The sequence below is a fragment of the Streptomyces sp. NPDC021224 genome, assembly GCF_044332905.1.
Classification (GTDB): Bacteria; Actinomycetota; Actinomycetes; order Streptomycetales; family Streptomycetaceae; genus Actinacidiphila.
The window spans coordinates 402,790-460,460 of record NZ_JBIRPW010000003.1; the positions used below are offsets into that span (position 1 = coordinate 402,790).

General features: G+C 74.5%; 45 protein-coding genes (2 of these 45 only partly in view). 25 read left to right on the forward strand and 20 right to left on the reverse strand.

Going from position 1 to position 57,671, the window contains the following annotated elements:
* From ACH4PY_RS10220 to ACH4PY_RS10245, 6 genes are all read right to left on the reverse strand, one after another.
* Positions 1-1,627 carry the 5' portion of a sigma-70 family RNA polymerase sigma factor gene (locus ACH4PY_RS10220; RefSeq protein ID WP_398178469.1) on the reverse strand. It extends 359 nt beyond the left edge of the window, so 1,627 of the gene's 1,986 nt are visible here — the first part of the coding sequence; the start codon lies at positions 1,625-1,627; its stop codon lies off the left edge, out of view.
* A gap of 127 nt (positions 1,628-1,754) precedes the next feature.
* Entirely contained in the window at positions 1,755-3,182 is a 1,428-nt protein-coding gene (locus ACH4PY_RS10225; protein WP_398179297.1) for a cellulose binding domain-containing protein, read from the reverse strand.
* Between the two features lie 175 nt (positions 3,183-3,357).
* Positions 3,358-4,869, reverse strand: a complete 1,512-nt coding sequence (locus tag ACH4PY_RS10230) for a beta-N-acetylhexosaminidase (RefSeq protein WP_398178472.1) — start codon at positions 4,867-4,869, stop codon at positions 3,358-3,360.
* A gap of 96 nt (positions 4,870-4,965) precedes the next feature.
* The gene (locus tag ACH4PY_RS10235; protein WP_398178474.1) at positions 4,966-5,838 is read right to left on the reverse strand and encodes a carbohydrate ABC transporter permease; all 873 of its coding nucleotides are present in this window, start codon (positions 5,836-5,838) and stop codon (positions 4,966-4,968) included.
* Entirely contained in the window at positions 5,835-6,779 is a 945-nt protein-coding gene (locus ACH4PY_RS10240; protein WP_398179300.1) for a carbohydrate ABC transporter permease, read from the reverse strand. Before ACH4PY_RS10240 ends, ACH4PY_RS10235 begins: the two co-directional genes overlap by 4 nt.
* Positions 6,780-6,894: 115 nt before the next feature.
* Positions 6,895-8,184 carry an extracellular solute-binding protein gene (locus ACH4PY_RS10245; RefSeq protein ID WP_398178477.1) on the reverse strand — a complete coding sequence of 430 codons (1,290 nt, stop codon included), beginning with the start codon at positions 8,182-8,184 and terminating at the stop codon, positions 6,895-6,897.
* Between the two features lie 263 nt (positions 8,185-8,447).
* Here ACH4PY_RS10245 and ACH4PY_RS10250 point away from each other — a divergent pair, with 263 nt between their 5' ends.
* Complete coding sequence (locus ACH4PY_RS10250; RefSeq protein WP_398178480.1) at positions 8,448-9,293, forward strand: GntR family transcriptional regulator; 846 nt, start codon at positions 8,448-8,450, stop codon at positions 9,291-9,293.
* A gap of 4 nt (positions 9,294-9,297) precedes the next feature.
* Here ACH4PY_RS10250 and ACH4PY_RS10255 read toward each other — a convergent pair whose 3' ends face one another.
* The 4 genes from ACH4PY_RS10255 to ACH4PY_RS10270 form a co-directional block, all read right to left on the reverse strand.
* Positions 9,298-9,567: an SAV_915 family protein gene (locus ACH4PY_RS10255; protein WP_398178483.1), complete on the reverse strand. Its 270-nt coding sequence runs from the start codon at positions 9,565-9,567 to the stop codon at positions 9,298-9,300.
* A 258-nt stretch (positions 9,568-9,825) separates the two neighbouring features.
* Positions 9,826-11,355 carry an MFS transporter gene (locus ACH4PY_RS10260; protein WP_398178486.1) on the reverse strand — a complete coding sequence of 510 codons (1,530 nt, stop codon included), beginning with the start codon at positions 11,353-11,355 and terminating at the stop codon, positions 9,826-9,828.
* A 161-nt stretch (positions 11,356-11,516) separates the two neighbouring features.
* The gene (locus ACH4PY_RS10265) at positions 11,517-12,143 is read right to left on the reverse strand and encodes a LysE family translocator (RefSeq protein WP_398179303.1); all 627 of its coding nucleotides are present in this window, start codon (positions 12,141-12,143) and stop codon (positions 11,517-11,519) included.
* Between the two features lie 367 nt (positions 12,144-12,510).
* The gene (locus tag ACH4PY_RS10270) at positions 12,511-13,311 is read right to left on the reverse strand and encodes a LuxR C-terminal-related transcriptional regulator (RefSeq protein ID WP_398179306.1); all 801 of its coding nucleotides are present in this window, start codon (positions 13,309-13,311) and stop codon (positions 12,511-12,513) included.
* A 140-nt stretch (positions 13,312-13,451) separates the two neighbouring features.
* Here ACH4PY_RS10270 and ACH4PY_RS10275 point away from each other — a divergent pair, with 140 nt between their 5' ends.
* Entirely contained in the window at positions 13,452-15,125 is a 1,674-nt protein-coding gene (locus ACH4PY_RS10275) for an AMP-binding protein (protein ID WP_398178489.1), read from the forward strand.
* Positions 15,126-15,377: 252 nt separating this feature from the next.
* Entirely contained in the window at positions 15,378-16,943 is a 1,566-nt protein-coding gene (locus ACH4PY_RS10280) for an AMP-binding protein (protein WP_398179309.1), read from the forward strand.
* A 10-nt stretch (positions 16,944-16,953) separates the two neighbouring features.
* Here ACH4PY_RS10280 and ACH4PY_RS10285 read toward each other — a convergent pair whose 3' ends face one another.
* Entirely contained in the window at positions 16,954-17,700 is a 747-nt protein-coding gene (locus tag ACH4PY_RS10285; protein WP_398178492.1) for a hypothetical protein, read from the reverse strand.
* Between the two features lie 679 nt (positions 17,701-18,379).
* Here ACH4PY_RS10285 and ACH4PY_RS10290 point away from each other — a divergent pair.
* From ACH4PY_RS10290 to ACH4PY_RS10330, 9 genes are all read left to right on the forward strand, one after another.
* Positions 18,380-19,597, forward strand: coding sequence for a BTAD domain-containing putative transcriptional regulator (locus ACH4PY_RS10290; RefSeq protein ID WP_398178495.1), 1,218 nt, complete (start codon positions 18,380-18,382; stop codon positions 19,595-19,597).
* A gap of 5 nt (positions 19,598-19,602) precedes the next feature.
* Positions 19,603-21,843: a TOMM precursor leader peptide-binding protein gene (locus ACH4PY_RS10295; RefSeq protein WP_398179312.1), complete on the forward strand. Its 2,241-nt coding sequence runs from the start codon at positions 19,603-19,605 to the stop codon at positions 21,841-21,843.
* Positions 21,840-24,029 carry a TOMM precursor leader peptide-binding protein gene (locus ACH4PY_RS10300; protein WP_398178499.1) on the forward strand — a complete coding sequence of 730 codons (2,190 nt, stop codon included), beginning with the start codon at positions 21,840-21,842 and terminating at the stop codon, positions 24,027-24,029. Before ACH4PY_RS10295 ends, ACH4PY_RS10300 begins: the two co-directional genes overlap by 4 nt.
* A 134-nt stretch (positions 24,030-24,163) precedes the next feature.
* Complete coding sequence (locus ACH4PY_RS10305; RefSeq protein ID WP_398178502.1) at positions 24,164-25,807, forward strand: nitroreductase family protein; 1,644 nt, start codon at positions 24,164-24,166, stop codon at positions 25,805-25,807.
* Between the two features lie 75 nt (positions 25,808-25,882).
* Entirely contained in the window at positions 25,883-28,723 is a 2,841-nt protein-coding gene (locus ACH4PY_RS10310; protein ID WP_398178505.1) for a lantibiotic dehydratase, read from the forward strand.
* Between the two features lie 38 nt (positions 28,724-28,761).
* A complete protein-coding gene (locus ACH4PY_RS10315; RefSeq protein WP_398179315.1) occupies positions 28,762-29,829 on the forward strand; it encodes a lantibiotic dehydratase C-terminal domain-containing protein in 1,068 nt (355 codons plus the stop codon).
* A gap of 1,799 nt (positions 29,830-31,628) precedes the next feature.
* Entirely contained in the window at positions 31,629-32,627 is a 999-nt protein-coding gene (locus ACH4PY_RS10320; protein ID WP_398179318.1) for an ABC transporter ATP-binding protein, read from the forward strand.
* A complete protein-coding gene (locus ACH4PY_RS10325) occupies positions 32,624-33,430 on the forward strand; it encodes an ABC transporter permease (protein WP_398178508.1) in 807 nt (268 codons plus the stop codon). The genes ACH4PY_RS10320 and ACH4PY_RS10325 overlap by 4 nt, the downstream gene beginning before the upstream one ends.
* Positions 33,427-35,457, forward strand: coding sequence for a TOMM precursor leader peptide-binding protein (locus ACH4PY_RS10330; RefSeq protein ID WP_398178510.1), 2,031 nt, complete (start codon positions 33,427-33,429; stop codon positions 35,455-35,457). The genes ACH4PY_RS10325 and ACH4PY_RS10330 overlap by 4 nt, the downstream gene beginning before the upstream one ends.
* Before the next feature lie 110 nt (positions 35,458-35,567).
* Here the strand turns inward: ACH4PY_RS10330 and ACH4PY_RS10335 are convergent, their stop codons facing one another.
* Positions 35,568-35,753, reverse strand: coding sequence for a thiazolylpeptide-type bacteriocin (locus ACH4PY_RS10335; protein ID WP_033175763.1), 186 nt, complete (start codon positions 35,751-35,753; stop codon positions 35,568-35,570).
* A 123-nt stretch (positions 35,754-35,876) separates the two neighbouring features.
* Here ACH4PY_RS10335 and ACH4PY_RS10340 point away from each other — a divergent pair, with 123 nt between their 5' ends.
* Positions 35,877-37,196 carry an amidohydrolase gene (locus ACH4PY_RS10340; RefSeq protein WP_398178515.1) on the forward strand — a complete coding sequence of 440 codons (1,320 nt, stop codon included), beginning with the start codon at positions 35,877-35,879 and terminating at the stop codon, positions 37,194-37,196.
* On the opposite strand, the gene ACH4PY_RS10345 is transcribed toward ACH4PY_RS10340, so the two are convergent.
* The gene (locus ACH4PY_RS10345; RefSeq protein ID WP_398178518.1) at positions 37,193-37,945 is read right to left on the reverse strand and encodes an N-acetyltransferase; all 753 of its coding nucleotides are present in this window, start codon (positions 37,943-37,945) and stop codon (positions 37,193-37,195) included. The two genes, ACH4PY_RS10340 and ACH4PY_RS10345, sit on opposite strands and share 4 nt — an antisense overlap.
* A gap of 122 nt (positions 37,946-38,067) precedes the next feature.
* Here ACH4PY_RS10345 and ACH4PY_RS10350 point away from each other — a divergent pair, with 122 nt between their 5' ends.
* From ACH4PY_RS10350 to ACH4PY_RS10375, 6 genes are all read left to right on the forward strand, one after another.
* Positions 38,068-38,319 (forward strand): hypothetical protein, encoded by a 252-nt coding sequence (locus ACH4PY_RS10350; RefSeq protein WP_398178521.1) that lies wholly within the window; start codon positions 38,068-38,070, stop codon positions 38,317-38,319.
* Positions 38,316-38,717, forward strand: coding sequence for a helix-turn-helix domain-containing protein (locus ACH4PY_RS10355; protein WP_398178523.1), 402 nt, complete (start codon positions 38,316-38,318; stop codon positions 38,715-38,717). Before ACH4PY_RS10350 ends, ACH4PY_RS10355 begins: the two co-directional genes overlap by 4 nt.
* A 104-nt stretch (positions 38,718-38,821) precedes the next feature.
* Positions 38,822-39,334 (forward strand): 2-oxo-4-hydroxy-4-carboxy-5-ureidoimidazoline decarboxylase, encoded by a 513-nt coding sequence (uraD, locus tag ACH4PY_RS10360; RefSeq protein ID WP_398178526.1) that lies wholly within the window; start codon positions 38,822-38,824, stop codon positions 39,332-39,334.
* A gap of 11 nt (positions 39,335-39,345) precedes the next feature.
* On the forward strand, positions 39,346-39,729 hold the full coding sequence (uraH, locus tag ACH4PY_RS10365) for a hydroxyisourate hydrolase (RefSeq protein ID WP_398179321.1): 384 nt from the start codon (positions 39,346-39,348) through the stop codon (positions 39,727-39,729).
* Between the two features lie 4 nt (positions 39,730-39,733).
* Positions 39,734-40,624, forward strand: coding sequence for a factor-independent urate hydroxylase (pucL, locus tag ACH4PY_RS10370; RefSeq protein ID WP_398178530.1), 891 nt, complete (start codon positions 39,734-39,736; stop codon positions 40,622-40,624).
* Between the two features lie 98 nt (positions 40,625-40,722).
* Positions 40,723-42,102 carry an 8-oxoguanine deaminase gene (locus ACH4PY_RS10375; RefSeq protein ID WP_398178533.1) on the forward strand — a complete coding sequence of 460 codons (1,380 nt, stop codon included), beginning with the start codon at positions 40,723-40,725 and terminating at the stop codon, positions 42,100-42,102.
* A 23-nt stretch (positions 42,103-42,125) separates the two neighbouring features.
* Here the strand turns inward: ACH4PY_RS10375 and aceB are convergent, their stop codons facing one another.
* Together aceB and ACH4PY_RS10385 are read right to left on the reverse strand one after the other, a co-directional pair.
* Positions 42,126-43,757 carry a malate synthase A gene (gene aceB / locus ACH4PY_RS10380; protein WP_398178536.1) on the reverse strand — a complete coding sequence of 544 codons (1,632 nt, stop codon included), beginning with the start codon at positions 43,755-43,757 and terminating at the stop codon, positions 42,126-42,128.
* Between the two features lie 215 nt (positions 43,758-43,972).
* Positions 43,973-44,614 carry an NTP transferase domain-containing protein gene (locus tag ACH4PY_RS10385; protein ID WP_398178539.1) on the reverse strand — a complete coding sequence of 214 codons (642 nt, stop codon included), beginning with the start codon at positions 44,612-44,614 and terminating at the stop codon, positions 43,973-43,975.
* 195 nt (positions 44,615-44,809) lie between these two features.
* On the opposite strand from ACH4PY_RS10385, the gene ACH4PY_RS10390 reads away from it, so the two are divergent.
* Both ACH4PY_RS10390 and ACH4PY_RS10395 read left to right on the forward strand, forming a co-directional pair.
* Positions 44,810-47,056 carry a protein kinase gene (locus tag ACH4PY_RS10390; protein ID WP_398178543.1) on the forward strand — a complete coding sequence of 749 codons (2,247 nt, stop codon included), beginning with the start codon at positions 44,810-44,812 and terminating at the stop codon, positions 47,054-47,056.
* A gap of 134 nt (positions 47,057-47,190) precedes the next feature.
* On the forward strand, positions 47,191-47,514 hold the full coding sequence (locus ACH4PY_RS10395; protein WP_398178546.1) for a DUF5955 family protein: 324 nt from the start codon (positions 47,191-47,193) through the stop codon (positions 47,512-47,514).
* Between the two features lie 243 nt (positions 47,515-47,757).
* Here the strand turns inward: ACH4PY_RS10395 and ACH4PY_RS10400 are convergent, their stop codons facing one another.
* On the reverse strand, positions 47,758-48,525 hold the full coding sequence (locus ACH4PY_RS10400; RefSeq protein WP_398178549.1) for an IclR family transcriptional regulator: 768 nt from the start codon (positions 48,523-48,525) through the stop codon (positions 47,758-47,760).
* A 190-nt stretch (positions 48,526-48,715) separates the two neighbouring features.
* On the opposite strand from ACH4PY_RS10400, the gene allB reads away from it, so the two are divergent.
* Entirely contained in the window at positions 48,716-50,110 is a 1,395-nt protein-coding gene (gene allB, locus ACH4PY_RS10405; protein WP_398178552.1) for an allantoinase AllB, read from the forward strand.
* Positions 50,111-50,156: 46 nt separating this feature from the next.
* Here allB and ACH4PY_RS10410 read toward each other — a convergent pair whose 3' ends face one another.
* Genes ACH4PY_RS10410 through ACH4PY_RS10425 form a run of 4 tightly spaced genes read right to left on the reverse strand, consistent with a single transcriptional unit; the run spans position 50,157 to position 54,777 of the window.
* Positions 50,157-51,512 (reverse strand): GH1 family beta-glucosidase, encoded by a 1,356-nt coding sequence (locus ACH4PY_RS10410; protein WP_398178556.1) that lies wholly within the window; start codon positions 51,510-51,512, stop codon positions 50,157-50,159.
* Positions 51,513-51,532: 20 nt separating this feature from the next.
* The gene (locus ACH4PY_RS10415; protein WP_398178560.1) at positions 51,533-52,408 is read right to left on the reverse strand and encodes a carbohydrate ABC transporter permease; all 876 of its coding nucleotides are present in this window, start codon (positions 52,406-52,408) and stop codon (positions 51,533-51,535) included.
* Complete coding sequence (locus ACH4PY_RS10420; protein ID WP_398178565.1) at positions 52,401-53,405, reverse strand: carbohydrate ABC transporter permease; 1,005 nt, start codon at positions 53,403-53,405, stop codon at positions 52,401-52,403. The genes ACH4PY_RS10415 and ACH4PY_RS10420 overlap by 8 nt, the downstream gene beginning before the upstream one ends.
* A 16-nt stretch (positions 53,406-53,421) precedes the next feature.
* Complete coding sequence (locus ACH4PY_RS10425; RefSeq protein WP_398178568.1) at positions 53,422-54,777, reverse strand: ABC transporter substrate-binding protein; 1,356 nt, start codon at positions 54,775-54,777, stop codon at positions 53,422-53,424.
* A gap of 148 nt (positions 54,778-54,925) precedes the next feature.
* Here ACH4PY_RS10425 and ACH4PY_RS10430 point away from each other — a divergent pair, with 148 nt between their 5' ends.
* The 3 genes from ACH4PY_RS10430 to ACH4PY_RS10440 form a co-directional block, all read left to right on the forward strand.
* On the forward strand, positions 54,926-56,230 hold the full coding sequence (locus tag ACH4PY_RS10430) for an ROK family transcriptional regulator (RefSeq protein ID WP_398178571.1): 1,305 nt from the start codon (positions 54,926-54,928) through the stop codon (positions 56,228-56,230).
* Positions 56,231-56,294: 64 nt separating this feature from the next.
* Complete coding sequence (locus tag ACH4PY_RS10435) at positions 56,295-57,143, forward strand: AIM24 family protein (RefSeq protein WP_398178574.1); 849 nt, start codon at positions 56,295-56,297, stop codon at positions 57,141-57,143.
* 237 nt (positions 57,144-57,380) lie between these two features.
* Positions 57,381-57,671: the start of a bifunctional 4-hydroxy-2-oxoglutarate aldolase/2-dehydro-3-deoxy-phosphogluconate aldolase gene (locus ACH4PY_RS10440; protein WP_398178577.1), read on the forward strand. Its footprint extends 327 nt past the window's final position; only the first 291 of its 618 coding nucleotides appear in the window; its start codon is at positions 57,381-57,383; the stop codon falls past the right edge of the window.

The following is a 57,671-nucleotide window of genomic DNA, read 5'->3' on the forward strand; positions in this document are numbered from 1 at the left end:
TCGCCCCGGACATGAACCGGTCCAGCCAGCCGCCCGGGGTGTCGCCGCCGTAGGCGACGGCGGGGCTGCCCAGCACCTTCCCGCTCGCCATGAGCTTCGGCCACAGGGCGAGCGCCTGGTCCGCGCTCATGTCGGACTGCCCGGACATGTCGGGCTCGTTGAAGCCCAGCAGGTAGGGGCCGGCCTTCTTCGCCTGGGCGAGCGAGGCCGCGTCGGTGCTCGCGGAGCCCCAGATCATCGGGACGAAGCCGGGGCCGCTGACGCCGCCGTGGGTGGTGGACCAGGTGTAGTACCAGCTCGCGCCGGACTTGCCGAGGGCGGAGTTGACCCCGTCGAAGGTCCAGACGCCGACGCCCTTGCGGGTCGAGGACGCGGGAGCGACGGGCGGCGCGGCCTCGGCCGGGGCGTGGGCGGTGGCCTTGGCGGAGGGCGTCGCGGAGGACGGGGTGGGGGAGGCCGAGGGCGTCGTGGGGGACGGCGCGGCGGTGGTGGGCGCGGCGGCGGCCGACGTGCTGCTCGCCGCCGGGCGCGGCGTGGCGGAGGCGTCCGCGGCGGGCGCCGAGTCGCCGCCCGCGGACAGGTGGACGGCGAGCAGCGCACCGGCCGCGACCGCGGCGACGGTGCCGGCCGCGGCCGTGGTCGCCCCGGCGGGGCCGTGCAGCAGCCGGGGCCTGGCCCGGTGTCCGTGCCGCGCACCGCTCCGGCGTGGGGGGTGTGCCGGAGCGGTGCGCGGGGCCGCGGCATGGGGCGCGGCCTGGGTGGGGGGTGTGGGGGCGGGCCCTGCGAGGCCCGCGGGGTCGAGGGCACCCGCGGCGGCGGCCCCGGAGCCCGCCGCGTGGCCGAGTCCGAGCCCGATCGGCACCGGCAGCAGCGGCAGCCCGCTCAGCAGCCGGTCCATCGGCAGCAGTCCGCCCGTGCGGGCGGTGCAGTCGGCGCAGCCGCGGATGTGCCGGGCCAGGCGCTTGCGCCACAGCGGGCTCGGCACCCCGTCCCACCCGGCGGCGGCGTGCCGCAGCCCGTCGCAGGGCGGGGTGGCGCCGAGCGCGCGGACCACCGCGCGGGAGACGTCCAGTTGCTCCTTCATGCGCTGGACCTTGACCGCCGCGTGCTGCCGGGACAGGCCGAGCGCGTCGGCGAGTTCGGCGCGGCCGAGGTCCCCGGTCTCCTCCAGCCACCACAGCGCGAGCAGGGTGCGGTCGTCGCCGTCGAGCCAGCGGGTGGCCTCGGCGATCTCCCGGCGCTGGTCGGTGAGGCCGAGCCGCAGGATGGTGAGGGCGGCGAAGTCGGAGGCCGGGTCGGGGATCAGCTCGGCGGCGTCCAGTGCGGTGCGGTGGTGCCAGGACGCCTTGCGGGCCTGTTCGCGGTCGCGGACCTGACGTACGGCGATGGCCACCAGCCAGGAGCGGAAGGCCGCCGGGTCGCGCAGGCCGTCCAGCCCGCGGACGACCCGCAGCAGCGTCTCCTGGACCACGTCGTCGACGTCGTCGTGCCCGTCGAGCGCGCGGCCCACGATGTTGTAGACGAGCGGCAGGCACTGCGCGACCAGCCGGTCGAGCGCCTGCTGGTCGCCCGCCCGCGCGGCCGCCACCAGTGCGGGGTCGGGTCCGACACGGCCGTCTGCGCGCATGCTGCTCCGTTCCGATCTTCCGTCGTCCGTCGTCCGTCCGCGCCGTGCGGACGGCGCTTCTTCCCCCGGACAGGAGACGGTGCCACGCCCGGCGGATAACGGAAACCCGCCGGGCGCGGCTCACGGCTCACGGATTGGGCACGGTGTCCGTGAAGGTCGTCCCCGCCGCCCGGTATCCGGCCACCCGCGCGCTGACCTGCGCGGGGGTCAGCACCTGGTCCTTGACGAAGGCGACGTAGTCCACCTGCTCGTGGTACGAGCGGGAGGTGCTGCTGGTCTGGCCCGTGAGGTCGATGAGCCAGTGGTTGAAGTCGATCCACTGCGGCGTCTCGGGCAGGTACGGCTCGCCGTGCGTCGCGACGACCTGGCCGTCGATGTAGTAGGTGATGTTGGTGTTGTCGATGGTGATCTGGAGGTCGTGCCAGCCGTTGAGGCTGCCGTACTGCTGCCCGTGGGTGTTGACGGCGTTCCACGGGTCGGGGTTGTACGTCTCCCAGGACGTCTCGTACATGATGTTCTGCGTCTCGCCCCAGCCGCCGTTGGGCAGGTACTCGAAGTCCTGCTCGCTGTAGTCGGGATCCATGGGCGCGTTGAGCGGGGTGAAGGTGAAGAACGTCTGGTTGATGTGGTCGCCGTCCGGGCCGCTGTCCGGGGAGTCGCCGAAGCGGACCCGGGCCGCGTACGTCCCGTTCTTGAACTTCCGCGCGGTGGTCTGGAGTTCGGTCTCCCGGGTGCCGGACGCGGTGCCGTCGGTGGTGAGTTTGAGGTCCATGACGCGGTTGCTGCTGCCGTCGGCGGCGAAGGTGATGTCGCCGGGCGACCAGGTCGCGCCCGCCACACCCGGACCGCCCTGGCCGGACTTGACCGTCCAGCCGTGCTGGGAGACGGCCGCGTCGGAGCTGGAGGTGTAGGAGAAGTCGTCGAAGAGCGCGGGCGCCCCCGGGTCGTCGCCGCCTCCTCCGGAGGTGGGCGGGGTGGTCGGCGGGGTGGTGGGCGGCGAGGTGGGGTCGTTGCCCGCGGGCGCGGTGCCGAAGACGACCGAGCCGTTCTCCTGCACCGTGACCTTCGTCCAGTTCGCGTACGAGGTCTGGGTGGCGCCGAAGGAGTAGTCGTCGGACTGCGTGAGGGTCTGCCAGTCGGCGCGGTAGAAGCGCAGCTGCATGTCGCCGGTGTTCTGGCCGGGCGCCAGCGAGCCGGCGCCGGAGGTGAAGCCGATCTCCAGGTAGCGGTCGGCGGTCGCGGTCGGGTGGGCGAGGGTGCCGAAGGTGCCGGTGATGTTCGCGCAGCCCTTGACGGCCCACGAGCAGGCGAAGCGGTAGGTGACGGACGGGCCGTCGGACTTGAAGTAGTAGCGCAGGGTGACCTGGCTGAGCGGTACGGACGAGCTGCCGGTGTTGGTGACCTGGAGCCAGGGCTCCGTCTGGTCGGCGGTCGCGCCCGTCGCGCTGGTGCGGTACTGCGCGGTGAGCGCGTCCTGCGCGGCGGAGGCGGGCAGCGCGGTGAGGGCCGCGCAGCCGAGCCCGGCGGCCGCGCACAGCGCCATGGCGGCGCGCATGCGGACCGGGCGGCGTGCGGTGCGTGCGGTGGTGCTTCGTGCGGTCTTACCTGACACGGTGATCCCTTTCCAGTGGGGTGGGTGGGTCCGGTGGGCCAAGTGGGCCGAGGGGAGGGAGGTGGTGCGCGCCGGGCTCGGGGCCCGGCGGGTCGGGGGGCCGCGCGAGTCCCGCGGGTCAGCGCGAGGACGCCGTCGCGGGGGCGCCGCCGGGTTCGCGGCGGTGGTGCACGCGCAGCGCGTCCAGCCGGGACTGGTGGTGGCGCAGCGCGGGGCGGAAGTCGGCCGACCAGCTGCTCGCCGGGTTCCACGCCCGGTCGGCGAGCGCGGCCAGCCGCGGGAAGGCGAGGTATTCGGCCTGGGCGGCGGTGGTCACGTACTCCGTCCACAGCTGGCCCTGCGTGCCGAGCACCCGGGCGGCGGCCTCCGGCTCCCAGCCGGGCGGCACCGCGTCGCCGGCGTGCACCGCGCGCAGGTCCAGCACCCCGCCGGCCTGGCCGCGCGGCTCGTCGGGACCGGCGGCCTGCGGGTAGTCCAGGTACGTCGAGCGGTAGGGCGTCATGACGACGTCGTGGCCGCGCCGGGCGGCGGCGAGCCCGTGGTCGGCGTCCCGCCACGGCATGACGGTGAAGTCCGCGGGCGGCGCCCCGGAGTCCTCCGCCCAGCACACCGGGAGCCGGCCCTGCGCCAGCAGGAAGTCGCCGACCTGGCCGAGGAACCACCCGTGCAGCGCCTTGGGCGACTCCAGGCCCAGCCGCGCGGCCCGCTCGCGCGCCGCCGTCCCGGTCTCCCACTCGGTGACGGGGCACTCGTCGCCGCCGATGTGGACATAGCGGGACGGGAAGACGTCGAGCACCTCGCCGAGCACGGTGCGGCAGAAGTCCAGCACCTCGTCGTGGACGCCGAGGACGGTGTCGCACACGCCCCACTCGGTCCACACGTCCAGTTGCCGTCCGGGCACGTTGCCCAGCTCCGGGTAGGCCGCGAGCGCCGCCCGGGTGTGTCCGGGCATCTCGATCTCCGGTACCACGGTGACCCCGCGCTCGGCGGCGTACGCGACCAGGCCGCGCAGCTCGGCCGCGGTGTAGGCGCCCTCGTGCGGGGTGTCGCCGCCGCGCCGCCCGCCGATCTCGGTGAGCCGCGGGAAGGCGGCGACCGGCATCCGCCAGCCCTGGTCGTCGGTGAGGTGCAGGTGCAGCACGTTGAGCTTGTGGAAGGCCAGCAGGTCGGTGAAGCGGCGCAGGAAGGACACCGGCAGGAAGTGCCGGGCCACGTCGAGCATCGCCCCGCGCCACGGGTGCCGCGGCACGTCGGTGATCTGCACACCGGGGATGCGCCACGGCACGCCGGTCACCGGCTGCGCCGCGAGCGCCTCGGGCGGCAGCAGCTGGCGCAGCGTCTGCACACCGCGCAGCAGCCCCGCCGGGCGGGCCGCGCGCAGCAGCACCGCGTCGGGGCCGACGGTCAGGCCGTAGCCCTCGTCGCCGAGCCCGCCGAGCATGTCGTCGACGACCAGGACGACGGTGCCCGTCGGGGAGGACCGCAGCGGCAGCCCGGTGGCGGGCGCGAGCAGCGTGCGCAGCAGCCGGGCCGCGCCGGCCGCGGCGCCGTCGGCCCGTACGGCGGTGGACTCGTCGAAGGTGAAGTGGCCGGGGATGCGGGCGTATTGGGTGGGGTGCGGAATGATCACGGCAGTCGCTCTCCAGGGCAGGGCGGGGCGCGCGCTCGGCGGGGAGCGCGGGACAGGGGCGTACGGTGGGGCCGCGGTGCGGCGGCGGGGGAGGGGTCAGCCCTTGACGGCCCCCGCGGTCATGCCCGAGGTGACCCGGTTCTGGAGCAGCAGGAAGACCACCAGCACCGGCAGCATGAACAGCGACGAGGCGGCCATCGTGGCGCCCCAGTCCGTGCCGAAGACGTTGCTGAACGACGCCAGCCAGACCGGCAGCGTACGGGCGTCCTGGTTCTTGATGATCAGCGTGTTGGCGAAGGCGAACTCGTTCCACGCCGTGATGAAGCCGAACAGCGACGTGGACAGCAGCCCCGGCGCGAGCAGCGGGAACGTCACCCGGCGGAAGGCCGCGGGCCGGGTGCAGCCGTCGACCTGGGCGGCCTCCTCCAGCTCCACCGGGATCGCGGCGAGGAAGCCGCGCAGCGTGACGATGGTGAAGGGCAGCGTCGTCATGAAGTAGACCAGCGTCAGCATCGACAGCTTGTCGAGCATGTCGGTGTCCCGCGCGATGACGTACATCGGGATCAGCAGCGCCTCCCACGGCGCCATCTGCGCGACGAACACCATCAGCAGGAAGGCGCGCCGCCCGTGCCACCGCATCCGGCCGACCGCGAAGGCCGCGAGCAGTGCCACCACCAGCGACATCAGCACCGCGCCGAGTGTGACGGTCAGGCTGTTGCGCCAGAAGGTGCCGAAGCCGGGGGAGTCCACGGCGGTGCGGAAGTGCGCGAGCGTGGGGTGCAGCGGCAGGAAGGACGGGGTGTCGGACTGGATGTCGGCGGACGGCTTGAAGGCGGTCACCACCATCCAGTAGACGGGGAAGACCGAGACGGCCAGGGTCAGCAGCGCGGCCAGGTTGAGCGGCAGCCGCCGCGCGCGCGGCCGGCGGCGGAGCGTCCGCGGCGCCTTACCAGTGGTCCAAGCGGTCACAGCGCGCCCTCCTGGCGGAACATCCGGCGCAGGTTGAACACGAGCGCGCCGAGCAGGATCAGTACGGTCAGGGTGGAGACGGCCGCGCCCAGGTCGTACTTGTGCAGGCTCTGGGCGATCTGGAAGGCGTAGACCGGGAGGGTGGTCGTGGCGCCGTTGGGGCCGCCCTCGCTCATCACCCAGATCTGGGTGAACGCCTTGGCGCACCAGATCACTTCGAGCGAGGTGACGAGCGCGAACAGCGGCCGCAGCATCGGGAAGGTCACCAGCCGGAAGGACTTCCAGGCGCCCGCGCCGTCGATCCGCGCCGACTCGTACAGCTCCGCCGGGATCGTCGTCAGGCCCCCGTAGAGGGTCAGCGCCGCGAAGGGCACGGACTGCCACACCACGAGCACCACGAGGATCGAGAAGGTGGCGGTGCCGTGCGCGAACCACGAGTAGTTGCGGTAGGAGTCGAAGCCCAGCTTGACCAGTGCCCAGTTGACCACTCCGAAACGGGACTGGAAGAGCCACTGGAAGATGGTGGTGGCGGCGATGACCGGGGTCGCCCAGGTCAGCACCAGCCCGCTCATCACCGCCAGCCGCATCCGCTTGCCGAGCCGGACCAGCATGAGCGCCACCAGCGTGCCCAGCACCATGATCAGCACGACGTTCAGCGCGGTCCACCACACCGTGCGCCGTACGACCGTCCAGAACTCCGGATCGTCCAGCACCGCCCGGTAGTTGGCGAAGCCCGCCCAGGTCGCCCCGCCGCGGATCAGCTCCCCGAGGCCGAAGTGCTGGAAGGACATCACGATGTTCCTGACCAGCGGATAGGCCAGCAGGAACGCCGCTCCCACCACGGTCGGGGCGATCAGCAGGTACGGCCACAGGGCGGCGAGCGCCCGGCCCCGCCGGCGGCCCGCGCGGGCCCGCGGCGGCGCCGGCTGCGGCGGATCCATGACGGCCGGCCGGGGCGCGGCGGCGGAGCGGGCGGTGGGCACGGGGACTCCTCGGGGTGTCGGCGGGGCGGGGCCGGGGGTCCGGGCGCGCTGCCCGGACCTGCGGGGGGAGCGGTCAGGACGCGGAGGCGAGGGCCTTGTCGATCGCGTCGTCGGCGGTCTTCGCGGCGGTAGCCGGGTCGGCTCCGGTGAGCACCTGCGTCATGTACTGCTTGATCGGGTTGTTCGCCTCGACCGCCGCCCAGTTGGGGGAGTTGGGGGTGGCGTGGCCGTTCACCGCGCCGGCCGCCATCACCGACGCGCCCGGGTTGCCGGCCAGCACCGAGCCGAGCGAGGTGCGGTTGGGCACGTAGCTCATCGCCTTGGCCATGTCGGTCTGGAAGTCCGTGCCCGCGAGCGCCTTGACCACCTGATAGGCCTGGTCCTGGTGCCGGGAGGCCGCCGGGATCACCAGGTCGGAGCCGCCGGTGAAGACCGCGCCGGGCTTGTCGGCGGTCTTGCCGGGGATCGTGAAGAAGCCGATCTTGTCCTTCATCGCCGGGTTGGCCTGCTCGATGACCGCGGCGCCGCCGGGCACCGAGATGATCTGCGCGGTCTTGCCCTTGGCGAAGACGTCGGCCTGCAGCGGCTTGGCCTCGTCGGAGTCCTTGGGGCCCTTGCCGAGCGCCTGGAGCTGCTTGTAGAAGGCCATCCCGGCCTGCGCCTGCGGGGTGTCCAGCGCGCCCTTCCAGCTGTCGCCGTCCTTGACGGCCAGGTCGCCGCCCTCGTCCCAGACGAAGCCCGCGAGCGCGTACCAGGTCTGGCCGGGCAGGTAGATGCCGTCGTTGCCGCCGGAGTTGAGCTTGGTGGTGTCCTGGATCCACTCCTCGCGGGTCTTGGGCGGCGCCGTGATGCCGGCCTTGGCGAAGAGGTCCTTGTTGTAGATCACCACGCGGTTGGCGGCGTACCAGGGGACGCCGTACTGCTTGCCGTCGATCTTGCCGGGGTCGGCGAGGCCGGGGATCCAGTCGGAGCCCTGGAGGTCGGTGACCTTGTCGGTCAGGTCCGTGACACCGCCGCTGGCCGCGTACTGGGCGACCTGGGTGTTGCCGACCTCGATGACGTCCGGGGCGTCCTTGCTGGCCAGGGCGCTGATGATCTTCTGGCCGATGCCGTCCCACTGCTGGATCTGGATGTCCAGGGTGACGCCCTTGTGCGCGGCCTCGTAGCTGGTCTTGAACCGGCTGACCACCGCGTCCGACATGCTGTCCTGCATGAACCACACGGTGAGCTTCGCCGGGGAGCCCGAACCCCCGGCGGAGCCCGGGGACTTGTCGGAGGAGTCGGAGGACGAGCCGCCGCAGGCGGTCAGGCTCAGGGCGGCCGCGAGGGCGAGCGCGGCGGCGGGGAGAAGTCTGGATCGCACAGGGGTTCTCACGGGGGATGTCACCTCGGAAGCGCGGGCTGGTGTTTACCACTTACAAGTGGTCTAGAGCTGTGCGCCGAAGGTGGCATAGACCACTGGTCACGTCAAGGCCCTGCGCACGACCCGAAAATCGGGTCGTATACGGTCGTGTCATGCGCTGCGGCTGCTCACAGTGGCTGGCGCGCTGGTCAACATCTGGATAACCTCGGCGGACGAGGGTGGACAAGCCACCGCCGGGGTGCCGACGGGAAGGGACACACGTCATGGTCAGCGAGCCGTCGCGCTCCGCGGTGAAACGCGAGCGGGTCCGCGACTACCTGATGGAACTCGTGGAGTCCTGCGCCCCCGGCGACCCCATCCCCTCCGAACGCACGCTGTGCGAGCAACTGGGCGTCTCCCGGCCGACGTTGCGCTCCGCCGTCGACGAACTGGTCACCACCGGGCTGCTGGTGCGCGAGCACGGCCGCGGGATGTTCGTCGCCCGCGCCAAGATCACCCAGGAACTCGCCCCGGCCCGCGACGCCTACCGCCTGCCGCAGGCGTCGGGCACCTGGGCCAGCCGCGTCCTGGAGTTCACCACCGTGCAGGCCGGTGCGCGCGTCGGCCGCCGGCTGCACATCTCACCGGCGGCCGAGATCACCTACATCGCGCGGCTGCGGCTCGTCGACGACGAGCCCATGGCCATCGAATATCTGCACGTGCCCGCCGCGATCGTGCCCGGACTCGTGCCCGGCGACATGGAGTCCGGCGACTTCTACGACTTCCTGCGGGAGCGGCACGGGGTACGGGTGCACGAGGCCGTGCAGTCCATCGAGCCCACCGTCACCAACGAGGAGGAGGCGCGGCTCATCGGGGTGCCGGTGCTGTCGCCCGCGCTGCTCTTCGAGCGGCTCACCAAGGACGCGGACGGGCGGCCGGTGGAGTACGTGCACTCCGTCTACCGCGGCGACCGCTACCGCATCGTCTCCCGGCTCGCCCTCGGCGACGGCCCCCCGGCGGCGGGCCCGCGGCTGTCCGCGGCCCAGCACCACCCCGGCATCCCCCCGGGCGACCTGCCCGCCCGCCGCGAGGTCCCCGCGACGACCTCCGGGGACGTCCAGCCCGGGTAGCGTGTCAGGCCGTCCGGGACGTGCCCGCCGGGCGCGAGAAGAGCAGCGGGTCCACCGTGAGGGACGTCGCGCCCAGCGGCTCCGACAGGCGGCGCAGCGCGCTCGGGGAGAGCCGGATCCACGGCTGGCAGGGGCCGAGCGCCGCCCGCAGCCGCCGGTCGGAGGTGAAGCCCACCGCCGTCCGGCCCCCCGAGGGGGTGCGCCACAGCCGGACGACGAGCCCGGCGGGCCCGGACCGTACCGGGACGTACAGCGGCCGCACGCTGGCTTCCATGGCCTCCACGGTAGCCGCGGCCCCAGCCGCGCCCCCGCGGCGCGACGGCCGTCCGGGTGAGCCGCGGCCGCGGACGCGAGACCGCCCCGCCGGCGCGCGGGGGACGCGACCGGCGGGGCGGTGGTGTGTTGGGGGGCCGGTGATGCCGGGTGTCCCGTCCCCACGATGACCCGGCTGCCGGCCCCCGGCCCGGTGCCGTCCGCTCAGTCGGCACCGGGTGCTTCGGGGAGCCCGGGGCGCGGTCCGCGCCCCGGTGGCTCACATGTGGACGGCCTTGACCGCCTCGCCGTCGGCCGGCTGGGTGCGCCCGCTGCGGTACATGAACGCCGCGAGGACACCGCCGACCAGGAAGAAGCCCGCCGACCACCAGTAGGCGGTGGAGTAGCTGTGCAGCGCCGCGTTCGCCTTGGCCATCGGGCCGGTGTGGCCGGCCAGGTACGAGGACAGCGCGCTGGCCGCCAGCGTGTTCAGCAGCGCGGTGCCGATCGAACCGCCCACCTGCTGCATGGTGTTGACGGCCGCGGAGGCCACACCCGCGTCCTGCTCGGCGATCCGCTCGGTGGCCACGCTCATCGCGGCGGGCATCACCAGGCCGATGCCGAAGCCGGTCACCAGCAGCGGCGGCAGCACGTTCGCGGCGTAGCTGCTGGTCAGGCCCAGGTTCGTCATCCAGGCCATACCGCCGGCCGCGAGCACCATGCCGCTCGTGACGATCCACCGCGGGCCGAACTTCGGCAGCAGGGTGTTCGTGGTGAGCTGCGCCGCGACCATCAGGGCGCCGATCATCGGCAGGAACGCCAGACCGGTCTTGACCGCGTCGTACTGCAGGGTCAGCTGGAGGTAGTACGTCAGGAAGAGGAAGACGCCGAACATGCCCGCGCCGGAGATGGCCAGCACCGTGAAGGAGGCGCCGCGGTTGCGGTCCAGCAGGACGCGCATCGGCAGCAGCGGGTGCGCGATCCGGGTCTGCCACCAGCTGAACAGGGCCACCAGCAGCGCGCCACCTGCCAGGAAGCCCCAGGTCAGCGGGGAGCTCCAGTCGTGCGTCTCGGCGTTGGAGAAGCCGTAGACGATGCCGAAGAGGCCGACGGTGACCAGCAGGGTGCCGGGGATGTCCAGCCGGTGCCGGTCGGCGGGGGCGCCCTTGCGCAGCAGCATCATGCCGCCGATGAACGCGACCACCGCGAAGATCAGGTTGACGTAGAGCGTCCAGCGCCAGTTGAGGTTCTTGGTCAGCACACCGCCGAGCAGCAGGCCGACACCACCGCCGGCGCCCGCGATGGCACCGTAGATGCCGAACGCCTTCGCGCGCTCCTTCACGTCGGTGAAGGTCGTGTTGAGCAGCGAGAGCGCCGCCGGGGCGAGCAGGGCGCCGAACAGCCCCTGGAGGGCGCGGCCGGTGACCAGCACCTCGAAGTTCTGGGCGGCACCGGCGAGCGCGGAGGCGCCCGCGAAGCCGACAACGCCGACGAGGAAGACGATTCTGCGGCCGATGAGGTCCGCGAGCCGGCCGCCGACGAGCAGCAGCGAGCCGAAGGACAGCGAGTAGGCGGTGACGATCCACTGCCGGTTGCCGTCGGAGAACTTCAGCGCCTCCTGCGCGGAGGGCAGGGCGATCGTCACGACGGTGGCGTCGAGTACGACCATGAGCTGGGCTATGGCGATGACGGCCAGGACCCACCAGCGGTGGTTGGCCCGCTCGGTGGGTGCGGGCGCGCCGCCGGAGGTGCCCGGCGCGGACTTCGTGAGCCGGTCGACGGGGACGTCGGCCGCGGACTGGGATGACATCAGGCGGAGCTCCCGGGCTGGGATGTAGGGCTGTACGGCAGTACCGCAGGAAGAACGAAACGGTTTCGTACTCGAACGACGTTACGTCGGCCCTTATCGAAACGCAAACGTTTCGCTGACGCCCGGTGTGTGCGCCTGATCACATGCCGGGCGACCAGGCCCTACGAGTCGGCGCGCCCCGTCACGGCGACCGCCACGCCCAGGCCGATCATCGCCAGACCGCCCGTCCCGCCCACCGCCGCGAGCCGCCGCGGGGACGAGGCGAACCAGGTCCGCGCGGCCGACGCGGTCAGCGCCCACATGCTGTCGAAGAGCAGCGCGATCACCGTGAACACGAGCCCGAGCAGCAGCATCTGCTCGTGCACGCGGCCCGCGCCGCGGTCCACGAACTGCGGCAGGACGGCGGCGAAGAACACCATCGTCTTGGGGTTCGTGGCACCCACGACAAAGCCTTCCCACAGCGTACGCACATCGCTGCGGCGCGCCGCCGGGGCCCCCTCCGCGGGCTCCTCCCCGCTCATCGCCCCGGCCAGCACCCGGCGCTGCCGGAAGGCCTTCACGCCGAGGAAGACGAGGTAGGCCGCACCGGCCAGCTTGAGCGCCGCGAACAGCGCGACCGAGCGGGAGACGAGCTCGCCGAGGCCGATCGCGACGGTGGCGCTCAGTACGTAGGCGCCGATGGCGTTGCCCAGCACGCTGCCGAGGGCCGTGCGGCGCCCGTGCGCGAGTGCTCGTCCGAGCACGAACAGGACGCTCGGTCCCGGGATCAGGACCAGCACGACCGACATCGCGGCGAAGCCGCCAATCCGCTCAAGGCTCACGCCTCGCACGCTACCTTCAGCCCCGCGCGGCGCGCGCCCCGTTTTCCGCAACGGGCTGCCCCTTCCGGCGGGCCGCGCGACCTTCCGCCGGTGGTGGGCCGGTCGCGCAGTTCTCCCCCAGGCTCCGCCCGGGAGGTGCCCCCACGCGCCCCTGGTGGTTGCCCTGCCCGGCGGACACGAGCCCCTGCGGGAGGAGATCAGGCGTTTTTCAGGGGCGCGGGGAACTGCGCGACCAGCCACGACGAAAGGGACGGTCCCGGGACGGCGGAAAGCGGCAGCCCGCAGGGCTGGAAGCGGGCCCGCGGCACACGGGTGCAGGCAGCAGCCCGCAGGGCTACGGCAGAAGCCCCGAACGGCGGGCCGAGGTGACCGCCTCGAGGCGGGTGTGGGCCCCCAGCTTGCGCATGGCCGACCGCAGGTACGACTTGACCGTCTCGGGCTGGAGCCGCAGCCGCGCCGCGGCCCCCGCGTTGGTCGCGCCGGAGGCGATCGCCGCGAGCACGTCCAGCTCGCGCGCGGTGAGCTGCGCGACCGGGGCCCGCCGCGCGGGAGCCGCCGGCACCGCCGCGGACGCCAGCCGCGCGCACGCGGTCAGCAGCTCCCGCCGCAGGTGCGGGTCGCCGATGCGGGCGGCGAGCCCGCGCAGTTCGCGGTGCGCGTCGCGGACCTCCTCCCAGGCGCGGGGGTTGGCCGTGACGACGGGCTGCTGGCAGGAGGTGAGCAGCCGCCGCACCTCGTCCCGTACGACGATCGCCTGCTCCAGGTCGCGCGCGGCGTCCATCGCGGCGGCGAGCGGGCGGTCGCCGATCATGCAGGCCTCCCGCAGCGCCCCGTAGAGCACTCCGCGGACCTGGCGGTGGACGACGATCGGCACGGCGAGCACCGAGCGCAGGCCCTCGCCCGCGACGGCGGCGTCGTACTCGTGACTGATGGTGCGCGCGGAGCCGTAGTCGGTGACGGCGTAGGGGCGGCGCAGGGCCAGCGTCTTGCCGCCGAGGCCGTTGCCGGTGCGCACCTGGAGGCCGCGCAGCGACTCGGTGTCGGCGCCGGACAGCTCGGTGATCCGGAAGTACGCCGCGCCGGGCTGCGACACCAGCCCGCCGAAAGTCACGGGCAGCATGGCTGACCTGCGCATCCGCAGGAGTGCTGCCCGTACGTCCACGGCTTCTCCGGCGCTGCCGTCCACCGCCCCACCTCCTCACCCCCGTCCGGGGGTAGTGAGACCCACGTCACTCGCGCACGATGCTACCGAGAGCACGTGCATGAGGAGGACACATGGCCGTATCGGACGCGACCGGGGCATTCCGGGCTGCTCGGGACGTTTTGCTGCGGCACCGTGAGGACTACGAGGCGGCGGTCGCGGCCTTCCGGTGGCCCGAACTGCCGCAGTTCAACTGGGCACTCGACTGGTTCGACGTGATCGCCGCGGGCAACGACCGGCCCGCGCTGTGGATCGTGGAGGAGGACGGCGCCGAGGCGATGATCTCCTTCCGGGAGATGGCGGACCGCTCCGACCGGGTCGCCTCCTGGCTGCGCGCCCGCGGGGTGCGGGCCGGGGACCGGGTGCTGCTGATGCTCGGCAACCAGGTCGAGCAGTGGGAGTGCGCGCTCGCGCTGATGAAGCTGCGTGCCGTGATGATCCCGGCGACGCCGCTGCTCGGGCCCGCCGACCTGCGCGACCGGGTCGGCCGCGGCGAGGTGCGGCACGCGGTGGTGCGGGCCGCGGACACCGCGAAGTTCGCCGACGTGCCGGGCGACTACACCCGGATCGCGGTGGGTGGTGCCTCCGGGCCCTGGCTGGCGTACGAGGAGGCGTACGCGGTGCCGCCCGGCTTCACCCCGGACGGGCCGACGGCCGGGACCGACCCGCTGCTGCTGTACTTCACGTCCGGCACCACCGCGCAGCCCAAGCTCGTCGAGCACACCCACACCTCGTACCCGGCCGGGCACCTGGCCACGATGTACTGGATCGGGCTGCGGCCGGGCGACGTGCACCTGAACATCTCCTCGCCGGGCTGGGCCAAGCACGCCTGGTCGAGCCTGTTCGCGCCGTGGAACGCCGAGGCGACGGTCTTCGTGCACAACTACACGCGGTTCGACCCGGCGCGGCTGATGGCCGAGATGGAGCGCTGCGGGGTGACGAGCTTCTGCGCGCCGCCCACGGTGTGGCGGATGCTCATCCAGGCCGACCTGAGCCTGCTGGCCACCCCGCCGCGGGAGGTCGTCGCGGCGGGCGAGCCGCTCAACCCCGAGGTCATCGAGCACGTCCGGCGGCTGTGGGGGGTGCTGATCCGGGACGGCTTCGGCCAGACCGAGACGGCCGTGCAGGTGGCCAACACCCCCGGGCAGCTGGTCAAGGCCGGGTCGATGGGCCGCCCCACGCCCGGCTACACCGTCGCCCTGGTCGACCCGGTGACGGGCGAGCCCGGCGAGGAGGGCGAGATCTGCCTGGACCTGGCCGCCCGCCCGGTGGGCCTGATGACGGGCTACGCGGGCGATCCGGGGCGTACCGCGGAGGCGATGGGCGGCGGCTACTACCGCACGGGCGACATCGGCCGCCGGGACGCGGACGGCTACATCACGTACATCGGCCGCTCCGACGACGTCTTCAAGTCCAGCGACTACAAGATCAGCCCGTTCGAGCTGGAGAGCGCGCTGCTGGAGCACGAGGCGGTCGCGGAGGCCGCGGTGGTGCCCGCGCCGGACGAGCTGCGGCTGTCGATCCCCAAGGCGTACGTGGTGCTCGCCGAGGGCTGGGAGCCGGACGGGGCGACGGCCGAGGCGATCTTCGCGCACTCCCGGTCGGTGCTCGCGCCGTACAAGCGGATCCGGCGGCTGGAGTTCGCGCCGCTGCCGAAGACGGTGTCCGGCAAGATCCGCCGGATCGAGCTGCGGGAGGCGACGATGCACGACGGCAGCGCCGAATTCCGCGAGGAGGACTTCCGCTGACGGCGCAGGCCGCCCGCCGCGCGCTCCACTCGACGGGGCGGGGCGGGCGGAGTCACACTTGACGGTGTTCACGGGACCGGCGCACCGTCCGGGCGGCGGGCGCGGGCCGAGCGAGCCGAGGAGGCCTGGGTGGACGTTCCGCAGCAGCCGGACGAGCCGCACGGGGCGCCCTCGCGCACCGGGGGATCCCCCGGCGGACCGGAGCCGTCGTACGCGCACGGCACCGGGACGACCGCGCTGCTCGGCGACACCGTGGGCCGCAACCTCGACCGCGCGATCGCGGCCCACCCGGACCGGGAGGCGCTCGTCGACGTGCCGAGCGGGCGGCGCTGGACGTACGCGGAGTTCGGCCGGGCGGTCGACGAGGTGGCGCGCGGGCTTGCCGGGCGCGGGGTGCGCAAGGGCGACCGGGTCGGCATCTGGGCGGTGAACTGCCCGGAGTGGGTGCTGGTGCAGTACGCCACCGCCCGGCTCGGCGCGATCATGGTGAACGTCAACCCCGCCTACCGGCTGCACGAACTGGCCTACGCGCTGCGGCAGTCGGGGGTCTCGCTGCTCATCGCCACGGCCGAGCACCGCGGCACCGACTACCGCGCGATGGCCGCCGAGGTGCACGGCAGCTGCCCCGACCTGCGCGAGACCGTGCACATCGACGACCCGTCGTGGGACGCGCTGCTGGCCGCGGGCGCCGGTGTCGACGAGGACCTGCCGGCCGCCGCGGAGGTGATGCTGAGCTGCGACGACCCGGTCAACATCCAGTACACCTCGGGCACCACGGGCTTCCCCAAGGGCGCCACGCTGTCCCACCACAGCATCCTCAACAACGGCTACTTCGTGGGCGAGACGGTCGGCTACACCGAGCAGGACCGCATCTGCCTGCCGGTGCCCTTCTACCACTGCTTCGGCATGGTCATGGGAAACCTGGCCGCCACCTCGCACGGGGCCTGCGTCGTCATCCCGTCCCGGTCCTTCGACCCGGCCGCCACGCTGCGCGCGGTCGCGCAGGAGCGCTGCACCTCGCTCTACGGGGTGCCGACGATGTTCATAGCCGAGCTGGCGCTGCCGGACTTCGCCGACCACGACCTCAGCACGCTGCGCACCGGCATCATGGCCGGGTCGCCGTGCCCGGTCGAGGTCATGAAGCGCGTGATGAGCGAGATGCACATGGCGGAGGTGTCGATCTGCTACGGCATGACGGAGACCTCCCCGGTGGCCACCCAGACCCGGCGGGACGACCCGGTCGGGCACCGCACCGCGACCGTCGGGCGGGCGCTGCCGCACATCGAGGTCAAGGTCGTCGACCCGGTCTCCGGCGTCACCCTGCCCCGCGGCACCGCGGGCGAGCTGTGCACGCGCGGCTACTCGGTGATGCTCGGCTACTGGGACGAGCCGCAGCGCACCGCCGAGGCGGTGGACGCCGCCCGCTGGATGCACACCGGCGACCTCGCGGTGATGCGCGACGACGGCTACCTCGCGGTCGTCGGCCGTATCAAGGACATGATCATCCGCGGCGGCGAGAACGTGTATCCGCGCGAGGTCGAGGAATTCCTGTACGGCCACCCCAAGGTCTCCGACGTGCAGGTGGTGGGGGTGCCCGACGCCACGTACGGGGAGGAGGTCGCGGTGTGCGTCATCCCGCGCGACGCCGCCGACCCGCCGACGCTGGAGGAGATCGCCGCCTACTGCGAGGGGCGGCTCGCCCACTTCAAGGTCCCGCGGCTGCTGCGCGTCATGGACGCCTTCCCGATGACGGTCAGCGGCAAGGTCCGCAAGATCGAGCTGCGGGCCGACTTCGGTCCCGCCGCGGACGCGCCCTGACCGCCGCGGGTCAGGACCGGCCGGGCTCCGGCGGACCGGACTGGATGAGCGCGTCGGCGGCCGGGTTGACCGGCTGCGGGGTGCCCGTGAGGTCCATGACGAACAGCGGCACGCCCAGCTGGTCGGCCCGCAGCCGCGCCTCGTACGCGTAACCGGCGAGCGAGAAGAACGCGCCGACCGCGTCCTCGTTGGCGCAGTTGAGCCACAGGCACTCGACGTCGCGCACCGGCGTCGGCTGGGTGCTGGGATCGACCTGGGCGACCAGGCCCCGGCCGCGCAGGTCGATGCCGTTGGCGGTGCGGTCGCCCGCGAGCCGCACGTCGGCGAAGCCGAGCCACTTCAGGTACTGGGCGGCCGCGGTGAGCGCGTCCCGCCCGGTGCGGATGGTGACGGGACGGAACGGCGGCCGGGCGGTGGTCGGCGGCGGTACCGTCCCGGCCGGGGCGGGCGCGCTGCCGCCGGGGGAGTGCAGCGGACCGGACGCCTCGGCGGCCTCGTCGTCCACCGGCAGGCGGATCAGCGCGCCGCAGGAGCAGCCCAGTTCGGGCCGCGGCCACTGGTCGGTGCGCCCGCAGCCGGGGCAGCGCAGCCGCACCCACGACTCGTCCCAGGAGCGGTGCACGACCTCGACCGGCGGACCGCCGCGCAGCACCGGCAGGCACAGCGGCGCCCCGCACGGGCAGGGGTAGGTCGGCGCCGTGTACGTATGGTCACGGCGGCAGGCCGGGCAGCGCACCGGCACGCTCTCCGCTGCCATGGCGGTCACCACTTCCGATCGGCGTCGTCACCCCCATAGTGCAGGAAGTGCCGCCTCCGGGTGGGTGGTTGGCGCGACTGTGTGTCGGTCCCGGCGGAACGCTGCGTCACCGTGCGCGACCGCCGGTGCGCCCGGCCCGTCCCGGGCCGGCGGCCGCCCGACCCGCGGCGATGATTAGGAATTGGCCGCGCAGGGTACTTCTTCTGAATTGCCGCCGACTTGGCGATGCCGCAGGTAAAGCCGCCGCGCGAAGAACGGCTGGTTAACGCTGCAAACACACGCCCGTAATAACTGCGAGTTATGTCCGATTGCTCGCTTCCGTGCCCGAGCGATGCGGCCCGGTTGGTCCTGTTTGGTGACCGGGATTCGGCGAACGGGCAGGTGGCGCGCACTGCTCGATCGGCGGCAAGGAATCGGCCACAATTGCTGGACAAGGTAAAGAGCATTGCCGTACTGTCCTCCGTGACCGCGAACGGCCTGATCGGCCGGGGTTGTCCGCTCCGCCTCCAAGCACACCGGGGAGGCGGTGGCCGTGGTCGTACGGGGCTACGGGGATGGTGGTGTGGTGGTCTGGCACAACACGCTCGAAAACGGTCTCAAAAACGGTACGGGAATAGCTCCGGAGAATGCGGGGCGGCTGCCGCAAGCCGCAGGTCACACCCGTTTCACGGTTCTCGGAATGCTGGCGGTGGCGGACGGCAGTGAATCCGTGGTGCTTCAGCCCTCGCGGCCCGCGGCACTTCTGGCTGCATTGTTGCTCAATGCGAATTCGGTGGTCTCCGTCGAATTCCTGCAGCGTGTCATCTGGGGCGAGGAGACACCCGCCCAGGGCAAGTCCGCGCTGCACAGCTGCGTTCTGCGCTTACGCCGGCTGTTCGGTAAGTACGGCATCTCCGGCAATATGATCGAGGCGGTGCCCGGTGGTTACCGGCTCACCGCGGACGCCGGGACGCTGGACCTCGTCCGCTTCCGTGAACTCCTCGGCTCCGCCTACGACGCGGCCGAACCGGAGGCCGAACTGCGGCTGCTGCGGGCCGCGCTGGCGCTGTGGCAGCCGCCGCTGCTCACCAACGTCCCCTCCGACCTGCTGCACCGCGACGAACTGCCCCGGCTCCAGGAGGAGTGGCTGCGCGCCATCGAGCGCGTCTTCGATCTCGAACTGGAGTGCGGCAGGTGCCGGGAGGCGGTCGCCGAGATCCGCTCCGCCGCACACGCGCACCCGCTGCACGAGCGCTTCACCGAGCAGTTGATGGAGGCGCTGGACCGGACCGGCCGCCGCGCCGAGGCACTCGCCGAGTACCGGCGGCTCAAGTCGCATCTGGCGAGCACCCTCGGAGTCGATCCCGGGCCCGCCCTCCAGCGGCTCGAACTGGCCATCCTGCGCGGCGAGTCGTCCGGCAGCGCCGAGGCCCGGCCGCCGTGGCAGCCGCCGCCCGCCCCGGTGGGCCCCGCGCCCGCGGCGGCCGGTGCGGACCCGGCTCCCGACGAGGCCGTGGACGGCGGCCGGGTGCTGGACAGCCTCGTCGGCGCGGGGCTGCTGGAGGAGGAGCCGAGCGGGCGCTACCGGGTGCACGAGCTGCTGCGGGTCTTCACCCGCGCCGCCGCGGCCGGCGGTGTCGGCGCGGCCCGGCCCGCCACGAGCGCCCCCGGCCCGGCGCCCCCGGACCCGCCCCCGGAGACCGCCGGCTCCCCGGCGCCCCCGCCCCCGGCTTCGCACACGGAGGCCCCGGCCTCCCCGCGCCCGGCCCCGTGCGCCCAGGCCCCCGGCCCCCCGGCCGCCGCCGGCGCACCCGGCGGCCGGAGCCCCGCACCCCCGGCGCCCGCCCGCGACGGGCGCCCCACCCCCACCGACCCGCAGCGGCCCCGGGCCGCAGGACCGCACCCCACGGAGGCGTGACTGACATGGCGTCCACCTACGACGAACTCGCCGGCACCAGGCCGCGGATCCGCCGCGACGTCCTCTACACCCAGACGCCCACCGGCGTGCACTTCCACAACGCGCGCGGCGGCTTCAGCGTCGTCATGCCCTCCGCCTACCGCTTCGCGACCGTCATCGTCCCGCACCTGACCGGCGACCACACGGTGGCCGAGCTGTGCAACGGCCTCGGCGACAAGCAGCGCGACATGGTCGTCCAGCTCGTCGGCACGCTCTACGCGCGTGGCTTCGCCCGCGCCGCCGAGCCCGCGCAGGACGCACCGGACGCGGTGGGCGACACGGTCGCCGAACGCTTCGCCGCGCAGATCGACTACATCGACCACTACACCGACGGCGCCGCCGACCGCTTCCGCCGCTTCCGGCAGACCCGGGTCGCCGTGCTCGGCGAGGACGCCGTCGCCCGCTGGGCCGCGCTCAGCCTGATCCGCAACGGCTGCGCCGCCGTCGCCGTACCGCGAGCCCTCGACCGCCCCGGCAGCGGCCTCGCCGACGTCCTCGCCGAAGCGGCCGCCCTGCGCGAGGCAGGCTGCCCCGCCGAGGTCACCCTGCTCGACCCGCCGCCCGGCGGACCCACCTGGGACGACCTCGACGGCCACGACCTCGTACTGCTCACCGGCCCGCACGGCCCACGCCGGCTCGCCCCGCTGCTGGACGCCGGGATACCCGCCGGACGCACCCTGCTGCCCGCCTGGCCCTACGGCGACTCCGTCGTCATCGGCCCGCTCATGACCCGGGACGGCAGCGGCTGCTGGACCTGCGCGGCCCTGCGGCTGGGCGCCAACGGCGAACCGGGCGCCGCCGCCGACCTGTGGAGCGCCGCCGCCCCCGGCGGCCCTTACGACCCGGCGGCCCAGGGCCTGGCCGGGCCGCTCGCCGCGATGGTCGGCAACCTGCTGGGCTACGAGGTCTTCCGCCGCACCACCGGCGTCCTGCCCGCCGAGACAGAGAACCAGCTGCTGATCCAGCACACCGACTCCCTCGACACCGTCGCCGAACCGCTGCTGCCGCACCCCCGCTGCCCGCACTGCGCCCCCGCCGCACCCGCCGCCGAGACCCCGGTGCGGCTCACCGACCTGCCGGGCTCCGCCGCCACCGGCGACGCCGCCGTCTCACCGCTGGGCGGCCCCGTCGGCAGCGGGGCCGAGGAGGAGGACGCCGCACAGGCCGCGCTCGCCGAGATCTCCGGCCGCTCGGTGCTCGTCCAGCCGCGCGCCGGGGTCTTCGCCGCCTACGCCGACGAGGACTGGACGCAGACCCCGCTCAAGGTGAGCACGGTGGTGCTCGGCACCGGCCACCGGGAGCGCCGCGAGATCACCGCCTTCGACGTCCACCACGTCGCCGGGGCCCGGCTGCGGGCGCTGCTGCGCGCCGCCGAGATGTACGGCGAGCACGTCGTGCCCGTGCGGGGCGCGCTCACCGGGCCGGAACTGGAGGCCGCCCGCGGCAAATGGCGCACGGTCGCGGCCGACAGGCTCGCCCTCGCCTCCGGGCTCGGCGCACCCGCCGAACCGGTCGCCCGCTGGTGCCCGGTGACGTCGCTGCTCACCGGCGAGACGGTGCTCGTGCCCGCGGCCGCACTGCGGCCCTTCGGCCCGGACAACCAGGCGCGCCAGGTCGAGGCCACGTCCGCGGGCAACGGCGCCGGGACGACCCCGGCCGCCGCCGTCGCCCGCGCCCTGCGCACCGCCCTCGCCCACGACACGCTGCGCCGGGCACTGGGCGGCGCAGCCGAGGTGCGCCGCCTGACCCCGGAGGAGGACGGCGACGACGCCGAACTGACCTTCCTGCTCCGCTCCGCCGCCGGGCTCGGCGCGGGCCTGGAGATCCTCGACCTCGGCGGCGGCGCCCTGCCCGTCGTGCTGGCCCGCGCGGCCGACCCGGCGGGCGGCGCGCCGCGCTGGACCGTCGCCGCGGCCCTGCGCCGCCGCGACGCGCTGCTGGCCGCCCTGCGCGACCTGCTCGGCGCCGTGCAGACCGGCCGCCCGCTCGACCCGGGCGACCCGCTGCTCGCCGACCTCGACCCGGCCGCCCTCGCGGTGGGCGGCGAGGCGCCCCCGGCCGCCGACACCACCTGGCCCGAGGCCGCCGCCGCCCTGCGCGCCGCGGGCCGCGACATCCTGACCGCCCCCGCCGACACCCCCGACCTGACCGCGGGCCGCATCCACACCGCCCGCGTCCTCCTCACCCTCGCCGAGCCCCGCGCATGACCCGCCCCCTGCCCCCGGCGGCCGAGCCCGCACCCCCGGCGCACGACGGCAGCATCGCCGCCGGCGCTCCGTCCGGCGGGACGGCCGTGCCCGCGGCCACGGACGACCCCGCCGGACCGGGTCCGGCCTCCCGGGTCGGACACGGCGGGCCGCTCGACGCCTTCTGCGCCGACCTCGCCGACCGCCTCGTCGCGAGCCTGCGCGCCCTGACCGGCGGGCGCGGGCCCGAGGTGGTGGTCGGCGCCCTCGGGGTGCGGGACGAACTCGCCGTCGGCGGCGAGTCCGGCGCGGACGCCGAAGGACGGGCAGGCGGCGGCGCGTCGGAGGGCGCCGCCCACCGCTTCGCCGCCGGGCAGGAACGGGGCGAGGGCGCGGGACCGGACGGGTCCGAGGCGTACTCCGGCCGCGCGCGGGCGCCGGGCGGCGCCGTCGGGGTCTTCCGCTACGGGCACCTCGTGCTCGTCGGGCCGTTCGTGCCCGGCGGGGGAGCGGGGTGCGGGCGGTGCCTGGTGCGGCGGTGGCAGGGGGTACGCGCGCGGGCGCTGCGGGAGGCGCTGGAGACGGGGGCCGGGACGCGGGCGGCCGGGGCCGGGCCGGTGGAGACGGCGTTCGGGATCGACGCGGTGGCCGCGCTCGTCGCCGCGCACCGCGAACGGCCGGACGGCGGCCGCGGCGGCCGGCACCCGTACGCCTTCCTCGTGGACGCCGAGACGCTGTGCGTGACGCGCTTCGCGTTCGTCCCGGACGCCGAGTGCCCGGACTGCGGGATGCGCCCGGCGGACACCGCGCAGGGCGCCCGGCTCGACCTCGCGCCCGCGCCGAAGCCCGCGCCCGACGTCTTCCGGCTGCGCCCGGCCGACGACTACGACGTGCCGTTCGAGGCGTTCGTCAACCCGGCGGCGGGCATGCTGGGCCCGTCCGTGGTGCCGGACCTCATCTCGGCGTCCACGTCCTCCACCGTGGGCTCGTTCCTGCTGCGCTCGGGCGACTACCTGCGCGAGTGCTTCTGGGGCGGGCACACCGCGCGCTACCGCTCCAGCGAGCGTGTCGGCCTGCTCGAAGGACTGGAGCGGTTCGCCGGGATGCGCCCGCGCGGCAAGCGCACCGCCGTCGTCGCCGCGTACGACGAACTCGCCGCCGAGCACACGCTCGTGGACCCGCGGCAGTGCGGCCTGTACGACGAGGCCTTCCACCGCGCGGAGCCGGACGTGCGGCCCTTCGACCCGGCGCGGCCCGTCCCGTGGGTGTGGGGCTGGTCGCTGCGCGACCGGCTGCCCGTGCTCGTCCCGGAGATCCTGGTCTACTACCACGCGCCCGGCGGCCTGCGGCGCCGCTTCGTGCAGGAGAGCTCCAACGGCTGCGCGTCGGGCGGGAGTCTGGCCGAGGCTGTCTACCACGGGCTGATGGAGGTCGTGGAGCGCGACGCCTTCCTGCTCGCGTGGTTCGGGCAGGCCCGGCTCCCCGAGATCGACGCCAGCACGTCGCGCGACCCGCAGACCCGGGCGACGATCGACCGGCTGGCGATGTACGGCTACCGGGCCCGCTTCTTCGACACCCGGATCAGCTTTCCGATCCCGGTCGTGACGGCGGTCGCCGAGCGTGTCGACGGCGGCCTCGGCCGCCTGTGCTTCGGCGCGGGCGCGGGCCTGGACCCGGAGTCCGCGCTCGCGGGCGGACTGTGCGAGATCGCCACCGACGCGGTCAACCTCCGCCGCCGGACCGCGCGCGACGAGCGGCGGCTGCGCGCGCTGGCCGCCGACTTCGACCGCGTGCAGGTGCTGCACGACCACCCGCTGATGTACGGGCTGCCGGAGATGGCCGAGCACGCCGCCTTCCTGCTGCGCGGCGACCGCCCGCGCGTCGCCCTCGCCGACCTCGCCGCGACGGGTCCGGGCACGCTCACGCCGGGCACCGACCTGCGCGACGACGTCGAGACGTGCGTCGGGGCGGTCGCGAAGGCGGGCTTCGACGTCGTCGTGGTCGACCAGACGATGCCCGAGCAGCGCGACCTCGGCCTGCACACCGCGAGCGTCCTCGTGCCCGGCCTGCTGCCCATCGACTTCGGCTGGCGCCGCCAGCGCGCCCGCCACCTGCCCCGTACGCGCACGGCCCTGCACGAAGCGGGCTTGCGCGAGCGGGAGTTGACCCCCGCCGACCTCAACCCCGCACCGCACCCCTTCCCCTGACCGGCCGGGCCGTGGGACCGAGCGCCGCCCGCGCCGCCCCGCGCCATCCGTACCGCCCGCACCGCGAACGCCCGCGCCACCCAAGGCCGCACCGCCCCGAAGACCCGCACCGCACGCGCAGAGAGGAAACGCCCGTGGGATTCGCCCATGAGTACGCGACCGCCATCGTCCGGCGGGGCCGTTATCCCATGGAGCCCGCCGACTTCGTACCCGACTGGGCCGACCGGCCGCGCAAGGGCAAGCACTTCCCCGGCGCCGCCGCGCTCCCGCTGCCGCAGGCCGTCGCCGACCCCGAAGCGACCGTGCAGCGCGGCCTGTTCGGAGCGGACGGGCCCCAGGGCCCGGACACCGGGGGCGCGTTCACCCTGCCGCTGCTCGCCGGGATGCTCCAGGAGTCCTACGGCCTGGTCGGGCGACGGCTCGCGGTGCAGGCCAACTCCGACCTCGGCACCCTGCCGATGTACACGCAGGCCAACTGGTCGCGCGGCAGCGCCTCGGGCGGCGGCCTCTACCCCGTCGGGGTGCACTGGGTCGCCGGGCCCTCCGGCCCGCTCACGCCCGGCGTCTACTACTACGACACCCCCCACCACGCGCTGCGGCGGCTGCTCGCCGGTGACGTGAGCGGCGAGGTGCGCGCGGCGCTCGGCGGCGGGGCGCGCTGGGCGGGCCACGACCAGTTCCTGGTCCTGGGCGTGCGCTTTTGGCAGAACGCCTTCAAGTACAACAGCTTCTGCTACCACGTCGTCACGATGGACACCGGCGCGCTGCTGCAGACCTGGCGGATCTGGGCCGCCGCCCACGGGCTGCGCGTCGGCCCGGCGTTCTGGTTCGACGAGGCGCGGCTCGGCCGCCTGCTGGGCCTGGGGCAGGACGAGGAGGGCGTCTTCGCAGTCGTCCCGCTCGCCTGGGAAGGCGCCCCGGCCCCGGCTCCCGGCCCCGCCGCGCCGCCCGCCGACGTCCCCGTCCCCGTTCCCGCGAGCGCCGCGGCCCCGCGGGTGCGGCACACCGACCAGGAGCGCTCGCACGTCACCATGACCTTCGAGACGGTGCGGCGCATGCACGCCGCGACGCTCGACCGCGCCGCCGAGCGCCCCGCGCCCGGCGCGCTGGACACCGCCCTCGCGCCGCCGGTGCCGGACGGCGGCGACCGCGTCGCGCTGCCCGCGCCGCGCCCGCTGGACACCCCCGTGAGCAGTGCGCTGCGCGCCCGCCGCAGCAGCTTCGGCCGCTTCCAGGCGACCCGGCCGCTGCCCGCGCGGGACCTGTCCACGGTGCTGGCCGCGATCGCCGCGGCGGGCACCCTCGACAGCGACGCCGAGACGCCGGACACCGGCTCGCTCAGCCGCAGCTACGTCTTCGTCAACCACGTGGACGGCGTCGCCCCCGGCATCTACCTGCACGACACGGCGGACGGGACGCTGCGGCTGCTGAAGGCCGGGCCGTCCGGCGCCTTCCTCCAGGAGAACTACTTCCTGGCCAACTACAACCTGGAGCAGGCCGCCGCCGTCATCGTGCCCGCCGCCCGTACCCACGCGGTGCTGGACGCCGTCGGCGACCGCGGGTACCGGCTGGTCAACGCGGTGATCGGCGGGATCTCGCAGGCCGTCTACACCGCGTCGGCCGCCGCCGGGCTGTCCTGCGGGGTGGCGCTCGGCTTCGACGCGATCTCCTTCACCGAGGAACTCGAACTGGAGGCGACCGGCGAGGTGCCGCTGCTGATCATGATGATCGGCCACGAGCGCCCCCGCCCCGCCGGTTTCCGCCACGAGATCGCCTGACGCCGTGCACGGCGACGTATCCGACGACGACACGGGCCGGGCCGGACAGCGGTCCCGGGCACAGAAGGGAGCGGCATGAGCGTCGACGACGCCGCGCCGGAGAGCGGGAACACCCCGCGGGACTGGCACCTGCACCGCCGCTTCATGCTGCGCGTGGCGGGGCTGCCGGTGGAGGCCGTGCACAGCCTGCGCAGCCCCGCGGCCCGCGACTGGGCCGCCGGGACGCTCGCCGCCGAGCGCGACGCCGCCCGGCTCGCGGACGAGCTGAACGACCCGCTGACCGTGCTGGTGAAGGCCACCGAGGACGGTGCGCGGCGCCGTACGGTGCTCGCGCTGCGCCGCGCGGTCTTCAACGGCCGCCTGCCGCAGGACGTGGACGCGGTACGGAGCCTCGCCGCGGAAGCGGACGGCGATGGCGGTGACGGTGGCAGTGGCGGTGACGGTGGCGGTGACGGCACGGGCGGGCTGCTGCTGCGCTGGCTGGACGCCCGGCTGCGGCTCGACGCGCTCGCCCGCGCCGGGGGCCCGCTGGTGGACGCCGAACTCGCCGCGGCCCGGGGCCGGTTGCGGGAGCTGGTCGGTGAGGAGCGGCTGCGGCTCGGGCTCGCGCTGGCCTCCCCGACGCTGGAGGGACAACTCGACGCCTTCATGGCCGACACCGCGCCCGTCCCCGACAAGCGCGCCCGCAAGAAGGAGCGCTCGCTGCTGGCGTACCTCTACCGCACGGCGTGCAAGACCAGCCCGTTCAGCACCTTCACCGCCGTGGCCGAGGGCGGCTTCGCCGCGGACGCCGGACCCGAGGTGCGCACCGGCGGCGGCTGGACGAGCCACCCGCGGCTCAACGTCGTGGTGCTGGCCCGGCTCGCCGAGCTGGTCGCCGCCGACCCGGGCCGGCGCGGCGACCTGCCCGTCACCCTCTCGGCGGGCTGGGAGGTCGACGAGGACCGCATCCGCTACGTCCGCCGCTCGGTGACCGCGGGCGACGACAGCGCCGCCGTCAGCTTCGACGCGGCCCACGACCGGCTGTTCTTCCTGCGCAACAGCGGCACCCTGGAGCGAATGACCGCGCTCTTCCGGGCACGCGGCCGGCTGCGGCACGCCGAGCTGACCGGCTGGCTGACCGCCCAGACCGGCGCCGCGCCCGAGGACGCCGCCCACTACGCGGGCACCCTGCTGGACCTCGGCATCCTCCAGATGACCGGCCTGGAGACCGACGTCCACACCACCGACCCCCTGCGCTCCTTCGCCGCCGCGCTGCGCGCCCTGGAACGCCCCTGGGCCGAACCGCTCGCCGCCCGGCTGGACGGCGCCGCCGCGCTCGTCGACCGCTACCCGGCCGCGGACGCCGCGGGGCGCCGCGCGCTGCTCGGCGACCTGCGCCGCGACCTGCTGGCGGTGCAGGCCGACCTCGGCGCGCCGTCCCCGGCGCTGCCGCAGACCCTGCTCTACGAGGACGTCCGGGAGGACGGCGTCACCGCGGATCTCGCGCAGTGGGAGGAACTGGCTGCCGCGCCGCTGCACGAACTGCACGGCATCCTCCCGGCGTTCGACGTGGCACTGCCGCAACGGCTCACCCTCAAGGGCTTCTTCCTCGCCCGCTACGGGCGCGGCGGGCGCTGCGACGACCTGCTGCGGCTCGTCCACGACTTCCACGAGGACATCTTCACGCAGTACCTGCAGTTCACCTCGACCAAGTCGCCCTGGGCGGCCGACGGCAGCCCCGCCCCCGAGGAGAACTGGCTCGGCATGCCCGAGGTCGCCGCGCTCGACCGGGCCCGCGCGGAATTCACCCGGCGGATGCGCGAGGCATGGGCCGCCCACCCCGACGGGGAGCCCGAACTGTGCCTGGACGAGGACACGGTGGCCGCCGTCCGCACCGAACTCGCCCCCCTCGGCCGCCCGTTCGCCCCGCACAGCCACTTCCTCCAGCTCGCCCGGCGCGACGGCGACCCGCTCGTGGTCCTCAACAACTCCTACGGCGGCCTCGCCTTCCCCTTCACCCGCTTCACCCACTGCTTCGACGACGCGGCCGCGCACGGCGTCCCCGACGCCGTCCCCGCCGAAGGGCTCACCGAGCGGCTGCGCGCACAGCTGCGGGAATGGCAGCCGCCCGGCGCGGTCTTCGCCGAGATCACCGCGGGCTCGGCCACCACCAACCTCAACCTGCACGGCCGGCTCACCGACCACGAGATCGTCTGCCCCGGCGAGACCAGCACCGCCCCGCCCGAGGCCCGGATCGACCTCGACGACCTCTACGCCGAGCACGACGCCGACGCCGACCGGCTGGTGCTGCGCTCGCGGCGGCTGGACGCCGAGGTCGTGCCGCTCTACCTCGGCTACCTCGTGCCGATGGTGCTGCCCGAGGTGCCGCGCACCCTGCTGCTGCTCTCACCCACCTCCCGCGCCTCCGTCGACGCCTGGCGCGGTGTGCCCGAAGGCCCGGACCGCGCCGGGGTCACCTCCCGGCCCCGGGTCCGCTACCGCGGCCTGGTCCTGCACCGCAGGTCCTGGACGGCCGCGCCCGGCGCGCTCCCGGCCCGCCCGGCAGGCACGGACGAGGCCGCGGCCTACCTGGCATGGCAGCGCTGGCGGCACGAACACGGCCTGCCCGACCGGGTCTTCGCCACCGTCCACGAGGAACGGGCGGCGGACGCGGGCGGCGTCGGCGCCGTCTTCGGCGGATCCAAGCCGCACTACGTCGACTTCGACAGCCCGCTGTCGCTGCTCGCGCTGCACGCCCTGACCGACGGCGGCCGCCACAAGGCGGTCTTCGAGGAGATGCTGCCGGGCGAGGACGAGCTGCACGTGCGCTCCCCCCGCGGCCACCACGTCGCCGAACTGGCCGTGGAAATCGTCCCCCGCGCGGCCCACCCCGCCGCCGCGGCCCGGCCAGGAAGGCAGGACCCCGCCGTATGACCACCCACGGCATCACCCACGGCATCAGCCAGGGCGCCATCGAGGACACCACCGAGGACACCACCCGCGCCGCCGCCGGGACGCGCGGCGCGTGGCAGGCCTACCACGTCTTCTACGCCGCCAGCCCGCGGCCCTTCCTCCAGCGCTGCGCGCGCCCGCTGGTCGCCGAACTCACCGCGGAGGGCCTGCTCGACGGCTGGTTCTTCATCAACTACTGGCTGGAGGGCCCGCACATCCGGCTGCGCCTGCGCCCCTCCTCGGCGGAAGCCTCCGCCGCCGTCGCCGAGCGGGCGACCGCGGCGATCGAGACGTTCCTGCGCGAGCGCCCGGCCCTCTACGAGGTCAAGGGCGGCTTCATGGCCGACCTCTACCAGACGCTCTTCGCCCTCGAATACCCCGGCGGCGCGCCCGCGGGCCTGGTCGACGCCGAGGGCCACATGAAGCTGCGGCCCAACAACTCCTTCAGCCCCGAGCCCTACGAGCCCGAGTACGGCAAGTACGGCGGCCCCGCCGGGGTGGAGCTGGCCGAATGGCACTTCCAGCGCTCCAGCGAACTGGTCTCCGGCGCGGCGGGCTCGATGAACCTGCACCTGCGGACCGTACTGCTGGGCGTGGCCGCCCAGTTGATGATGACCATGTCCGGCTGCCTGCTGCGCGAGGAGGACGCGCTGCTCGCCTTCCTGGACCGTTACCACGACTTCTGGAACTCCGCCTTCGCCACCACCAACTACACCGCGCAGGACGGCTACGACCGCGCCTACCGCACGATGGAGGCGCTGCCCGAGCGCTTCCAGCACATCCGCGCCGCGGTCGCCGAACCCGCGCCCGAGCGGCTGCCGAGCCTCCTCGCCGGATGGGCCGAGCACTGCCTCGACCTGCGTGAGCGCGTCGTCGCCCTGGCCCAGGCCGGGGACCTGGTCTTCCGCTCCTGGGACGGCACGCGCGACCTGCCCGTCGACGACCCCGACCAGGCCCTGCCGATGCTGCTGTCGCCGTACATGCACATGACCAACAACCGGCTGTCGGTGTCCGTCCGCGACGAGGCCTTCCTCTCCTACGTCCTGGCCCGCGCGCTGCGCGAGCCCCGGCCCACGGCGGCGCCATGACCGCCACCAGCGGCGCGCTGCTCGCCGCGCGCCCCGCGCTGCGCCCCGGCATCCTCGTCGGCCCGCCCCTGACCCGCGGCCCCGCGGTCGTCCACCTCCTCAAGGACCCCGAGACCGGAGTACGGCTGGAGGTCGGCCCGAAGGAGCACTTCATCATCGCCCGCCTCGACGGCACGCGCTCCCTGGGCGAGATCGGCACGGAGTACGCCGCGCACTTCGGAGCGCGGCTCGGCGACGCGCAGTGGGGCCGGATGATGCGGCTGCTCGGCACGCGGCAGCTGCTGGCGGTGCCGCCGTCGGCAGCGGGCGCCCCCACCGCCGCTGCCGCGCGCACAGCGCCCGGTCGCACCGCGGACGACGCCGGTCAACGGCCGCGGCGCGGAAGCCTGTTCAGCGGGCGGACGCGGATGGTCGCGGACGCGCCCGCGCTCATGGACCGGCTGCACGCCGCCACCGGCTTCGCCCGCCGCCGGGTCGTCGTCGGGGTGCTGTTCGCGCTGTCCCTCGCCGTGGTCGCCGCCGTCGCCGCCCGGCTCGGCGAACTGGCCGACCAGACGCGCGAGCTGTACCACCAGCCGGTCGCGCTCGCCGCCGTCGGCTGCGTGCTGTGGGTGAGCCTGGGGCTGCACGAGATCGCCCACGGACTCGTCGCCCGCGCGTACGGGCTGCGGGTCGGCGAGATCGGCCTGCGGCGCGTGTGGGGCGTCATGACGTACCTGTACTGCGAGGTCGAGGACGTGCAGTTCCTCACCCGGCGCGGCCGCCAGATCGCGGTGGCGGCGGCGGGCGCGGTCGCCAACCTGCTCTTCCTGGTGCCCTTCTGGCCGGTCTGGGCCCTGCTCCCGGACCACGCCCAGGCCCTGCCCTTCCTCGGCGGCCTGCTCCTGCTCGGCACCGCGATGGCCCTCCTCAACCTCGTCCCCCTCCCACCCCTCGACGGCTACAAGGCCCTCGGCTACGCCCTCGGCACCCTCCGCCTGGCGACCGAGAGCCGCACCTTCCTGACCCTGGCAGCCCGCGCGATCCGCTCCCCGCGCGCGGAAGAGCGACCCGCCGCGACGGCCGCCCCGGAGGCCACGGGGTCCGTGTCGCGCGCCGCGTACGCGTCGGCCGGGAGCGGGGCATCCGCCTCCCCGGACGCGTCGGCGGGCGTGCGTGTCACGCCCGCCCCGGAGGTCACCGGGTCCGTGTCGGGAGCCGCGTACGCGTCGGCCGGGGGCGGCGCGGGCCCCTCGCCGGAGGCCGCGGGCGGGGGCGGGGCATCCGCCGGGACCGCTTCCGCGGGAGCGGCGCCCGCCGACGTGCACGCGTCGGCCGGGAGCCGCGCGGGTGCGTCTGCCCCCGGGAGCGGGGGCCGCCCGCGCGTGCCGGACGCCCGCGCGCAGGTGCGCCGCTACCCCGCGCGGCTGCGCACGCTCTACGCCGGATACGGCGTCCTGTGCGCGCTGCTCGCGCTCGCCGTGCTCGCGGGCTTCGGGCTCGCCGTCCGGGCGATGCTCCCGGACGGCTGGCGGGACTGGTCGGGCTTCCTGCCCGCCGCCGTGATCGCGGCCGCGTGGCTGCTGCGGCTGGTCGGCCTGCGCTTCGCGGCCCGCCGCCCGCAGCCCGGCGGCGCGGCGGGGGAGTCCGCCACCGCGCCCGCGGGCACCCGGGGCCGCCCCGGCGCGGAGCCCGGCCCGCACGTGCCCGCCGACAGCACGGCCACCGCCGCCGGGCGCGGCGGTCCCACGGGCGCGGGCCCGTACGCAACCACCCCGCCGGACGGCGAACCGCAGCAGGAGAAACGGGAGAAGGGGCACATGACAGCACAGCCGCGGCCGGAGGGGACGGCCATCGTGCTCGACGGCGTCACCAAGGTGTACGGGGAGGTGCGCGCGCTCGACGACGTGTCGCTGACCGTCGCGCAGGGGGAGTTCTTCGGGATCCTCGGGCCCAACGGGGCCGGGAAGACCACCCTCGTGGAGATCGTCGAGGGCATGCGCAAGGCCGACGCGGGCACCGTCAGCGTGTTCGGGACGAGCCCCTGGCCGCGCAACACCGCGCTGCTGCGGCGGATCGGCGTCCAGACGCAGACGTCCGCGTTCTTCACCCGGCTCACCGCGTGGGAGCACCTGGAGACCGTCGCCGCGCTGCACGGCGCCGACCGGGCCGCCGCCCGGCACGCGCTGGAGCTGGTGGGCCTGACGGGCAAGCAGCGCAGCCGGGTCGACGAGCTGTCGGGCGGCCAGCGCCAGCGCCTCGCCCTGGCCACCGCGCTGGTGCACCAGCCGGATCTGATCTTCCTCGACGAGCCGACCGCCGCCCTCGACCCCGAGGCCCGCCGGTCGCTGTGGGCGGTGCTGCGCGACCTGCGCGGGGAGGGCCGCACCATCGTCTACACCACGCACTACCTCGACGAGGCCGAGGCGCTGTGCGACCGGGTCGCGATCGTCGCGGGCGGCCGGATCGTCGCGCTGGACAGCCCCGGCGCGCTCGTCCGCTCGATGGCCGCGCCCGCCCGGCTGCTGGTGCCCGCCGGCCGCATCACCGTGGAGCAGGCGCGCACGGTCGAGGGCGCGGAGCGGGTGCTCGTGGAGGGCGGTGAGGTCGTCATCGAGACGCACCACGCCAACCGCACGCTGGTCGCGCTCGCCGCGCTGGTCGACATGGACGCGATCCAGACCAGGACGGCCACCCTGGAGGACGCCTACCTGCGGCTGACGGCGAGCCCGCCGCCGGGCACGGCGTCCGCACCGCCCGACCACGACGACGAACGGGCCGCGCACACCGCCGCGGCGGGAACGGAGCAGCGCCGATGACCGCCACCCCCGCGCTCGACACCAAGGACGGCGCCGCGCCCGCCGCGGTGCCGGGCCCGTACCGGACGCTCACCCGGGCCGCGTTCCTGGCCTCGGTGCGCGACCGCACCACCGTCTTCTTCACGTTCGCCTTCCCGCTGGTCTTCCTCGTCGTCTTCGGCCTGCTCTTCCGCGGCCAGTCCGTCAACGGCGACCTGCCATACATCAACTACGTCGCCCCCGGCGTCCTCGCCTGGGGTGTCGGCAACGCGGCGCTCTTCGGCCCGGCGTTCGCGCTCATGCACTGGCGCCGCGACGACATCCTGCGGCTCATCTGGCGCACCCCGACCCCGCTGCCCACCGTGCTGGGCTCGCGGCTGCTGGTCGCCATCGGCGTGGGCCTGACGCAGGCGGTGCTCTTCACCGCGGTGGCGCTGCTGCCGTTCTTCGGCCTGCACCTGGACGGGAGCTGGCCGCTCGCGCTGCCGCTGCTCGTGTTCGGGGTCACGGCCTTCCTCGCGCTAGGCCTGGTCGTCGGCAGCCTCGCCGACACCCCCGAGGCGGTCGCGGCCATCGCCAACTGCGTGATGGTGCCGATGGCGTTCCTGTCGGGCGCGTTCTACCCGGCCGACCTGCTGCCCGGCTGGATCCGCACCGCCTCCTGGATCCTGCCGCTGCGCTACCTCGACGACGGTCTGACCGACGTGCTCGCCGGGCGCGCCTCGCTGGGCTCGCTCGCGGTCGACTGCGGCGGCCTGATCGCCTTCACCGCCGTCTTCGGGCTCATCGCCGCCCGCATCTTCCGCTGGAGCAACCGGACATGACGACCGAGACCGTTGGGCGACCCGCCGCCGTCGCCGTGGTGCCGCCGCTGGAGGCCGCCGCCGCGGACCTGGCGGCACGCCTCGCCGCCCGCGCCGCTGCCGCGGGGCTGCCCGCGCCCCGGGTCGCCGCCGTCGGCGGCCACGACCTGCTGCGCCCCGAGCCCCCGCGGGCCGCCGCCGCCCGCGCCGCCGCGACCGTCCACCTCACCGCGGACGCCGTCCTCGTCGGCCCGTGGGGCGGTACGGCGCAGGCCGCGGCGTGCGGCTGCTGCCTGGCCATCCGCTGGCAGCGGCTGCGCACCCGCACCGAACGCGAGGCCCTGGAGACCGGCCAGGCCCGCTCGGCGGCGGGCGCCTGGCCGGTCCTCCCCGACTGGACCGTGGACGCGGTGTGGGCGCTGTGCGCGGCGGTGGGGGAGCGCACGGCGGCGGGTTCCCACCCGGCACCGGGCGCGGCGGGCGCGGCGGACCCCGCGCCCCGCACACCCGCCCTGCCCGACGACCGGCTGCCGCGGGTCACCCGGCTGGACCTGGAGACCGGGCAGCTCAGCACCGTCCCGCTGCTGGCCGATCCGCTGTGCCCGCACGCCCCGCACGCCGCGCACGGCGAAGCCCACGGCACCGCACCCGCCGCACCCGCCGCCGACTTCGACGGTTTCCCCGCCTCCCGCCCCAAGCCCGCGCCCGACCGCTACCGGCTGAAGGCGCCCGGCGCCTACGGGCTGCCCTTCGCCGCGCTGGCCAACCCGGTGTGCGGTGTGCTCGGCGCGGGCACCTGGAGCGACGTCACCTCGCCCACCACCGCGCCCGTCGCGGGCAGCGTCTTCATGCGCGGTTACGCGGGTCTCACCGACGTGACGTGGAGCGGCCAGTCGCACTCCTTCGCCGCGAGCCGCGACCTGGCCTTCCTGGAGGGTCTGGAGCGCTACGCGGGCACCCACCGCCGGGCGGTCGGCGGCGTGGTCACCGACACGTACACCAACCTCGGCGAGTCCGCGCTCGACCCGCGCGCGTGCGGGCTCTACACGCCCGAGACCTACCGCGACGACCCGATGATCGCGCCCTTCGACCCCGAACGCCCCATCCCGTGGGTCCAGGGCTGGTCGCTGCGCGACGACCGGCCCGTGCTCGTGCCCGCGCGGCTCGTCTACTACAGCGCGGGCACCTCCGCCGACCACTTCGTCTTCGAGTGCTCCAACGGCTGCGCCACCGGCAGCTGCCTGGAGGAGGCGGTGCTCTTCGGCCTGCTCGAACTCGTCGAGCGCGACGCCTTCCTGCTCGGCTGGTACGGCGACGCGCCGCTCACCGAGATCGACCTCGGCGCGTGCGGCAACCCCGTGCTGCGCGCGATGACCGACCGGGCCGCGCTGTGCGGCTACGACGTGCACGCCTTCGACAACCGCATCGACCTCGCCGTGCCTGTCGTCACGGGCCTGGCCGTGCGCCGGGACGGCGGCCCCGGCACGTACGCCTTCGCCGCCGGCGCCGCCTTCGACCCGGAGACCGCGATCGAGGCGGCGGTGTCGGAGATCCTCACCTACCTGCCGCACCTGCCCCGTCAGGTGGCCGAGCGGCCCGCCGAACTCGACGCCATGGCCGACGACTTCGGCCTGGTGCGGCGGCTGCCGGACCACGCGGCGCTGTTCGGGCTGCCGCGCATGGGCGAGTACGTCCGCGGTTACCTGGACCCCCCGGCGGTGCGGACGCCCGGCGAGCTGTACGCGGACTGGGAGCGGGGGCGGCCGCGCGGCCGGGACCTGCGCGACGACGTGCGCCTGCTCACCGCCGAACTCGCCGCCGCGGGCTGCGACGTGATCGTGGTGGACCAGACCGCGCCGGAGCAGCGCGCGATGGGGCTGCGCACGGTGTGCACCATCGCCCCCGGGCTGCTGCCGATCGACTTCGGCTGGGCGCGGCAGCGCGCTCTGACGATGCCGCGGCTGCTGACCGCCCAGCGGCGGGCCGGGCTGCGCGCCGACGACCTGCCCGAGGCGGCGGTCCGCCGGGTGCCGCACCCCTTCCCGTGAGTCCGCTTCCGGCGAGTCCGCTTCCGGTGAGTGCGCCGGAGGCCGGAACGCACGACCGCTCCGCCACCCGTACGCAGCGGGTGGCGGAGCGGCGGACGACGAGGAAGCCGTCAGGCGGTGCAGGAGGTGGTGCTGGTGGTGCTGGAGCACGTGCTGGTGCTGGAGCAGCTGGTCGACGAACCGAGCATGACCTCGCTGGCGTCCGAGTAGTCGGTGATCTCGAAGGTCTCGGACTCCAGCTCCAGGATCTCCTGGGCCAGCGACGCGAGCGGCGTGTCCTGCTTGGTGATCGCCATGGTGACTCCCTCTTCTCGGCGGGGGACGCGGCCCGGTCCGGGCCGGCCGACCCTTTTCTACGCGCGTCCACTGACCGATCCGCTGTCACTTCGCTGTCACGCCCGTCCCCCGAGGAGCACCTGATGCCGAACGGCCCCACCCCCGCGCCGCCGCGGGCCCCCGCGGGCGCCGTGCCCCGCGCGGTGCTGGCCCGCGCCGCCGAGCTGTACGTCGCGCTGCACCGCGACCCCGAGCTGTCGGGGGCCGAGGAGCGCACGGCGGCGCGGTTCGCGGCCGCGCTGCGCGCCGCGGGACTCGACGTCACCGGCGGCGTCGGCGGACACGGCGTGGTCGGCGTGCTGAGCAACGGGCCCGGACCCGTCGTCATGCTGCGGGCCGAACTCGACGCGCTTCCCGTGCGCGAGGCCACCGGTCTGCCGTACGCGAGCGATGCCACCGCGCCCGGCCCGGACGGCGGCACCGTCCCCGTCATGCACGCGTGCGGCCACGACGCGCACCTGGCCGCGCTCGCCGGGGCCGCCGACCTGCTCGCCGCCGGGGCGGACGGCTGGCGCGGCACGCTGCTGGCGGTGGGGCAGCCCGCGGAGGAGACGCTCAGCGGCGCGGCGGCCATGCTCGGCGACGGGCTCTACGCACGCTTCCCGGCCCCCGCGGCGGTGCTGGCCCAGCACCTCGTGCCGCTGCCCGCGGGCATGGTCGCGCACGCGGAAGGGCCGCTGCTCGCGGGCAGCGTGACGCTGCGGGTGGTGCTGCACGGCCGCGGCGGGCACGCCGGGGCGCCGCAGCTCGCCGCCGACCCGGTGGTCACCGCGGCGGCGGTCGTGCTGCGGCTCCAGACGGTGGTGTCCCGCGAGGCGGCGCCCGGCGAACCGCTCGTGGTCACCGTCGGCTCGCTGCGCGCGGGCGCCCCCGGCGCGGGCAACGTCATCGCCGACCGGGCCACCCTGGAAGTGACGGTACGGGCCTTCGGCGACGCGACCCTGGACCGCGCGGTCGCCGCCGTGCGGCGCATCGTGCGGGCCGAGGCGGCCGCCGCCCCCGAACCGGCGCCCCCGGAGCCGGAGTTCACCGTCCTGAGCCGCTCCACCCCCACCGTGCCGGACACCGCGCTGACCGCCGCCGTACGCGCCGCCCACCACACGGCGCTCGGCCCGCACCGCGTCACCCGCTGGCAACCCTCCCTCGCCACCGAGGACTTCGCCCTCTTCGGCGAGGCCGGCCGCGCCCTGCACGGCGTCACCGGCATCCGCACCGCCTACTGGATGCTGGGTGCGACCGGCCCGCGCGCCTGGGCCGAGGCCCCGGGCCCGGACCCCGCGTCCCGGCTCGCGGCCCTCCCGCCCAACCACTCCCCGCACTTCGCCCCGCACCCGCGCCTCACCCTGGAGACCGGCATCACGGCCCTGACCACGGCCGCGCACGCGGCCTTCACCGCTCCCTAGAGCGCGTGCCGCACCCACACGTTGGGCTCGACGTAGACGGCGTGGCCGTGCGCGGTGTCGCAGATGACGGGGGACAGCGCGCCCGGCACGACGACCTCGCCGTCGCGGTCGAAGGGCAGGCCCGTCCAGGCGCGCCACTGGGCGAGCGAGCCGCTGACGGTCATGGACGCCGGGGCGACCTTCTCCACGGTGCCGCCCGCCTTGATGTGGACGCGCAGCCAGGGGTCCGCGGGGAGGCCGTCGTCGCGGGTGCGGCGGACGTACTCGGTCATGGGCTCGTGCGGGTGCAGGTGTTTGGCGTTGGGGCGCACGGGTGCCAGCAGGGAGTGGTGGCCCTGCCGGGCGACGGCCTGGCGCATCGCGTCGAGCATCCGGTAGGACAGGCCGCGGCCCAGGTAGTCCTGGTCGAGGGTGATCTCCAGCGCGCTGGCGACCGTCGGCGGGGTGCCGGTGGCCCGGTCGCGCACCGCCCAGCCGAGCACGCGGTCCCAGCCCTGGTCGGGCAGTTCCTCGCGGCCGTCCAGCTCGGCGTTGAAGGGGACGCTGAGGCCGCGGGCCACCACGCGGTCGCCGACGGTCGCCACGACGCAGTAGTCGGGGAAGTCGTGCACCACGCGGCCCAGGAGTGAGGCCGCGAGCAGGTCACCCCCGGTGAAGGCGGGCCAGGTGTCGGCGATCTCGTAGACGCGGGCGGCCAGGTGCGGGCGGTCCGCTATCCGGGTGACGGTGAGCGGGTCGGTGGCGTTCATCCGAACGATCCTGCCACAGGCGCGCGCACCGGCCGGAGTGCCCCTACCTGCGGGAAGCCGCGCCGCGTAGGGTCGGGCCGCCGCCCCGCGCGGGGTTGGGCCGACCACGGAGGAGGGGACGCGTGCGACTGAGGCTGGAGTTCACGACCGAGCCGTTCGACCTGGACGAGCCGCCGCGGCACGCCGTGGTCGCACGGGAGGTGGTCGAGGGCGGGACGCTGGAGGGGGTCGAGGTCGGGCCGTTCGGCAACACCGCGGAGGGCGCGGCGGAGGAGGTCGTCGCGGCCGTCTCCGAGCTGCTGCACCGTACCCTCGCCGCCGGGGCGACCCGGATATCGCTCCAGGTCAGCGCGCTGCCGGAGAGCGGGGCATGACGGCGGGCGGGGAGGGCCCGGAGCACCCCTTCGCGCGCGCCCTCGGGCCGCTGGTGGACGCCATCGGCGGCGAGCTGCTCGCCCCGGCGGCCGCGCGGCCCGAGGACGTCGTGCTGAGCTGGGAGGGCGCGCCCGTCGTCGCCGTACGGCTGCCGCACCTCGCGGACTCCCTGGACCACCTGCTCGCCGACCTGCGCCGCCGTCACGGGCGCCCGCTCGCCGAGCTGGGCCGCAAGGAGAAGCAGCAGGCCGTGCGGCAGCTGGAGGAGCGCGGCGCGTTCGTGGTCCGGCACGGCGTGGAGACCGTCGCGGCGGCCCTCGGGGTCAGCCGCTTCACCGTCTACAACTACCTCAACCGGGAGGGCCCGGCCCCGGCGCCGCCCGCCGAGGGGTCGTGAGCGCCGAGGGGCCGTGAGCGCCGAGGGGCCCTGAGAGGAAACCGTAACGGCGAGTTTTCAACAAATTGTTGACGCCCTTTCGCGGCGGCTCCTAGCGTGCCCGTGTGACCTCCCGCACCCCGCCGGGGCTCTCCCGGCTCAACCAGGCCGACGCGGCCGCCGCCGTGGCGCTGCTGCGCGAGGTGTGCGCGAGCACCGCGTGGTGCGCGGACGTGGCCGCCGGGCGGCCGTACGCGCACGCCGACGAGCTGCTCGCGGCGAGCGACTCGGCGATGACCCGGCTGACCGCCGCCGACCTGCGCGAGGCGATGGCCGCGCACCCGCCGATCGGGCGGCCCGCGCCCGGCGACCCCACCTCGGCCCGCGAGCAGTCCGGCGTGGCGGCGCGGGAGCGCGCGGAGCTGCTGGAGCTGGGCGAGGCCTACCGGCGGGCGCACGGCCATGTCTTCCTGATCTGCGCCACCGGCGCCTCCGGTGCCCTGATACGGGAGGCGCTGCGCTCCCGGACCGGCAACGACGAGGCCACCGAACGCGAGATCGTCCGCACCGAACTGGGAAAGATCAACCGCATCAGACTCGGCAGGCTCGCGGCGACCGCCCAGGAGGCCACCCCATGACCGACGACCCCATGACCGACGACCCCGTGACCGACGAGCCCGCAGCGGACGTTCCGGCGGACGGCCCCGCCACCGTCTCCACCCACGTCCTGGACACCGCGGCGGGCCGCCCGGCCACCGGCGTGCCCGTCACGCTCGCCGTCCGCGCGGGCGCCGCCGCCCCCTGGACGGACCTCGGCCGCGCCACGACCGGCCCCGACGGCCGCTGCACCGCCCTCCCCGCCCTCCCCGCGGGCACCACCCACGCCCGGCTCGTCCTCGACACCGCCGCCCGCGCGGCCGGTGCCGCCTTCTTCCCGGAGGTCGCGGTGGCCTTCGCCGTCACCCCGGGCGAGCACTACCACGTACCGCTGCTGCTCAGCCCGTTCGGCTACTCCGTATACCGAGGGAGCTAGCGAGATGCCCACGACGCTCGGCCACAACCGGTACGGCAAGGCGGAGACGCGCGTCGTGCGCGTCACCCGCGACGGCCGCACCCACCACCTGAAGGACCTCAACGTCTCGGTCGCGCTGACCGGCGCGATGGAGGCCGTCCACCTGTCCGGGTCCAACGCCGCCGTGCTGCCCACCGACACCATGAAGAACACCGTGCTGGCCTTCGCCCGCAAGTACGGCATCGCCTCCGCCGAGGACTTCGGCCTGCTGCTGGCCCGGCACTTCGTGACCGCCCGGACCTCTGTCCGGCACGCCCGGATACGGATCGAGGAGTACGCCTGGGAGCGCGCCCCGGGCGGCTCCGGCCACTCCTTCGTGCGCCGCGGCGGCGAGGTGCGCACCGCCGAGGTGTCCTTCGACGGGGAGCGCTGCGAGGTCGTGGCCGGGCTCACCGGGCTCGTCGTGCTCAACTCCACCGACTCGGAGTTCTGGGGCTTCGCCCGCGACCCGTACACCACCCTCCAGGAGACCCGCGACCGTATCCTCGCCACCGAGGTGGACGCCCGCTGGCGCTACGCCTGGAGCGGCGCGGAGACCCCGGTGCCCGCGTGGGACGACGCCTGGGCCCGCGCCCGCGGCGACCTGCTCACGGCTTTCGCGGACACCTACTCGTACTCCCTCCAGCAGACGCTGTACGCGATGGGCTCCCGGGTCGTCGAGGGCAGCGCGGCGGACGCCGCGGTCGACGAGGTGCGGCTCGCGCTGCCGAACAAGCACCACTTCCTCGCCGACCTCGCGCCCTTCGGCCTGGACAACGAGGACGAGGTGTACATCGCCGCCGACCGCCCCTACGGGCTCATCGAGGGCACGGTGCTGCGCGAGGGCGCCGAGGCCCGCATCCCGGTCACCGGCTGACCGGCTGACACCGGCTGACACCGGCTGACACCGGCTGACCGGCCCACCCGTATACGACGTCACGCACGAGGGTCCGCCCGACGGAAGAGGTACAGCCCATGCCCGCAGCAGAGCGCATCGTCATCGAGAACTGCGCCGTCGCCACCGTGGACGCCGCCGGCACCGAGTACGCCGCGGGCCATGTCGTCGTCGCGGGCGGGGTGATCGAGGCGGTCGGCGCGGGCCCCGCGCCCGCCGCGGCGGCCGAGGGCGCGGACCGCCGCATCGACGGCACCGGGCACCTGGTGACCCCGGGCCTGGTCAACACCCACCACCACTTCTACCAGTGGCTCACCCGCGGCATGGCCCAGGACAGCAACCTCTTCGACTGGCTCGTCACGCTCTACCCGGTGTGGGCGCGGATCGACGAGGACATCGTGCACGCGGGCGCCGCCGGGTCGCTCGCGATGATGGCCCGCGGCGGGGTGACCACCGCGATGGACCACCACTACGTCTTCCCGCGCGGCACCGGCGACCTGCTCGGCGCGGAGATCCGCGCCGCCGCCGAGACCGGTGTGCGCTTCACCGCCGCGCGCGGCTCCATGGACCGCGGGACGAGCGACGGCGGGCTCCCGCCGGATTTCGCCGTGGAGTCCACGGACGCCGCGCTGAAGGCGACCGAGGCCGCGATCGACGCCCACCACGACCCGTCGTTCGGCTCGATGCTGCACATCGCCGTGGCCCCCTGCTCGCCCTTCTCCGTGTCGACCCGGCTGATGACCGAGGCCGCGGAACTGGCCCGCCGCAAGGGCGTACGGCTGCACACGCACGGCAGTGAGACGGTGCAGGAGGAGGCCTTCTGCCACGAGCTGTTCGGCATGGGCCCCACCGACTACTTCGAGTCCACCGGATGGCTCGGCGCGGACGTGTGGATGGCGCACTGCGTGCACATGAACGACGCCGACATCGCCGCCTTCGCCCGCACCGGCACCGGGGTGGCGCACTGCCCGTCCTCCAACGCCCGGCTCGCCGCCGGGATCGCCCGGGTGCCCGCGATGCTCGCCGCCGGGGTGCCGGTCGGCCTCGGCGTGGACGGCACCGCCTCCAACGAGTCCGGCGAACTGCACACCGAGCTGCGCAACGCCCTGCTGGTGGCCAGGCTCGGCGCGGGCGAGAAGGCGCTCGACGCCCGCCAGGCGCTGCGGCTGGCCACCATGGGCGGCGCCCAGGTGCTGGGCCGGTCCGCCGAGATCGGCTCGCTGGAGCCGGGCAAGCTCGCCGACCTGGTGCTGTGGAAACTGGACGGGCTCGGCCACGCCTCGATCGCCGACCCGGTCGCCGCGCTGGTGCTGGGCGCCGCGGCCCCCGTCACGCTGTCGCTCGTCGGCGGCGAGGCCGTCGTCGAGCACGGCAGGCTGACGCGGGTGGACGAGGACGACGTCGCCCGGCTCACCCGCGCCCAGGCCCGCCGCCTCGCCGAACGGGCGGGCCTGGCCTAGACCCTGTCCAGGAGTGCGCCGCCTCAGCCGGTGAGCTGCCGGTAGGCGGGCAGCGTCAGGAACTCGACGTAGTCGCGGTCCAGCGCGAGCCGCAGCAGCAGCTCGTGCGCCTCCTCCCAGCGGCCCGCCGCGAAGGCGTCCTCGCCCAGCTCGGCGCGGATCGCCACCAGGTCGTCGGCGGCCACCTCGCGCACCAGCTCCGGCGTGACCTTCTGCCCGTCGTCCAGCACCACACCGGCGTTGACCCACTGCCAGATCTGCGAGCGGGAGATCTCGGCGGTGGCCGCGTCCTCCATGAGGTGGAAGATCGCGACCGCGCCCGTACCGCGCAACCACGCCTCGACGTAGCGCACACCCACCTGCACCGCGTTGCGCAGGCCCGCGGCGGTCGGCCGGGCGTCCAGCGAGGCGATGTCGATGAGCTGGGCGGCGGTGACGTGCACGTCCTCGCGCAGCCGGTCCTTCTGGTGCGGGCGGTCGCCGAGCACCGCGTCGAAGGACGCGCGGGCGATCGGCACCAGGTCGGGGTGGGCGACCCAGGAGCCGTCGAAGCCGTCGGCCGCCTCCCGGTCCTTGTCCGCCCGGACCTTCTCGAACGCCGTCGCGTTGACCTCCGGGTCGCGCCGCGAGGGGATGAACGCCGCCATGCCGCCGATCGCGTGCGCGCCGCGCCGGTGGCAGGTGCGCACCAGCAGTTCGGTGTAGGCGCGCATGAAGGGCGCGGTCATGGTGACCGCGGCCCGGTCCGGCAGCACGAAGCGCTCGCCGCCGTCCCGGAAGTTCTTCACGATCGAGAAGAGGTAGTCCCAGCGGCCCGCGTTGAGCCCGGAGGCGTGGTCACGCAGCTCGTAGAGGATCTCCTCCATCTCGTACGCCGCGGTGATCGTCTCGATCAGGACGGTGGCGCGGATCGTGCCGTACGGGATGCCGAGCGCCTCCTGCGCGGAGGTGAACACGTCGTTCCACAGCCGGGCTTCGAGGTGCGACTCGGTCTTGGGCAGGTAGAAGTACGGGCCCTTGCCGAGGTCGAGGAGCCGCCGCGCGTTGTGGAAGAAGTACAGCCCGAAGTCGACGAGCGCGCCCGGCACCGGCTCGCCGTCCACCGTCAGGTGCCGCTCGTCCAGGTGCCAGCCGCGCGGCCGCACCACGACGGTGGCCAGTTCCTGCGCCGGGCGCAGCGCGTACGACTTGCCCTCGGGGGTGGTGAAGTCGATGCGCCGCTCGTAGGCGTCGGTCAGGTTGAGCTGCCCGCCGATGACGTTCGCCCAGGTGGGCGCCGAGGCGTCCTCGAAGTCGGCGAGCCAGATACGGGCGCCGGAGTTGAGCGCGTTGACCGTCATCTTGCGGTCGGTGGGCCCGGTGATCTCGACCCGCCGGTCCTCCAGCGCGGGCGGCGCGGGCGCCACCCGCCAGCTGTCGTCATCGCGGATGTGCGCGGTCTGCGGCAGGAAGTCGAGTGTCGCGGTACGGGCGATCTCCGCCCGGCGGGCGGCGCGCAGCGCCAGCAACTCGGCGCGCCTGGGCGCGAAACGGCGGTGCAGCCCGCCGAGGAACTCCAGCGCCGCGGGCGTCAGCACCTCCTCCTCGCGCGGCACGGTGTGCCCGGCGGTCCCGGTGACGACGGCGGCTGCGGACGGCGGTGTCGGTGCGGACATGCGGTCGGTTCCTCCTGGACTGGGCCGGTCCGTCCGGCGGTCGGCGTGCGCGCCGGGAGACCGGTGTCGGTGGATCTTCTGCATGGCGAAGCATAGTTTTCGCACTGCGGAATCTCAATGCGACCGGGCGGTGCCGCCCGCGCTGCCGGGCGGGGCCGGTGGCGTGCGGCGCTGCCGCCGAGGCGCAGGGGCGACGGGTACGGGACCGGTCGTGCTCAGGGGCGGTTCGGGCGGGGGCCGGGCGCGTCCAGCAGCCGCAGGTCGGGCGGGGTGTCGATGTCCGCGGGGTCGGCGATGTCCGCGCAGTCGACCAGCAAGGTCTGCGCCGCGTGTTCGCGCAGGTACGTCCGCGCGCCGCTGTCGCCCGACGCACTGGCCGCGACCGCGGGCCAGCGGGCCGCGCCGATCAGCACCGGGTGGCCGCGCCGCTGCCCGTACGCCGCCGACACCAGCGCCGACAGCAGGTCGTCGCCCGCGCGGGCCGCCGCCACCACGCGGCCCACCGCCGCCGCGCCCACGCCCGGCTGGTCGACCAGCGCGACCACCGCCGCGGCGGGGGCGGGCCGCAGCGCGGCGAGCGAGGCCAGGCCCGCCCGCAGGGACGTGGACATGCCGTCCGCCCAGTGCGGGTTGTCCACCGGGACGTACGCCCCGAGCCGCGCCTCGGCCCGTACCCGCTCCGCGTCCGCGCCCAGCACCACGTGCACCGGCCCGCAGCCGCCCGCCAGCAGCGCCTCCGCCGCGTGCTCCACCAGCGGCCGCCCGCGGTGGGCCAGCAGCGCCTTCGGGCGGCCGCCGAGCCGCCGGCCGCCACCGGCCGCGAGCAGCAGGCCGGCCACCTCGCCATGAGAGTCCATGGCTTCTGCATACCGCGCCCGGCGTGCGTCGGAACGGGTTCCGGACGCCCCCGCCGCTTCCGGTATCGTCTGGCCACGGGCCGGGAGGGGCGGCACCTGCGCCGGTGCCCGTGCCGCGCGGCCCGGCCGGCGCCCGCGGCACCCCCGCACCCGCGTCGGCGGGCTTGTCCGCGTAGGCCCGAGGAACGGGGACTGATGGGCGCTCAGCACACCGGGGGTCACGCCGCCCCCGGGTACCCCGGCCACCCGGGGCCGCTGTATCAGCCGCTCACGCCGGACGACCCGGCCGTGATCGGCGGGCACCGCGTCGCCGCGCGGCTCGGCGTCGGCTCGCTCGGGCCCGTCTACCTCGCGTACGCGCCCGCGGGGCACCCCGTCGCCCTCACCGCCGTCCGGCCCGAACTCGCCGCCCGCGCCGGTTTCGCCGCCGCCTTCGAGCACGACGTGCAGGCCGTCCGCCGGGTGAGCGGCCCCTACACCGTGCCGGTGCTCGGCAGCGGGCACGACGGCACGCGCTACTGGCTCGCCGCCGGGTACGTGCCCGCGCTCACGCTGCACGCCGCCGTCACCGGTACCGGGCGGCCGCTGCCCGTGCCGACGGTGCTGCGGCTGGTCGCCGGGGTCGCGGAGGCGCTGCGCGCCGTCCACCACGCGGGCGTCGTGCACGCCGGGCTCGGCCCCGGCACGGTGCTGCTCGCCGCGGACGGGCCGCGCGTCACCGGCTACGGGGTGACCCGCGCCGCCGCCGACGCGCCCGGCATCCCCGCCTTCTCCTCGCCGGAACAGGCCGCGGACAAGGCGCCCGTGCCCGCCACCGACGTCTTCGCGCTCGGCCAGCTCGCCGCGTACGCCGCGATCGGCGCCGCGCCCTTCGACCCGGACACCGGCCGCAAGCTCAACGAGGAGCCCGACCTCAACGAACTGCCCGGCGAGCTGCGCGAGATCGTGACCCGCTGCCTCATCAAGGACCCGGCGCTGCGGCCCTCGCCCGCGCAGGTCGTCGCGATGTGCGCGCAGGCCGGCCACGGCCGCCGCCCCGACCCCTGGCTCCCCGTCCCCCTCCAGACCCTCCTGACCCTCCCCCCGCCGCTGCCGCCCCTGCCCCCGCCGGGCACATGGCCGACCCCCCCGCAGCAGACCGCGGAGAACGCACCCCCCGCACCGCCCGCGCCGGGCACGGTGACCGGGGGAGCACCGGGTACGACGCCCGCCGCCGGGGTGCCTGTGGCGCCGCAGCCTTCTGCGGCGCCGGGTGCTGCTGCCGGGGACGCGTCCGTTCCGCCGGGTGCGACGCCGGCCGCCGGGGTGGCCGTGGTGCCGCAGCCGTCCGTGCCGGGCGCCGGCGTCGGGGGTGCGCCTGTTCCGCCGGGTGCGACGCCCGCCGCCGGGGTGCCTGTGGCGCCGCAGCCTTCTGCGGCGCCGGGTGCTGCTGCCGGGGGTGCGCCTGTGCCGCCGGGTGCGACGCCGGCCGCCGGGGTGGCCGTACCGCCGCAGCCGTCCGTGCCGGGCGCCGGCGTCGGGGGTGCGCCTGTGCCGCCGGGTGCGACGCCGGCCGCCGGGGTGGCCGTGCCGCCGCAGCCGTCCGTGGTGAGCGGGGGGACCCCCGCGGGGGGGACGCCGATGCCGGTCGCGCCCCCGGCCGTACCCGTCGCCGTACCTGCCCCGGCCGGGGCGACGCCCGCGGGGGGCACCGTTCTGCCGCCGCGGGCGGCGCCCGCCGGGGTCCGGGTGCCGCCGCAGCCGCCGCTGCCGCCGGGGGCGACGCCCGCGCACGGGGTGCCGGTGTTCGTGCCGCCGCCCGCCGGGGCGCCCGTGCCCACCCGGGGCGGCAAGCGGCGTGGTGGCCCCGTGGTGTGGCTCGCGCTCGCGGCGGCCGTCGTCGGCGGGGTCGTCGTGGCCGGCCGCCTCGACGGGGACGGCTCCCGGGACCACGCGTCCGTCTCGGCGGTGCCGCGTCCCACCACCGGTTCGCCCGCCCCCGGTGGCGCGGCGCCGAGCCCGAGCCCCAGCCCGAGCCCCGGTCCCGGCGACGGCGCCCCCGCGCCGGGCGGCGACCCGCAGCGCGACTACCTCGCGGTCACGCTGCGCGCAGGCCAGGCCCTGGACCTCACCGCCGATCCGCCGCGCCCCCTGGAGGGCGCGGCCACCGGCACGTTCGGCTACGACGGCACCGGCGACGCCCTGGTCGCCGCGCCCTCCCGGGGTTCCCTCGTGGTGCTCTCGCCGCAGGATCCCGGCACGCGCGAGCGGTGCAGCGCCGCGCAGGGCGACGCGCTGCTCCATGTCGTCCCGCGTACCGGGCTCGTCCAGGAGTCGCGGCTGTGCGTGGTGGGCACGGACGGCACCGTCGCACTGGTGACGGTCAGGAGCCTTTCGGCGAGCGCCGGTCCGGACGGATACGCGACCCTCGACCTCTCGGTGTGGCCCGCACAGCGACTTTGACGCATCTTTCGCCGACCGTGTGGCGCAATTGCGGCGCAGGGCGTTTACTGATCGCCCCCGGTACGCGAGAGGCGGAACCGGTGGGGGACGAGGTACGCACGAGGCAGGGGCGAATGTTTGTGGGGGAGACGCCTGTGGTCAAAGGAGACCGCAGCGAGGGTCCCGTACGGCCGGCGGACGGCGGTGACGTGTCGTTACGTACCGCGGTGACCCGGCTCGAACGGGAACTCGCGCACTACCGCCGCTTCTTACCCGACCGGACGGTCGCGGAGGAGGAGCTGGCCGAGCTGGAGCGACAGGCGGGCGGGGGCGCTCCGGAGCCCGAGCAATTGCGCCAGTCGCTGCTGCTCGTCGCGGCGGCCCTCGGTTCGGTGAGCGGGCTCGCCGCCCCGGTGGCCGCGCTGCGCGAGGCGGTGGAGCAGGAGCTGAACCGGCCCGCCGCAGCCCGTCGCGGCTAGGGTCTGTCGTTTGGTTCTCCGCGGCGTCGCGTGCCCCGGCACGCACATCTTCCCCCTGCTTTCGGCGGGAGGTGCCCCCGGCGTTGTCGTCGGTCGACAACTCCCCCGGAGGCTTCGCCACGGGGGGACCCCCACCGCGTTGCCTCCCTCCTCCGCCTTGCAGCTGGGGGGTACCTCCCAGGCGAAGCTCTGGGCGAGCGCCGGACCCCGCTCCTTCCTCCACGGAGATCCACACGACAGACCCTAGGGCGCGCCTGCCGCGTCGCTGAACGCGGCCGCGAGCCCCTGGGCCGCGGCGTGCAGGACGGGCACGATCTTCTCCGTCACCGCGTCCGTGACGCGGGCCGCCGGGCCGGACACGGAGATCGCGGCGGGCGCCGGAGACCCCGGCACGCCGACCGCGAGGCACCGCACCCCGGTCTCCTGCTCGCCGTCGTCCACGGCGTAGCCCGCGGCGCGGACGTGCTCCAGCTCGGCGAGGAACGCCTCGGGGTCGGTGAGCGTGCGCTCGGTCGCAGCAGGCATGCCGGTACGGGCCAGCAGCGCCCGTACGTCCGCCGCGGGCAGCCCGGCGAGCAGCGCCTTGCCGACGCCCGTGGAGTGCGGCAGTACGCGTCGGCCGACCTCGGTGAACATCCGCATCGCGTGCCGGGAGGGCACCTGCGCGACGTAGACGACCTCGTCGCCGTCCAGCAGCGCCATGTTCGCGGTCTCGCCGGTCGCCTCGACCAGCTCCGCGAGATACGGCCGGGCCCAGCTGCCGAGCAGCCGCGCGGACGTCTCGCCGAGCCGGATGAGCCGCGGGCCGAGCGCGTAGCGGCGGTTGGGCTGCTGGCGGACGTAACCCCCGGCGAGCAGCGTGCGCATCAGCCGGTGGATGGTGGGCAGCGGCAGCCCGCTCGCGGCGGACAGCTCGCTCAGGCCGAGTTCGCCGCCCGCGTCGGCGAGCGACTCCAGCAGGCCGAAGGCCCGTTCGAGGGACTGGACGCCCCCGGTGCGCTCCGCAGGCACGTGCGGTCCCCTCTGCTCGGCGCTCACGACGGCGGTGCGGCCCGTCGCGGAAGGCGGTTTTCGCTGTGCGGAATCCTACCGCCCTTGACGTCCGGCCCGGCGGCTCTCCACCATGTCCGTCAGCAGCGTCGACAGGGTCGTTGGCGACGTGTCCCAGACCCCGCCCCAACTCCCCCCGGGAGGCCGCCCGTTGGACGCCGAGCAGGTAGAGAACTCCGACGCGGGCGGCTGCGCCCCCGACCTGGTGCTGCGCTCCACCCGCGTCGTCACCCCCGAGGGTGAACGTCCCGCGGCCGTCGCCGTGCGCGGCGGGGTCGTCACGGCGGTGCTCGCGCACGACGCGCCGCTGCCGCCCGGTGTGCCCGTCCGCGAGCTGGGCACCGACGTGCTGCTGCCGGGCCTGGTCGACACCCATGTGCACGTCAACGACCCCGGCCGCAGCGAGTGGGAGGGCTTCGCGACGGCCACCGCCGCGGCTGTCGCGGGCGGGGTCACCACGCTCGTGGACATGCCGCTCAACAGCGTCCCGCCCACCACGACGGCGGCCCACCTGGAGGTCAAGCGCGCCGCCGCGCGCGGCCGGGTGCACGCGGACGTCGGCTTCTGGGGCGGGGCCGTGCCCGGCAACACCGCCGACCTGCGGCCGCTGCACGACGCGGGCGTCTTCGGCTTCAAGTGCTTCCTGCTGCCCTCCGGCGTCGACGAGTTCCCGCCGCTGTCCCCGGCGGAGCTGTCGGCGGCGCTCACCGAGATCGCCGGATTCGGCGGGCTGCTGATCGTGCACGCCGAGGACCCGGCCGTGATCGACGGCGCCCCGCAGCGGCCGGGTCCGCGCTACGCCGACTTCCTCGCGTCGCGGCCGCCCGCCGCCGAGGAGCGCGCGGTCGAGGGCCTGGTGGAGCTGGCCGCGCGGCTCGGCGCCCGGGTGCACGTGCTGCACCTGTCGTCGGCCTCCGCGCTGCCGCTGATCGCCGCGGCGCGGCGGGCGGGCGTGCCGGTGAGCGCGGAGACCTGCCCGCACTTCCTGACCCTGACGGCGGAGGAGGTCCCGGACGGGGCCACGGAGTTCAAGTGCTGCCCGCCCATCAGGGAGGCCGCCAACCAGGACGCGCTGTGGGCCGCGCTCGCCGACGGCACGATCGGCAGCGTCGTCTCCGACCACTCGCCGTGCACGCTCGCGCTCAAGCGCCGCGACACCGGCGACTTCGCCGAGGCCTGGGGCGGCATCTCCTCGCTCCAGCTGGGCCTGTCCGCGGTGTGGACCGAGGCACGGCGGCGCGGCCACACCCTCGGTGACGTCGCCCGCTGGATGGCGGCGGGCCCCGCGGCGCTCGCCGGGCTCGCGGCCAAGGGCGCCGTCGCGCCGGGCCGGGACGCCGACTTCGCGGTGCTCGACCCTGACGCGGCCTTCACCGTCGATCCCGCCCTGCTGCACCACCGCAACCCCGTGACGGCCTACGCCGGCCGCACACTGCGCGGTGTGGTGCGCGAGACCTGGCTGCGCGGCCGCCTGGTCGCGTCCGGCGGCGCCCCCGTCGGCCCCCCGGCCGGGCGGCTGCTCGTCGCGGAAACCGAAAAGGGGTGACGCACCGGCTGAACCGGTGACGTCACCCCTCGCGAGCCGGGCCGGGTCAGGCGGCGCGGCGCGCCTTGCGGTGGTGCGCCGCGATGATCTCGGCGTACCGGCGACCGCTGCCCTTGATGGTGCGCTTCTGGGTGGCGTAGTCGACGTGGACGAGGCCGAAGCGCTTGTCGTAGCCGTACGCCCACTCGAAGTTGTCCAGCAGCGACCAGGCGTAGTAGCCGGCCAGCGGCACCCCGCGGCGGACCGCGCGGGCACAGGCCGCGAGGTGCTCCTCCAGGTACTGCGTGCGCTCCGGGTCGTCGACCTGCCCGTCGGCGCCGACCGTGTCACGGTAGGCGGAGCCGTTCTCGGTGACGAAGATCTTGCGCGCGCCGTACTCCTCGTGCAGCCGGACCAGCAGCTGCTCCAGGCCGTCCGCGTTGACCTCCCAGTCCATCGCGGTGCGGCGCACGCCCGGCAGGTACACGGCCTTGGCGTGCGGCGCGGGACCGGTCGGGTCGTCCGCGATGACGTTGCGGAAGTAGTAGTTCAGGCCCAGCCAGTCCAGCGGAGCCGCGATGGACTCCAGGTCGCCGTCCTTGATCGGCAGGTCGACCCCGTAGTGCTCGACCATGTCCTGCGGGTAGCCGCGGCCGTGGATCGGGTCGAGCCACCAGCGGTTGGTGTGGCCGTCGGCCCGGCGCGCCGCCGCGACGTCGGCCTCCCGGTCGGTGGCCGGCTCGCACGGGCTGAGGTTGTTGACGATGCCGACCTGGACGTCGGAGTACGCCGCCCGCAGCGCCTGCACGGCCAGGCCGTGGCCGACGTGCAGGTGGTACGAGGCGCGGACCGCCGCGGTCAGGTCCGTCCACCCGGGGGCCATGTTGCCCTCCAGGTGGCCGATCCAGGCCGAGCACAGCGGCTCGTTGAGCGTCGCCCAGTTCTTGACGCGGTCGCCCAGCGCCTGCGCGACCACGGCCGCGTACTCGCCGTAACGTTCCGCCGTCTCGCGCTCGGGCCAGCCGCCCCGGTCCTGCTGGGCCTGCGGGAGGTCCCAGTGGTAGAGGGTCGCGTTGGGGGTGATGCCCGCTTCGAGCAGGTCGTCGACCAGCTTGTCGTAGAAGGCCAGACCGGCCGCGTTGACCTCGCCGGAGCCCTGCGGGATGACGCGGGGCCAGGCGACGGAGAAGCGGTAGGCGTCCAGGCCGAGGGTCTTCATGAGACCGATGTCCTCGGCCGTGCGGTGGTAGTGGTCGCACGCGACGTCGCCGGTGTCGCCGCCGTCGACCTTGCCGGGGGTGTGGGAGAAGGTGTCCCAGATGGACGGGGCCCGGCCGTCCTCGTCCGCGGCGCCTTCGATCTGGTAGGCGGCGGTGGCCGCACCCCAGACGAAATCGGCGGGAAGAGCGCTCAGGTCGTTCACAAGCTGCCTTTCGGGAAGGGTCACTTGACCGCGCCGGCGGTGAGCCCGGCGACCAAGTAACGCTGGAGGAGCAGGAATCCGGCGACCACCGGCACGCTCACCACGATGGAGGCGGCCATGACCTGGTTCCAGTACACGTCGTTCTGGGTGGCGTACTCGCGCAGGCCGACCGCCAGTGTCCTGGTGGACTGGTTGGTCATGACCGACGCGAAGAGCACCTCACCCCAGGCCGTCATGAACGCGTACACGCTCACGGCGACGATGCCCGGCACGGCGGCCGGCACGACGACCTGGAACAGCGCACGGATCGGCCCGCAGCCGTCGACCTTCGCGGCCTCGTCGAGGTCGCGCGGGATCGAGTCGAAGTAGCCGGCCAGCATCCAGATGGAGAAGGGCAGCGAGAAGGTGAGGTAGGTGATGATGAGCCCGAGCCGGCTGCCGTTGAGCGTGATCCCCGTCGTGTTGCCGATGTTGACGAAGATCAGGTACAGCGGCAGCAGGAAGAGGATGCCCGGGAACATCTGGGTGGCCAGCACGGACACCGTGAAGACCTTGCGGCCCGCGAAGCGGTAGCGGCTCACCGCGTACGCCGCGAAGATCGCCAGCAGCACCGAGAAGACGGTCGCGCTCAGGCACACGATCAGCGAGTTCACGAAGTAGTGCGCGAGCGGGATGGTCTTCCAGATGTCCACGTACGGCTTGACGGTCAGGCTGTGGGGTATCCACTTGAAGGAGCCCTGCACGTCCTGGAGGTTCTTCAGGGACGAGCTGACCATCACGTACACGGGTATGAGCACGAAGGCCAGCAGCAGCGTCAGGACGACACGCCGGGTCCACAGGAAGGACTTCGGCTGGGCCATCGGCGACGGCTGTTCGGAGAAGCGGGACTTAGACATCGTTCTCGCTCCTTCCCCTGGACGTGACCAGCAGGTAGATCGCCGTCACCACGAGCAGGAAGAGCAGCAGGAGCACGGACATGGCCGAGCCCGAGCCGAAGTTCCAGTTGATGAACGACGACTGGTAGATGTGGATGGAGATCAGGTCGGCCTGGTGCGGCGGGTTCTGGCCGAACATCACGAACGGCGTGTTGAAGTCGTTGAACGTCCACAGGAACAGCACCAGCACGATCACCTGGTTGACCGGCCGCAGGGCCGGCATGGTGATCTTGCGGATCTGCTGCCAGACACCGGCGCCGTCCATGGACGCGGCCTCGTACAGCTCACGCGGGATGTTCTGCAGACCGGCCATCAGCGCCAGGAAGGCGAACGGCCAGGACTTCCACACCGATACGATCACCATCGACCAGAAGGCGTTGTCGCCCAGCAGCCAGAAGGACTTGCTGGAGGTGACGTGCAGCTGGTCGTGCAGGACGTGGTTCACCAGACCGGTGTCGTGCTGGAACATGAAGGCCCAGGTGATCAGCGCCGCGTACGCCGGAAGCGCGTACGGCACCAGGAAGATCGTGCGGATCAGGCCGCGGCCGCGGAACTTGTCCTGGAGCAGGATCGCGGCGGTGACGCCGAGCAGCCAGGACAGCGCGACCGACAGCAGGGTGTAGGAGAGCGTCACCCAGAACGAGTGCAGCAGCTCCTGGCCGATCGGCTGGTGGATCTTGACCGCGGCCTTGTAGTTGTCGAAGCCGGACCAGGGGGCCCTGTCCCAGTGGTGGATGTAGAACAGGGTGAGGTTCTTGAAGCTGATCAGGATGCCGAAGACCATCGGCACGATATGGATCAGCAGCTCGACCAGGACGGCGGGGAGCAGGATCAGATACGGCAGTCCGCCGCGGCGGATGCGTTCGATGACACGCGGCCGCAGCCGGCCGCCGGCAGCGGATTTCCCGCTGTCGGGGCCGGCTTCGGGCACGCGCCTCGGGGGGGCGGTGGCAGTCATGGAGGAGGGCCGGTCCTTACGACGTCGGCATCTGCTGCTGCGCGTGCTGGAGCGCAGCCTTGACGGAATCGTCGGTGACCGGCTTGCCGGCGGCGGCGTCGGCGAACAGGCCCTTGACGGCGGGGCCGACGAGGTTCTCGAACTGGCTCTCGTTGGCGACCTGCGGCAGCGGGGCGGCCGACTTCTGCAGCACCTGGCCCAGGACCTTCAGGTCCGGGGTCTGGAAGGCCGGGTCGCTCTGCGCCTCGACGACCGGCGGGATCGACTGGTACTTGCTGTTGAGCACCTTCTGCTCGTCGGTGCTGGTCATGAACTTCACGAAGGCCTCCGAGGCCTCCTTGTGCTTGGTGTCGTTGAAGATGGCGATGTTGATACCGGCCACCATCGACGTCACGCCCGCGTCACCGGTGGCGCCCGCGGTCTGCGTCGGCACCGGCACCACGCCGTACTCGTCGGGCTTCATGCCGTGCGAGGCGATGCTCGCGGCGGCCGTCTGCCACATCATCATCGCGGCCTTGCCGGTCGCGAAGTCGGTGATCGTCTGGTTCTGGTCGTACTCGGCGTCACCCTTGGCCGCGACCTTGTTGGCCGCGATGAAGTCGACGTACTGCTTGACCGCGGCGACCTGCTGCGGACCGGTGAAGGTCGGGTTGCCCTTGTCGTCGAACCAGCTCGCGCCGCGCTGCTTGGCCAGCACGAAGATGTGGTGGATGTTCTCGGCGCCGTTCGAACCCTCGACCGCCAGGCCGTACTTGCCGCCCGTGGTGAGCTTGGTGGCGTCCGCGACCAGCTCGTCCCACGTGGTGGGCGGGTTCTGGATCCCCGCCGCGGCGAACATCTTCTTGTTGTAGTACAGACCGTACGCCATCGAGTAGATCGGCACGGCGGCCGGGTCCTTGCCCGCGGCACCCGCCGAGGCGATGGCGGCCGGCATGAACCGGTCCTTGCCGCCGATCGTCTGGAAGGCGGCGTCGTCCCACGGCATGAGGGCACCGGTGGCCTGGAGGGAGGCCGACCAGGTGTTGCCGATGTTCAGCACGTCCGGGCCCTGGCCGGAAGTGGCGGCCGCCAGGATGCGGTTGAGCAGGTCCGCCCAGCCGATGACCTCGACGTTGACCTTGATGCCGGTCTGCTGGGTGAACTTGGCCGTCTCGGTGGCCAGGGTCTTCTTGTCGGCGTCGATGCTGGTGCCCTGGTTGCTGGCCCAGTACGTGATCGTCTGGCCCTTCAGGCTGTCGCCCGAGGACTTGCTGCCGCCGCTGCTGCCGCTGCTGCTGTCGTCGTCGCCGCCACCACAGGCGGCGAGCGTGAGACCCAGCGCGGCCACGAGGGCGGTGGCCGCGACGAGTCTGCTGGAGGTGCTGGTGCGCATGACGGTTCCCTCTCAGGGGTGGGATCGCTTCAGGAAGTGAACAGCGCGTGTGCCTTATTTCAGGCCGTGATTTAACTTGTGAGAAAAGGTGGCGTCAAGACCCTGTGCAGCGATAGATTCACGCCGGACCCCCCGGGAGGGAGACTCGATGGCTGAGCGAGGCAAGCGCACCGTGCGTGACCTGCGGCGCGGCAACCGTGCATCGCTTCTGCGTCATTTGTATTTCGAAGGTCCCCTGAGCCGTCAGGAGCTGGGACGCGACACCGGGCTCAGCGCCGGGTCGATCAGCAACGTCGTTGGAGAGTTGATCGCCGACGGCATGGTCGAGGAGGCCGGGGCCGTCGAGTCCGACGGCGGCCGCCCGCGCATGCTGCTCCAGGTCGCCCCCGGCTACGGCTACGTCGTCGGCGTGGACGTCGGCGAGACCCGGGTCCGGGTCGAGCTGTTCGACCTCGCGCTGACCGAACGGGCCTCCGCCGACCTGCCGCTGTCCGACAGCGGCCACGACGTCGACCACGTCGTCAGCCTCGCCCTCCGGGGCATCGCCGGGGTCGTCCGGGAAGCCGGGATCGATGACAGCGAAGTGCTCGGCGTCGGCATCGGGGTCCCCGGCATCGTGGCCCACAACGCCACCCCCGATGCCCTCCCCGGTGACGGGGAGGGCATCGTCGTGCACGGCCAGACCATCGGCTGGGACGCGGTCCCGCTCGGCCGGCTGCTGCGGGCCGGCACCACACTGCCGCTCTTCATCGACAACGGCGCCAAGACCCTCGGCCAGGCCGAGATGTGGTTCGGCGCCGGACGCGGCTCGGACAACGTCGTGATCGCCCTCATCGGCTCCGGCGTCGGCGCCTGCGTCGTCACCAACGGCAAGCCCTACCACGGCGCCAGCAGCAGCGCGGGGGAGTGGGGCCACACCACCCTGCGGGTCGGCGGGCGCACCTGCCGCTGCGGCTCGCGCGGCTGCCTGGAGGCCTACGTCGGCGCCGAGGCGCTGCTCGGCCGCTGGCCCGCCGCGCCCCGCGACGTCAGCGAGGAGACCGCGCTCGCCGCGCTGCTCGCCGCCGCCGACACCGACCCCGAGGCCGACGCGCTGCTCGCCGAGGCCGCCGAGTACCTGGGCGCGGGCATCGCCGACCTGATCAACCTCTTCAACCCGCACCGCATCGTGCTCGGCGGCTGGGCCGGGCTCATGCTCGGCCCGCGCATCCTGCCCACCGTCCGGGACGTCGCCGCCGCGTACGCGCTGCGCCACCCCTGCGCGCAGACCTCCATCGAACTGGGCAGGCTCGGCACCGACGCCGTCACCGTCGGCGCCGCCACGCTGCCGCTCGCCCGCTTCCTGGACACCGGCGGGGAGCGTGCGGTACGCCTGCCGGCCCAGGGCGACGCCGAGCGGACCGGCGACGCGGCCCTCCCGGCACGGAACCGGATCGCCCGGGCGGTACGTTGACGGGAGGGCGCGAACCGTACCGGTTTCGGCCCTTTCGGCATCGTTCGTTTCAAGGAGTCCTGCGGTGACGCTCCAGCAGCAGATCGTCGGCAACGCCATGCAGATGGCCGTCTGCACCCTCAGCCCCGGGCAGACGGTCTACTGCGAGGCCGGGAAGTTCCTCTTCAAGACCGCCAACGTCTCCATGGAGACCAGGCTCGGCGGGCAGCCCCGCGGTGGCGCGGGTGGCGCCGGGGGCGCCGGGGGCGCCGCGGGCGCCGGAGGTGCCGGTGGGGGCGGCGGCATGGGCGGCCTGCTGCGGCAGGCCATGGGCACCGCGATGCAGGTCGGCCAGCGCGCGCTGGCCGGCGAGTCGCTCGCCTTCCAGTACTTCACCGCCTCCGGCGGTGAGGGCACGGTCGGCTTCGCCGGGGTGCTGCCCGGTGAGATGCGCGCCCTGGAGCTGTCCGGTTCGCGCGCCTGGTTCGCCGAGAAGGACGCCTTCGTCGCCGCCGAGGACACCGTCCAGTTCGGCATCGCCTTCGTCGGCGGACGGCAGGGCATGAGCGGCGGCGAGGGCTTCGTCCTGGAGAAGTTCACCGGCCACGGCACCGTGATCATCGCCGGCGCCGGCAACTTCATCGACCTCAACCCCGCGGACTTCGGCGGCCGCATCGAGGTCGACACCGGCTGCATCGTCGCCTTCGAGGAAGGCATCCAGTACGGCATCCAGCGCATCGGCGGCCTCAACCGGCAGGGCATCATGAACGCGGTCTTCGGCGGGGAGGGCCTGTCGCTGGCCACCCTGGAGGGCAACGGCCGGGTCATCCTCCAGTCCATGACGATCGAAGGCCTCGCCAACGCCCTCAAGAAGGCCCAGGGCGGCGACAAGCAGGGCCCCACGGGCGGGCTCTTCTCCACGCACGCGGGGTGAGGGTCCCTTGGCGGGGGAGCCCTTCGCGGGGATCCTTTCGCGGGGGAGCCTTTCGCGGGGTGCGGATCCCCCGGCGAGGGGGCGGACGCTTGCCCCGCTCATATCACGGTGCGGTGACAGCTGCCGGAACGCCCGGCGGACGCGCCCCGCCGGGCGGGTAGCGTTCTGATCGCGCTCTCCGCATCCCGCGCACCCGCACGACCGTGCAGCACCGCTAGGGAAGGACCGAGATCCTCCGTGTACCGCTGGGAGACCACCCGGGCCGCGCTCGCACAACGCGTCTTCGCCACGATCCGCACCGACACGTACGACCAGGCCGCCGCCACCGCCGACACCCTGCTGTCCGCCGGGCTCACGACCCTGGAGATCTCCCTCACCACGCCTTTCGCGCTCGAAGCGGTGACCACGCTCGTGCGGGAGGTGGGCGACGACGCGATCGTCGGCGCCGGGACGGTGCTGGACGAGGTGTCCGCGCGGCTCGCCATCGAGGCGGGGGCCAGGTTCCTGCTCTCGCCCAGCCTCGACGAG

What these genes read in the sequence shown, in the direction of transcription:
- ACH4PY_RS10355 (WP_398178523.1), top strand. Translation starts at nt 38,316, where the DNA reads ATGACGGCGGGCGGGGAGGGCCCGGAGCACCCCTTCGCGCGCGCCCTC.
- ACH4PY_RS10225 (WP_398179297.1), bottom strand. Translation starts at nt 3,182, where the DNA reads ATGCGCGCCGCCATGGCGCTGTGCGCGGCCGCCGGGCTCGGCTGCGCG.
- ACH4PY_RS10420 (WP_398178565.1), bottom strand. Translation starts at nt 53,405, where the DNA reads ATGACTGCCACCGCCCCCCCGAGGCGCGTGCCCGAAGCCGGCCCCGAC.
- ACH4PY_RS10300 (WP_398178499.1), top strand. Translation starts at nt 21,840, where the DNA reads ATGACCCGCCCCCTGCCCCCGGCGGCCGAGCCCGCACCCCCGGCGCAC.
- ACH4PY_RS10290 (WP_398178495.1), top strand. Translation starts at nt 18,380, where the DNA reads ATGCTGGCGGTGGCGGACGGCAGTGAATCCGTGGTGCTTCAGCCCTCG.
- ACH4PY_RS10285 (WP_398178492.1), bottom strand. Translation starts at nt 17,700, where the DNA reads ATGGCAGCGGAGAGCGTGCCGGTGCGCTGCCCGGCCTGCCGCCGTGAC.
- ACH4PY_RS10425 (WP_398178568.1), bottom strand. Translation starts at nt 54,777, where the DNA reads ATGCGCACCAGCACCTCCAGCAGACTCGTCGCGGCCACCGCCCTCGTG.
- ACH4PY_RS10335 (WP_033175763.1), bottom strand. Translation starts at nt 35,753, where the DNA reads ATGGCGATCACCAAGCAGGACACGCCGCTCGCGTCGCTGGCCCAGGAG.
- ACH4PY_RS10390 (WP_398178543.1), top strand. Translation starts at nt 44,810, where the DNA reads ATGGGCGCTCAGCACACCGGGGGTCACGCCGCCCCCGGGTACCCCGGC.
- ACH4PY_RS10385 (WP_398178539.1), bottom strand. Translation starts at nt 44,614, where the DNA reads ATGGACTCTCATGGCGAGGTGGCCGGCCTGCTGCTCGCGGCCGGTGGC.
- ACH4PY_RS10270 (WP_398179306.1), bottom strand. Translation starts at nt 13,311, where the DNA reads ATGCGCAGGTCAGCCATGCTGCCCGTGACTTTCGGCGGGCTGGTGTCG.
- ACH4PY_RS10250 (WP_398178480.1), top strand. Translation starts at nt 8,448, where the DNA reads ATGGTCAGCGAGCCGTCGCGCTCCGCGGTGAAACGCGAGCGGGTCCGC.
- ACH4PY_RS10430 (WP_398178571.1), top strand. Translation starts at nt 54,926, where the DNA reads ATGGCTGAGCGAGGCAAGCGCACCGTGCGTGACCTGCGGCGCGGCAAC.
- ACH4PY_RS10345 (WP_398178518.1), bottom strand. Translation starts at nt 37,945, where the DNA reads ATGAACGCCACCGACCCGCTCACCGTCACCCGGATAGCGGACCGCCCG.
- ACH4PY_RS10330 (WP_398178510.1), top strand. Translation starts at nt 33,427, where the DNA reads ATGACGACCGAGACCGTTGGGCGACCCGCCGCCGTCGCCGTGGTGCCG.
- uraH (WP_398179321.1), top strand. Translation starts at nt 39,346, where the DNA reads ATGACCGACGACCCCGTGACCGACGAGCCCGCAGCGGACGTTCCGGCG.
- pucL (WP_398178530.1), top strand. Translation starts at nt 39,734, where the DNA reads ATGCCCACGACGCTCGGCCACAACCGGTACGGCAAGGCGGAGACGCGC.
- ACH4PY_RS10320 (WP_398179318.1), top strand. Translation starts at nt 31,629, where the DNA reads ATGACAGCACAGCCGCGGCCGGAGGGGACGGCCATCGTGCTCGACGGC.
- ACH4PY_RS10415 (WP_398178560.1), bottom strand. Translation starts at nt 52,408, where the DNA reads ATGTCTAAGTCCCGCTTCTCCGAACAGCCGTCGCCGATGGCCCAGCCG.
- ACH4PY_RS10265 (WP_398179303.1), bottom strand. Translation starts at nt 12,143, where the DNA reads ATGTCGGTCGTGCTGGTCCTGATCCCGGGACCGAGCGTCCTGTTCGTG.
- aceB (WP_398178536.1), bottom strand. Translation starts at nt 43,757, where the DNA reads ATGTCCGCACCGACACCGCCGTCCGCAGCCGCCGTCGTCACCGGGACC.
- ACH4PY_RS10240 (WP_398179300.1), bottom strand. Translation starts at nt 6,779, where the DNA reads ATGGATCCGCCGCAGCCGGCGCCGCCGCGGGCCCGCGCGGGCCGCCGG.
- ACH4PY_RS10325 (WP_398178508.1), top strand. Translation starts at nt 32,624, where the DNA reads ATGACCGCCACCCCCGCGCTCGACACCAAGGACGGCGCCGCGCCCGCC.
- ACH4PY_RS10295 (WP_398179312.1), top strand. Translation starts at nt 19,603, where the DNA reads ATGGCGTCCACCTACGACGAACTCGCCGGCACCAGGCCGCGGATCCGC.
- ACH4PY_RS10310 (WP_398178505.1), top strand. Translation starts at nt 25,883, where the DNA reads ATGAGCGTCGACGACGCCGCGCCGGAGAGCGGGAACACCCCGCGGGAC.
- ACH4PY_RS10255 (WP_398178483.1), bottom strand. Translation starts at nt 9,567, where the DNA reads ATGGAAGCCAGCGTGCGGCCGCTGTACGTCCCGGTACGGTCCGGGCCC.
- ACH4PY_RS10260 (WP_398178486.1), bottom strand. Translation starts at nt 11,355, where the DNA reads ATGTCATCCCAGTCCGCGGCCGACGTCCCCGTCGACCGGCTCACGAAG.
- ACH4PY_RS10375 (WP_398178533.1), top strand. Translation starts at nt 40,723, where the DNA reads ATGCCCGCAGCAGAGCGCATCGTCATCGAGAACTGCGCCGTCGCCACC.
- ACH4PY_RS10340 (WP_398178515.1), top strand. Translation starts at nt 35,877, where the DNA reads ATGCCGAACGGCCCCACCCCCGCGCCGCCGCGGGCCCCCGCGGGCGCC.
- ACH4PY_RS10275 (WP_398178489.1), top strand. Translation starts at nt 13,452, where the DNA reads ATGGCCGTATCGGACGCGACCGGGGCATTCCGGGCTGCTCGGGACGTT.